65 protein-coding genes and 2 tRNA genes (2 of these 67 cut by a window edge) are annotated in these 57671 nt (G+C 39.6%); 30 read left to right on the top strand and 37 right to left on the bottom strand.

The window, feature by feature from the left end:
* From B5X76_RS12580 to B5X76_RS12660, 18 genes are all read right to left on the bottom strand, one after another.
* Nucleotides 1–449 carry the 5' end (the start) of a hypothetical protein gene (locus B5X76_RS12580; RefSeq protein ID WP_079643465.1) on the bottom strand. Its footprint begins 2575 nt before the window's first position, so only the first 449 of its 3024 coding nucleotides appear in the window; the start codon lies at nt 447–449; its stop codon lies off the left edge, out of view.
* Nucleotides 450–486: 37 nt separating this feature from the next.
* Nucleotides 487–879, bottom strand: a complete 393-nt coding sequence (locus tag B5X76_RS12585) for a GPW/gp25 family protein (RefSeq protein ID WP_079643466.1) — start codon at nt 877–879, stop codon at nt 487–489.
* Nucleotides 876–1175 carry a PAAR domain-containing protein gene (locus B5X76_RS12590; RefSeq protein WP_079643467.1) on the bottom strand — a complete coding sequence of 100 codons (300 nt, stop codon included), beginning with the start codon at nt 1173–1175 and terminating at the stop codon, nt 876–878. Before B5X76_RS12590 ends, B5X76_RS12585 begins: the two co-directional genes overlap by 4 nt.
* A gap of 7 nt (nt 1176–1182) precedes the next feature.
* On the bottom strand, nt 1183–2985 hold the full coding sequence (gene vgrG / locus B5X76_RS12595; protein ID WP_079643468.1) for a type VI secretion system tip protein VgrG: 1803 nt from the start codon (nt 2983–2985) through the stop codon (nt 1183–1185).
* Nucleotides 2986–2990: 5 nt separating this feature from the next.
* Nucleotides 2991–3620 (bottom strand): CIS tube protein, encoded by a 630-nt coding sequence (locus tag B5X76_RS12600; RefSeq protein WP_079643469.1) that lies wholly within the window; start codon nt 3618–3620, stop codon nt 2991–2993.
* The gene (locus tag B5X76_RS21995; protein ID WP_176141060.1) at nt 3620–3781 is read right to left on the bottom strand and encodes a DUF5908 family protein; all 162 of its coding nucleotides are present in this window, start codon (nt 3779–3781) and stop codon (nt 3620–3622) included. Before B5X76_RS21995 ends, B5X76_RS12600 begins: the two co-directional genes overlap by 1 nt.
* Entirely contained in the window at nt 3772–4224 is a 453-nt protein-coding gene (locus B5X76_RS12605) for a phage tail protein (RefSeq protein ID WP_079643470.1), read from the bottom strand. Before B5X76_RS12605 ends, B5X76_RS21995 begins: the two co-directional genes overlap by 10 nt.
* A gap of 25 nt (nt 4225–4249) precedes the next feature.
* On the bottom strand, nt 4250–4699 hold the full coding sequence (locus B5X76_RS12610; protein ID WP_021069682.1) for a phage tail protein: 450 nt from the start codon (nt 4697–4699) through the stop codon (nt 4250–4252).
* 28 nt (nt 4700–4727) lie between these two features.
* Nucleotides 4728–6224 (bottom strand): phage tail sheath family protein, encoded by a 1497-nt coding sequence (locus tag B5X76_RS12615; protein WP_079643471.1) that lies wholly within the window; start codon nt 6222–6224, stop codon nt 4728–4730.
* Between the two features lie 15 nt (nt 6225–6239).
* Entirely contained in the window at nt 6240–6962 is a 723-nt protein-coding gene (locus B5X76_RS12620; RefSeq protein ID WP_079643472.1) for a hypothetical protein, read from the bottom strand.
* Nucleotides 6956–7498: a Pvc16 family protein gene (locus B5X76_RS12625; protein ID WP_079643473.1), complete on the bottom strand. Its 543-nt coding sequence runs from the start codon at nt 7496–7498 to the stop codon at nt 6956–6958. The genes B5X76_RS12620 and B5X76_RS12625 overlap by 7 nt, the downstream gene beginning before the upstream one ends.
* A 551-nt stretch (nt 7499–8049) precedes the next feature.
* Nucleotides 8050–8895, bottom strand: coding sequence for a hypothetical protein (locus B5X76_RS12630; protein WP_079643474.1), 846 nt, complete (start codon nt 8893–8895; stop codon nt 8050–8052).
* A 38-nt stretch (nt 8896–8933) separates the two neighbouring features.
* Nucleotides 8934–12278, bottom strand: a complete 3345-nt coding sequence (locus tag B5X76_RS12635) for a TonB-dependent receptor (protein WP_176141061.1) — start codon at nt 12276–12278, stop codon at nt 8934–8936.
* 197 nt (nt 12279–12475) lie between these two features.
* Complete coding sequence (locus tag B5X76_RS12640; RefSeq protein WP_079643476.1) at nt 12476–13444, bottom strand: FecR family protein; 969 nt, start codon at nt 13442–13444, stop codon at nt 12476–12478.
* 128 nt (nt 13445–13572) lie between these two features.
* Nucleotides 13573–14151, bottom strand: coding sequence for an RNA polymerase sigma factor (locus B5X76_RS12645; protein WP_079643477.1), 579 nt, complete (start codon nt 14149–14151; stop codon nt 13573–13575).
* Between the two features lie 176 nt (nt 14152–14327).
* Nucleotides 14328–14843, bottom strand: a complete 516-nt coding sequence (locus B5X76_RS12650; RefSeq protein WP_245801035.1) for a thioredoxin family protein — start codon at nt 14841–14843, stop codon at nt 14328–14330.
* 116 nt (nt 14844–14959) lie between these two features.
* On the bottom strand, nt 14960–16609 hold the full coding sequence (locus B5X76_RS12655; protein WP_079643478.1) for an FAD-binding dehydrogenase: 1650 nt from the start codon (nt 16607–16609) through the stop codon (nt 14960–14962).
* A gap of 187 nt (nt 16610–16796) precedes the next feature.
* Nucleotides 16797–17810 (bottom strand): helix-turn-helix transcriptional regulator, encoded by a 1014-nt coding sequence (locus tag B5X76_RS12660; protein WP_079643479.1) that lies wholly within the window; start codon nt 17808–17810, stop codon nt 16797–16799.
* Nucleotides 17811–18235: 425 nt separating this feature from the next.
* Between B5X76_RS12660 and B5X76_RS22000 the strand changes: the two genes are divergently transcribed.
* The 9 genes from B5X76_RS22000 (at nt 18236) to B5X76_RS12700 (ending at nt 27281) form a co-directional block, all read left to right on the top strand.
* Nucleotides 18236–18297: transfer RNA gene (locus B5X76_RS22000), tRNA-OTHER, on the top strand.
* 362 nt (nt 18298–18659) lie between these two features.
* The gene (locus B5X76_RS12665) at nt 18660–19754 is read left to right on the top strand and encodes a slipin family protein (protein ID WP_079643480.1); all 1095 of its coding nucleotides are present in this window, start codon (nt 18660–18662) and stop codon (nt 19752–19754) included.
* Nucleotides 19755–19986: 232 nt separating this feature from the next.
* Entirely contained in the window at nt 19987–21408 is a 1422-nt protein-coding gene (locus tag B5X76_RS12670; RefSeq protein WP_079643481.1) for an RtcB family protein, read from the top strand.
* Nucleotides 21409–21700: 292 nt separating this feature from the next.
* Nucleotides 21701–21934, top strand: a complete 234-nt coding sequence (locus B5X76_RS12675; RefSeq protein ID WP_079643482.1) for a hypothetical protein — start codon at nt 21701–21703, stop codon at nt 21932–21934.
* Nucleotides 21935–22035: 101 nt separating this feature from the next.
* Nucleotides 22036–22434, top strand: coding sequence for a hypothetical protein (locus tag B5X76_RS12680; protein ID WP_079643483.1), 399 nt, complete (start codon nt 22036–22038; stop codon nt 22432–22434).
* Nucleotides 22435–22645: 211 nt separating this feature from the next.
* Nucleotides 22646–23917 carry a MutS-related protein gene (locus B5X76_RS12685; RefSeq protein ID WP_079643484.1) on the top strand — a complete coding sequence of 424 codons (1272 nt, stop codon included), beginning with the start codon at nt 22646–22648 and terminating at the stop codon, nt 23915–23917.
* A gap of 64 nt (nt 23918–23981) precedes the next feature.
* The gene (locus tag B5X76_RS12690; protein ID WP_079643485.1) at nt 23982–24767 is read left to right on the top strand and encodes a DUF4382 domain-containing protein; all 786 of its coding nucleotides are present in this window, start codon (nt 23982–23984) and stop codon (nt 24765–24767) included.
* Between the two features lie 304 nt (nt 24768–25071).
* A complete protein-coding gene (locus tag B5X76_RS12695; RefSeq protein ID WP_079643486.1) occupies nt 25072–25368 on the top strand; it encodes a DUF485 domain-containing protein in 297 nt (98 codons plus the stop codon).
* On the top strand, nt 25365–27281 hold the full coding sequence (locus tag B5X76_RS12700) for a solute symporter family protein (RefSeq protein WP_079643487.1): 1917 nt from the start codon (nt 25365–25367) through the stop codon (nt 27279–27281). Before B5X76_RS12695 ends, B5X76_RS12700 begins: the two co-directional genes overlap by 4 nt.
* 89 nt (nt 27282–27370) lie before the next feature.
* Here the strand turns inward: B5X76_RS12700 and B5X76_RS12705 are convergent, their stop codons facing one another.
* Nucleotides 27371–28132, bottom strand: coding sequence for a hypothetical protein (locus B5X76_RS12705; RefSeq protein WP_139375298.1), 762 nt, complete (start codon nt 28130–28132; stop codon nt 27371–27373).
* A 148-nt stretch (nt 28133–28280) separates the two neighbouring features.
* Entirely contained in the window at nt 28281–28727 is a 447-nt protein-coding gene (locus B5X76_RS12710; RefSeq protein ID WP_079643489.1) for a GNAT family N-acetyltransferase, read from the bottom strand.
* A 301-nt stretch (nt 28728–29028) separates the two neighbouring features.
* Between B5X76_RS12710 and B5X76_RS12715 the strand changes: the two genes are divergently transcribed.
* A complete protein-coding gene (locus B5X76_RS12715; protein WP_176141062.1) occupies nt 29029–29502 on the top strand; it encodes an OsmC family protein in 474 nt (157 codons plus the stop codon).
* A 9-nt stretch (nt 29503–29511) separates the two neighbouring features.
* Here B5X76_RS12715 and B5X76_RS12720 read toward each other — a convergent pair whose 3' ends face one another.
* The 6 genes from B5X76_RS12720 to B5X76_RS12745 all read right to left on the bottom strand — a co-directional run bounded on the left by B5X76_RS12720 (nt 29512) and on the right by B5X76_RS12745 (nt 33611).
* Complete coding sequence (locus B5X76_RS12720; RefSeq protein ID WP_079643490.1) at nt 29512–29733, bottom strand: hypothetical protein; 222 nt, start codon at nt 29731–29733, stop codon at nt 29512–29514.
* Nucleotides 29734–29774: 41 nt separating this feature from the next.
* Nucleotides 29775–30452, bottom strand: coding sequence for a head GIN domain-containing protein (locus tag B5X76_RS12725; protein ID WP_079643491.1), 678 nt, complete (start codon nt 30450–30452; stop codon nt 29775–29777).
* A 12-nt stretch (nt 30453–30464) separates the two neighbouring features.
* On the bottom strand, nt 30465–30965 hold the full coding sequence (locus B5X76_RS12730) for a hypothetical protein (RefSeq protein WP_079643492.1): 501 nt from the start codon (nt 30963–30965) through the stop codon (nt 30465–30467).
* 185 nt (nt 30966–31150) lie between these two features.
* Complete coding sequence (locus B5X76_RS12735) at nt 31151–32275, bottom strand: serine hydrolase domain-containing protein (RefSeq protein WP_079643493.1); 1125 nt, start codon at nt 32273–32275, stop codon at nt 31151–31153.
* Nucleotides 32276–32286: 11 nt separating this feature from the next.
* The gene (locus tag B5X76_RS12740) at nt 32287–33015 is read right to left on the bottom strand and encodes a DUF3307 domain-containing protein (RefSeq protein ID WP_079643494.1); all 729 of its coding nucleotides are present in this window, start codon (nt 33013–33015) and stop codon (nt 32287–32289) included.
* Nucleotides 33009–33611, bottom strand: a complete 603-nt coding sequence (locus tag B5X76_RS12745; RefSeq protein WP_079643495.1) for a hypothetical protein — start codon at nt 33609–33611, stop codon at nt 33009–33011. The genes B5X76_RS12740 and B5X76_RS12745 overlap by 7 nt, the downstream gene beginning before the upstream one ends.
* 151 nt (nt 33612–33762) lie before the next feature.
* On the opposite strand from B5X76_RS12745, the gene B5X76_RS12750 reads away from it, so the two are divergent.
* The 4 genes from B5X76_RS12750 (at nt 33763) to B5X76_RS12765 (ending at nt 38003) form a co-directional block, all read left to right on the top strand.
* Entirely contained in the window at nt 33763–34638 is an 876-nt protein-coding gene (locus B5X76_RS12750; RefSeq protein WP_079643496.1) for a PPK2 family polyphosphate kinase, read from the top strand.
* A 151-nt stretch (nt 34639–34789) separates the two neighbouring features.
* Nucleotides 34790–35995: a pyridoxal phosphate-dependent aminotransferase gene (locus tag B5X76_RS12755; protein WP_245801036.1), complete on the top strand. Its 1206-nt coding sequence runs from the start codon at nt 34790–34792 to the stop codon at nt 35993–35995.
* A 201-nt stretch (nt 35996–36196) separates the two neighbouring features.
* Nucleotides 36197–37246 carry a tRNA preQ1(34) S-adenosylmethionine ribosyltransferase-isomerase QueA gene (gene queA / locus B5X76_RS12760; protein ID WP_079643497.1) on the top strand — a complete coding sequence of 350 codons (1050 nt, stop codon included), beginning with the start codon at nt 36197–36199 and terminating at the stop codon, nt 37244–37246.
* A gap of 64 nt (nt 37247–37310) precedes the next feature.
* Complete coding sequence (locus B5X76_RS12765) at nt 37311–38003, top strand: IspD/TarI family cytidylyltransferase (protein WP_139375299.1); 693 nt, start codon at nt 37311–37313, stop codon at nt 38001–38003.
* 37 nt (nt 38004–38040) lie between these two features.
* Here B5X76_RS12765 and B5X76_RS21705 read toward each other — a convergent pair whose 3' ends face one another.
* The 9 genes from B5X76_RS21705 to B5X76_RS12805 all read right to left on the bottom strand — a co-directional run bounded on the left by B5X76_RS21705 (nt 38041) and on the right by B5X76_RS12805 (nt 44621).
* Entirely contained in the window at nt 38041–38193 is a 153-nt protein-coding gene (locus tag B5X76_RS21705; protein WP_139375300.1) for a lmo0937 family membrane protein, read from the bottom strand.
* 89 nt (nt 38194–38282) lie between these two features.
* On the bottom strand, nt 38283–39053 hold the full coding sequence (locus tag B5X76_RS12770; RefSeq protein WP_079643499.1) for an MBL fold metallo-hydrolase: 771 nt from the start codon (nt 39051–39053) through the stop codon (nt 38283–38285).
* Between the two features lie 3 nt (nt 39054–39056).
* Complete coding sequence (locus B5X76_RS12775) at nt 39057–39323, bottom strand: hypothetical protein (protein ID WP_079643500.1); 267 nt, start codon at nt 39321–39323, stop codon at nt 39057–39059.
* 51 nt (nt 39324–39374) lie between these two features.
* On the bottom strand, nt 39375–40382 hold the full coding sequence (locus B5X76_RS12780) for a glycosyltransferase family 2 protein (RefSeq protein ID WP_079643501.1): 1008 nt from the start codon (nt 40380–40382) through the stop codon (nt 39375–39377).
* A gap of 2 nt (nt 40383–40384) precedes the next feature.
* A complete protein-coding gene (locus B5X76_RS12785; RefSeq protein ID WP_079643502.1) occupies nt 40385–41335 on the bottom strand; it encodes a glycosyltransferase family 2 protein in 951 nt (316 codons plus the stop codon).
* A 19-nt stretch (nt 41336–41354) separates the two neighbouring features.
* Nucleotides 41355–41924, bottom strand: a complete 570-nt coding sequence (locus tag B5X76_RS12790) for a DUF4199 domain-containing protein (RefSeq protein WP_079643503.1) — start codon at nt 41922–41924, stop codon at nt 41355–41357.
* A gap of 9 nt (nt 41925–41933) precedes the next feature.
* On the bottom strand, nt 41934–42602 hold the full coding sequence (locus B5X76_RS12795) for a hypothetical protein (protein WP_079643504.1): 669 nt from the start codon (nt 42600–42602) through the stop codon (nt 41934–41936).
* A 7-nt stretch (nt 42603–42609) separates the two neighbouring features.
* Entirely contained in the window at nt 42610–43875 is a 1266-nt protein-coding gene (locus B5X76_RS12800) for a dihydroorotase (protein WP_079643505.1), read from the bottom strand.
* A 182-nt stretch (nt 43876–44057) separates the two neighbouring features.
* The gene (locus B5X76_RS12805; protein ID WP_079643506.1) at nt 44058–44621 is read right to left on the bottom strand and encodes a UbiX family flavin prenyltransferase; all 564 of its coding nucleotides are present in this window, start codon (nt 44619–44621) and stop codon (nt 44058–44060) included.
* Between the two features lie 415 nt (nt 44622–45036).
* Here B5X76_RS12805 and B5X76_RS12810 point away from each other — a divergent pair, with 415 nt between their 5' ends.
* Nucleotides 45037–45687, top strand: a complete 651-nt coding sequence (locus tag B5X76_RS12810) for an ankyrin repeat domain-containing protein (RefSeq protein ID WP_079643507.1) — start codon at nt 45037–45039, stop codon at nt 45685–45687.
* A gap of 2 nt (nt 45688–45689) precedes the next feature.
* Here B5X76_RS12810 and B5X76_RS12815 read toward each other — a convergent pair whose 3' ends face one another.
* The gene (locus B5X76_RS12815; RefSeq protein ID WP_079643508.1) at nt 45690–46973 is read right to left on the bottom strand and encodes a DUF2851 family protein; all 1284 of its coding nucleotides are present in this window, start codon (nt 46971–46973) and stop codon (nt 45690–45692) included.
* A 69-nt stretch (nt 46974–47042) separates the two neighbouring features.
* Complete coding sequence (gene ribD / locus B5X76_RS12820; protein ID WP_079643509.1) at nt 47043–48104, bottom strand: bifunctional diaminohydroxyphosphoribosylaminopyrimidine deaminase/5-amino-6-(5-phosphoribosylamino)uracil reductase RibD; 1062 nt, start codon at nt 48102–48104, stop codon at nt 47043–47045.
* Between the two features lie 69 nt (nt 48105–48173).
* Between ribD and prmC the strand changes: the two genes are divergently transcribed.
* The 15 genes from prmC to B5X76_RS12895 all read left to right on the top strand — a co-directional run.
* Entirely contained in the window at nt 48174–49040 is an 867-nt protein-coding gene (prmC, locus tag B5X76_RS12825; RefSeq protein WP_079643510.1) for a peptide chain release factor N(5)-glutamine methyltransferase, read from the top strand.
* Between the two features lie 158 nt (nt 49041–49198).
* Nucleotides 49199–49271: transfer RNA gene (locus tag B5X76_RS12830), tRNA-Lys, on the top strand.
* Nucleotides 49272–49306: 35 nt separating this feature from the next.
* Nucleotides 49307–49525: a hypothetical protein gene (locus B5X76_RS21710; protein WP_139375301.1), complete on the top strand. Its 219-nt coding sequence runs from the start codon at nt 49307–49309 to the stop codon at nt 49523–49525.
* Between the two features lie 513 nt (nt 49526–50038).
* Nucleotides 50039–50845: a helix-turn-helix domain-containing protein gene (locus tag B5X76_RS12840; protein WP_176141063.1), complete on the top strand. Its 807-nt coding sequence runs from the start codon at nt 50039–50041 to the stop codon at nt 50843–50845.
* 347 nt (nt 50846–51192) lie between these two features.
* The gene (locus tag B5X76_RS12845; RefSeq protein ID WP_139375302.1) at nt 51193–51834 is read left to right on the top strand and encodes a hypothetical protein; all 642 of its coding nucleotides are present in this window, start codon (nt 51193–51195) and stop codon (nt 51832–51834) included.
* A 25-nt stretch (nt 51835–51859) separates the two neighbouring features.
* On the top strand, nt 51860–52762 hold the full coding sequence (locus B5X76_RS12850) for an NAD(P)-dependent oxidoreductase (RefSeq protein WP_079643513.1): 903 nt from the start codon (nt 51860–51862) through the stop codon (nt 52760–52762).
* Between the two features lie 42 nt (nt 52763–52804).
* On the top strand, nt 52805–53257 hold the full coding sequence (locus B5X76_RS12855; protein ID WP_079643514.1) for a DoxX family protein: 453 nt from the start codon (nt 52805–52807) through the stop codon (nt 53255–53257).
* A gap of 12 nt (nt 53258–53269) precedes the next feature.
* Complete coding sequence (locus B5X76_RS12860) at nt 53270–53905, top strand: LysE family translocator (protein ID WP_079643515.1); 636 nt, start codon at nt 53270–53272, stop codon at nt 53903–53905.
* Nucleotides 53906–53926: 21 nt separating this feature from the next.
* Nucleotides 53927–54364 (top strand): carboxymuconolactone decarboxylase family protein, encoded by a 438-nt coding sequence (locus B5X76_RS12865; protein ID WP_079643516.1) that lies wholly within the window; start codon nt 53927–53929, stop codon nt 54362–54364.
* 31 nt (nt 54365–54395) lie between these two features.
* Nucleotides 54396–54992 carry a hypothetical protein gene (locus tag B5X76_RS12870; protein WP_139375303.1) on the top strand — a complete coding sequence of 199 codons (597 nt, stop codon included), beginning with the start codon at nt 54396–54398 and terminating at the stop codon, nt 54990–54992.
* A gap of 11 nt (nt 54993–55003) precedes the next feature.
* Nucleotides 55004–55435: an antibiotic biosynthesis monooxygenase family protein gene (locus B5X76_RS12875; protein WP_139375304.1), complete on the top strand. Its 432-nt coding sequence runs from the start codon at nt 55004–55006 to the stop codon at nt 55433–55435.
* Nucleotides 55436–55606: 171 nt separating this feature from the next.
* Nucleotides 55607–56275: a flavin reductase family protein gene (locus tag B5X76_RS12880; protein ID WP_079643572.1), complete on the top strand. Its 669-nt coding sequence runs from the start codon at nt 55607–55609 to the stop codon at nt 56273–56275.
* Nucleotides 56276–56300: 25 nt separating this feature from the next.
* A complete protein-coding gene (locus tag B5X76_RS12885) occupies nt 56301–56666 on the top strand; it encodes a nuclear transport factor 2 family protein (RefSeq protein WP_079643519.1) in 366 nt (121 codons plus the stop codon).
* Between the two features lie 45 nt (nt 56667–56711).
* Nucleotides 56712–57560, top strand: coding sequence for a sigma-70 family RNA polymerase sigma factor (locus B5X76_RS12890; RefSeq protein ID WP_079643520.1), 849 nt, complete (start codon nt 56712–56714; stop codon nt 57558–57560).
* Nucleotides 57561–57595: 35 nt separating this feature from the next.
* Nucleotides 57596–57671, top strand: the 5' end (the start) of a protein-coding gene (locus tag B5X76_RS12895; RefSeq protein WP_079643521.1) for an FMN-dependent NADH-azoreductase. 509 nt of this gene lie beyond the right edge of the window; 76 of the gene's 585 nt are visible here — the first part of the coding sequence; its start codon is at nt 57596–57598; its stop codon lies off the right edge, out of view.

Here is a 57671-nt window from a genome sequence, read left to right on the forward strand (position 1 = left end):
TTATAGGTGGTGCCCTGAGGAAGCAATATGGATCTATTAGTTATATTCTCGACAGAGATCCAAACATTGTCGGGAATCACACGGTGCGGCACAACGCCCAAAATACTCTCAAAATAGTAATCTGGTAGCTTTGCCCAACGTTGGTTAAATAGATTAGCTGTTTCGGCCAAATTCTGTATAAAACTGATTACTAAAGACCAACTAGGCTCCATATCTCCATCCCATTCTTTATTTTTATATGCTTTGAGAATAGAGGTCTCTCCTTGTTCAAATAGGTCCTGAAAAAAATCATCTTTAAGATGTGACAGCGAATCAGGATGACGCATCTTAATAAATGAGGTAATCTTTAAAAAATCTATTAACAGCTTCTCTGGATTATCTTCGACAACCTTGGGAGAAATAATATTTTTAATTCTTTGAAATCGTTGAAACTGACTTAACCCGCTCATTAATTCATTTAAATTATTAATCCATCATAAACGACGTCTATGGTTTTAGATAAAACGGAAACACTAGATTGTCTGCGATATTTGTAGACCGGATTATATATTCCAATTTGATCCATAGTATTCCTTCTGCATCATCGTTGGTAACTACATCGATATTTGAAACCGTGATCCTGGGTTCTCCTTTACCAATAGCTTCTTTTAATTCGTCGGCTATTAGTGTTTTCTCTGTCGAATCTATCGTAGAAAACACCCACTTATTTAGTGTGGAACCGTAATTGGCCCGAAAAATGCGTTCTCCTTTATTGGTCAATAATAAGACCTGAAGGCTCTCTTTGACATCTAATGTATACTCGGACATCTGAACACCATCCTTCGTAAACGATGGTGGGAATGACCAACCTCTACCTAAAAAATCTATCTTTTTTGTCATCCTCCTATTAAAACATTTACACAACCTAGTACTATGCTGCCTCCGTGTGCACAGGGGTCGCCTAATCTGGCTGCAGGTTTTCCACCTATAAAAACTGTTTTTGAACCACTGATAATACTGTCTGGTGGTCCGGTACATACACATGTGTCTCCCATTACTGCGGCTGGTAGATTACCTATTAAAACAGTCGGTATCCCTGGTCCTATAATGGGACCTCCAACATGCGGAATAGGTGGTATTCCTGGGGTAACCATTGGACATAGATGAAGGTCTGTGATTCTTGCTGCTGCTGACATTATTTAATTAATTAATCATTACCATAGCTCCTTTTATAATAGTCTGCCCACCGGCGGATAATTCCGATTTGGCACTTCCTTTTGCCGTAAAACCGACATCGGCTTTGGCTTCAATATTCATTGCTTTTAGATTTACCCCATTTTTTGACTTAATATTTATATCTGTACCAGCGCTTATTGTCACTTCTGTTTTAGCTTCTAGAGATATTGATTTTGCGGATTTTATAGAAATACCATCTGGATTCATAATGATCGTATTTTCATTTTGGTCCTTAATGCTAATGCTTTTTCCTTCATCGTTAATCTCAACTGTATTTCCTGCTGGGGTACTCAAAAGGATTGATTTTTTTTCATCATCAAAAATTAACGATAGCTTTTCTTTGGTAACTAAACTCTTTATGTAGTTTTCTTTTGTGATGACTTCATTTGGTGACTGTTTACTGCTATACAGACTTCCTAAAATAACGGGATGGCTATGGTCACTATCCAAAAAACCTATGATTACTTCGTCGCCAACGTCTGGAATAAAAAAGCTTCCGTAACCATTGCTCGACCAAAATGTAGCTCGTCGTGCCCAAATTTTGTTTACTTCCGTAGCTTTAAATAACGGTATCTCGACTTGAATATTAAACTCCTTAGTAGGATCTTCATCGATTTGAGAGACCTTACCTATTTGAATCGCGGAGATACTTTTATCTAATTCGTCGTCTTCATCAAATCTATAATCAAAACCTATTATAGCTTTTGTGTTCCAATCTCCATTCTTTACCTCATGTTCCACCGCCCCACAGTAGGCGTTTCCATCCATATGCCTATTGACTCCACTAATTTCGACTATGCAACCGTGTTTGATTGCTGCTGTCCCTTTACAGCTAACCTCTCCACTGATGCGCTGTAACATACTAAATGTCATTTGGGATTGGGCCCATTTCTGAAGAGTTTCTCGGTTATAGAAGTCGCTTGTCTGTAAGACCAACTCGTTGTTACCAAGTGCCTGAGCTAAGTCTTTTGAAGAGATATCTCCTTGATTATTGGTTTTGACCGAATCGTTCGCGACCGTGACAGTCTCTAACTTTTGTTCTTTTTGATTCCATCCAAGAGCTTTGACTGAGGTAAACTGCTTTTTTACTTTCAACTGTCCCTTAATATCTATAATGTTATCCTTTAAGCTTAAATTGAAAACGGGACTCGAGGAGATTGATGGTTCGTTGATAGTAACCGTAGATCCTTCGGTCTGTACCACTAAGCCATTTCTCTTGGCTCGTTCTAATATAAAATCCCAATCGGTATTGTTATACTGTGTAATGGCCTGGTATTCGTATTTTGTTTGGCTTACAGAGGCTTTTACTTCTTTGTAAGTGGATAATATGTTGGACAAGAGGGATTGATCTTTTACCTTTGTGTATATAGATGTCTTCTTGGCTATGGTAGAAAGATACATATGATCTCGACACCCTAGCTTTATACGAGAGCTACCTCGAATCTCTAAGTCTATATCCTGTTCAACAATAATTCCTTCAAATAGACTGGCTTCAGATTCTCCATTTAAATATCCTACTTCTATACGTATCTTGTTACCAGGTGTAAAGGCATTTTCCTCACTTTCTGTTTCTTCTGTAGTACTGTTGCTCCAAACCTTAAAGACGATCTCCGCTTTTCCAATTTTATTAACTTCTTTCCTTATCCAAATAGAATCGAGTAGTGATTTTGTTGTTAATAGACTGTCATTTATGTATATGGATGTAGTAACCACACCTTGAGCTGATGAGCCTTCATATATAGAAAAAAAGCTTGATTTGGATAGTGTCATTTGTATTAACGTACTAATTCATGAAATATAAGAACAGTCCCTGGATCCACATTCCTAATACTCGATAAGCCATTTGCTAATGCTACATCTACACAGTAAGAAGGGTCTCCATAAGTCTTATCACAGTAATCAGCTAGGCTATCTCCTGCTGAAAAAGTGACTACACTAGCCTTATTATTGGCAGAGGCCTGTACAGTAGATTTTTCGAAAGATCCTACAAAAGAGAGTGTAATTTTTACTCGTAAGGGACTCCCATCGGAATTGAACATGGTATAGTCATAATCAATTGATTCGGCCCTACCGTGAAAAATGGTGGGTCCCCAAATGATTTTTACTAGGCCTGGTTCTTTCTTATCTTGCTGCAATAAATAAACTGCCGACTCTAATTTTTCGATGCGCTGCACAATTGTTAATCCATCGGTCTGTGGAATAACTCCAGTATCATCCATATAGATTTCAAAAGACATCTGAGATGGTTCATGATGCTTATACTTGGAAAAGTATTGATCACTGCCGAATGATGTTATATTCTCATAAGACACCTTTTTACTAATCCGGACCGAAGATGGATTAATCTGTGTGGAGAATAGACTTCCTCCACTTGACGAACCATCAATTTTTATTTTATCACTCATCAACGTTCATTTTTGCGTAAATACTCACGATGAAGAAATTCTTTAAGTTCGCTAACGATGTCTTTCTTTAAATTGCTTATTTCTTCCTTTGAAACACCAGTCTTCTTATGATCCTGCTCTATGGTGGATTTCACATGTATTTCCTTGATTATTATCGGCATGGTATACGTTCTATTGTAGTATAGGATAATTCCAATATTTCTATCAAAACACTGTTCTTTTCTGAATCCAATGATTCAACTTCCCATTTGACAGGGTAAACATTGTTACAATTCCAAGAATAAACAGGGGTTCCATCCTTTTGCAATAAATTTATAGTAATGGATACTGTAGTTATCGGATAACGGATGGAACCATTAAAAAACGAAGAAATCCAGACCACATCATCTTTATTAACTGCCTTGAGTCCACGCTTTAAAACGAGATTACTATGTTTTACATTTTTCGGGACTACATGTACATAATCATTATTGCCTCCTTCAATAATGGTCTCTGTTTCTAATTCGGAAGATAGCCCAGAAACTTCTTTGAAGGCAAAATCACCCCCCTGAATTTTTACTTGAAAGTAAAAAGCGACTGGTATATCCCAATTAAAAATCTTCATTTCTCCTGTTTTCTAACTGATTTGTCTAACTATTTTCAATCTTTAAGCCTTCATGCGCGACTTCTATTGTCTCAACAGCGACTTCATTTCCATCAGATTTCATATCAGTCCCTGTTATTTTTGTAGGCCAAGCGTTATTTAAGGTCCATACCATTGTGGGTGCGCCTGACTCGTCAAGCAGACTGATTGTTACTGTCTTGCGTTCGATAGTATTCATCTTTATCTGATTAAACCAATCCCAGAATGCATTATCTTTTACAAAAACACCTTTCTTCAAAGTGACATTTCCGACTTTCTTAATTCCGGGCATTTTAATTGTTGAAAACTCTGGACTATTGCCATGTCGATATTCAATAATTTGTGCCTCTATATCCAATCCTGAAACCTCTTGAAAGGCTACCTCTGTATCTCCAAGTTTTACTTGAAAATAAAACTTCGGTAAAGGCCATACGTTGTCTTGTGCTTCTCCTGCCATAACTTTATAGTTCTTTATAAATTAATAATTAGCTTTTTTGCATTTGCTGTTGGAAAGTAATCTCAATAAATTCAGCTGGTCTCACTAATGCAACCAAAACTGTAACTCGCATAATACCGTCCAAAATATCTTCGGCCGTCATTGTCTCGCCTAAACCGATGTGAACACTGAACGCATCATCTGGAATAGCTCCTGCTAATCCGCCTCGCTTCCAAATACCATTCAAAAAATTATTAATCATACTTCGAACACTCACCCAGGTATTAGCTGTATTTGCCTCAAAAACATATGCTTTAGTAGCATTCTTTATGGATTCTTCTAACATCATCATTGTACGGCGAACATTTATATACCTCCAATCCGATGAATTACCATCTAGTGTTCTCGCCCCCCAAACTTTTACTCCTTCTCCTACAAAATAACGAATGGCATTCACGGCCTTGCCGCTGATTGGCATATTTAAATCCTCTTGTGTAGCGTGGGAAATATTAATAACAGGACCTATCACATTTGATAGCCCTATGTTGGCCGGTGCTTTCCACACGTTTTTTGTATTATCTACCAGTGTATAAATACCAGCCATAGCGGCCCCAGGAGGCAACAAATTAAGTTGCAACTTTATCTCTGATAGCATATCAGCATAGAATTTACTTTGATTGCTCAATACCTTGTTGATTGTATTGATCTCGTTAAATTCGAGTTGTCCATATTTATCTGTATCTATCTTTTCTATATATTGCGAAAGATGCGGGGAACCGGCATTTAATAATTCCTTCAGCTTGGCCCAGCTTTCCTTTTCTATATTATTAAAATCTATCTCTTCGTCAGAAACTATAGAAGTAGACAACCAGGGGTAATATGTAGCTCCAAAGTCTAAAAACTCAGTCCCCATTGCTTCTCTGAATTCATTGACAACATCTCCGGCTTCATCTTTTCTATCTTTGTACCCATTATAAATATCTAGAATAGCAAATCGGTTGCGCATATTCATTCCACAATGCTTTAAAACAGCTGTTTGGATATCAAAACAATCTTGCTTATTCTCCAAGTTAACGGCTTCGGGCACGAGAACCATCGTAGGCTCTTGTTCCTCCAACAAAGTGTCAATCCCACTTATAAATTTTTCTTTGGATAACTCGTCGTCGTAGCTACCGACTGAAACTATATAACACTGGCCACCACCGTTGGCAAAAAAGAATCTCAGATTATAATAAAGATTATGGCGATCTTTTCTTTCCAGAACACCGTATAATTTCTCTTTATCTGTCCCTTCTACAGAAATGTTGAAGTTCTCTTCATCCCCTTCTCTCAACTCAAACCTAGGTGATGGAGCAAATCCGAAATACTGATTGAACTCAGCGAGGGAACTCACTTTGAAAGGTTTATTTAATAAAGATTTACTCCCGTTTTTAGCTATCTGCGTATAGCCGATAAAAGCAGGTACTGCTGTCGAAGTCTCAACAACAGAGTTTGGGAAGGCATTTTTCTCTAAAATGTACACCCCAGGGGTTTTCATAGCACACATATATGTTTATTTAAGTTATAAGTTATAATATTTGGTAATTGTAGTCTTAGGTTTGTTAGGTGAATAACTGGTTGGGGGCGGTATATCTAATCTAGAGATTATTGTCTTTAGCCCATATTTATTACGCTCTATCAAATTTATTTTATAACTGGCATCTTTCTTAAGTAAAACGGTGTCTGCAGTAGTAAAAGATATTGTATTTTCTCTTAACTGTAGCTCTGAATTCGGATCTTTATCGAATAATAATGATCCATCTTCTTCAATTAGCTCTAGATCATTGTATTTTCTCTTACTAATGAATATGTATTGAAAACATTTTCTGATGCCAGTAAAATGATACGCTATTTTTGTTTGATCGGTTGAATTTATAATGGTATCTATACGAATTATTCGTTGATCTTCGTTTAGTGGTGAAGTGACAAAATAAAACGAATTAGAATTTACTTTCAGAAAAATAACCAGACTTTCCCCCTCATTTCTAATTTGCTTATATTTCTTTACTGCATACGCATTGTCTTCGAGCAAAAAGTGTATTTTTTTAAATTCCTCTTTAAACCTGTTGTGTAAAAGGGAATTGCCAACTAAAATATAATCATCGCCGCGCTTCAAAAAATATAAATTATACTTATCAACCAAATCTCTGGACTTGATTGATAGTGTAATAGGAATATCTCCTGAATAATAATCATGCGTTAAAGAAATAGAAAAATACTCCATTTGATCACTCATTTCTAACATAGATCCAAAATCCTTTCTTTTATTTCTTTATGTATTTGCATAACTCCATTACCATCAACATTAAATGAACGTATTCTGAGGACAATTGAAGGATTTAGATCACTAGAGCATATACTCCAGATGTTGGATAATTCACTTATACTTACATTGACAGGTTCGATAATAAGGTACTCTGTACTGTTAGGAAGATTTAATTGATGATTTCGTTGTAATATACCTAATACTAAATCCATTATTTTCAACGAACTTTCGTATCCACTTGATGGAAACACTACAGAAACTAATACTAACAAATTAATACTCCATGAAGGATTGCCCTGAATGACCTTATTGGAAACTGATAGCCCAGCCCTACTCTTAAAGTTTATACCTGCGCTTGTATCTCTTTCGATATTCAATAGCGTAATAAGTACTCGGCCTTCTTTCTTTTCTTTGGTAATCGAAGATATCTCTACTATATCCTTTACTAATCCGAATGAGGATTTTACCCCTTCGTTAAGGATTAATTTAAGTTTGGTAAGAATGTTATAAATCATAACTATTGTTTCATAGGCGGTTACACAAATATATATTAATTTTCAATAAAAAGATAACACCCATATAATTTATCAACCTTATAGTACACGAACTCTCAATTGAAAACAAGATATTAACTACTAGTTGCCCCATAATATATTAAATCACTACTTATTTTTACGATTTAAAGCAATGTTGTGAATAATCAACACGAATGTAACTGTAGTATTCATAACTCTTGTGGTAGACATAGATAGATGAATTAATAGATGCGAATATAAATTTTATATAAAAGAACAACTAAAATCAAGGGGGGACAATTGGGGGACAATTAGGGACATTTAACGAAAAAGAACACAAAAATCCCTTCAAGAGGCCGATTTTCAATTATCAAAATTTGCGACAGTTCAAAAAATGAGCACACAAACGGTAAACGTGGCCCAATGATTGAAAGAACGAAAAGGGGCTGTACTCTGGAATTTGATACAGCCCCTGTATAACGGATGACTACACGGTATGGATCTTTGCTATCTTACAAAAATCAACAGTTGTAATCGCTACTTATAATAAATTAATTTGCAAAAAGTATGTTAGTCGCTATTTCATAGAAGGTGCCGCCTTTTTTGATGAATGGAGGTGCTTCGCCCCAGGTTTCTCTAGAGACCATGTACAACGTAAATATATTTTTGACCGGTAGAGGATCGGTACTTCCAGGACTAAATGCCATATTGGAATAGTTTGTTCCTCCATGATTGAGCAATACCTCCCCGGTATTGCTATCTACGAATTCGAAGAGATAGTTGCTGGGTAGGTCAGGCAATGGACTGGGTAAACCATCGGGCAGAATATGGTACGTTGCCTGATCGATACTGTTCTTTACGTCTTTGATGACACCGACCTCTTTGATCACTTCGTTCCAGTCGACATCATAGTAACTGATCGAGACTCGGATATCCAGCTTTTCAAAAGGGATAAGGTCCTGGGCATAATTAGCGACTTTGACTTTGATATGTCCGGGAGGAGCTGGACTTTCTGCTGCTTGTCCATCGGGATCTATAAAAGCAACCGGGGCTTCCATGGTCGGTTGGAATAAGGTATACGCATTTTTGGAATCTGACTGGACATCAATATCTTTTTCGGCAACGGTTTTTCCATTTCGGGTATCGTAGAACTCAAATTTTGCCTTACCAGGTACCACTTTGATTTTTTTTCGAGTGATATCCCATTCGATCGGCTTACCATTGTACTTGGCTGCGATAAAAACACCTGCCCCATTATTACGTAATGCCGTTTTATCGGCATCAAAATAGACTTCGACAAATTCGGAGAATAAATTTACATATTCTCCCTTTTGGCAGGAATATGTACTGATCAATAATAGAACTATTGCTATGCTGTTTCTTATGTTTACTTTCATATGCTTATTTTTTAATATCTGAAGGCATTAAACGCTTATTAAAAATTATAAGTGACACTAAGACTGAAACGTCGTCCCTCTCTTCGGCGATAGGTGATGTTGTCGCCCTCTTCTTTACTGTACCGTATGGATTTACCTTTTTTCAATACATCAAGTTTATTCTCATCTTGTTCGTAGTCATTTATATTGGAATAATAACGGGTCCAGTCATCCAACAGGTTGGCTATATTGAGCTTCACTTCCATTTTTTTCTTTAAAAAGCGGGCATACAATTGAGCGTCCAGTTGTTTGGGGGCCAGTTCATACTCAACCCTTGCCAAGCTCACATTTGCGAGGTTGGTCCGGGGGCCGCGGTGATTATAGCTGGCCGTGACACCATAACGGTCTCCCCAATAGCCGAGTCCGAGGTTCAATAACCAGGGGGACTGACCGATCAGCGGTCTGTCTTGATTAGGATAGCGTTGCTGAACGCGTTCGGCCACCTGTGTTTCGGGATTATTGATCCAGTCCCAATGACTGAGTACATTGACCTTCGACTGGAGGAGCGTCCCATTGGCCGATATAAAAAGGTCTTTCACCCAGTCCTTATCGGAGATAAAACTGAAGTTTTTACGTATTTCTAATTCCAACCCCAGATTCTTTGCACTCTCCATATTGGCGTAGGTATACTCGTTGAGCCCCTTGCCCGAATGGATCAGTTCGATGGGTTTATCCAGATTTTTATGATATCCTGTCAAGGAAATAATCTCTCCGGGAGAAGGATACCACTCGAGTCGTAGGTCTATATTGTCGATCAGGGTCGACTGTACATGCTCTCCATATACGTACCCGTCTATTTCGAAGTCGTACATACCAAACATACCTACTTCTCTGAAATCGGGGCGTATCACAGTTCTGGAATAGCTCCCACGGATATTAAACTCTGGAGTGAGGCTATATGTCGCATTGACCGATGGGAGGAAACGCCAGCTGCTCTCCTTTACACCAAACCGGTGCCGTTGTATATCATCGGGATCTGGTTCATCCTGATAGGATCTACGGTACAATTCTTCTTGCTTTGAAGTCAGATCAAAATACTCTGCCCGCACACCGTATACCAGACGAAGTCTGTTCCAAAGTTTTTGATCGGCCATCAGGTATAGCGCATGCGAACTCATCTCGCCATCATAGTACCGTCCACCCAAAGCATCTGCATAATAGTAAGCTTGATTATTCCCATTGCCTATGTTTTCATTGGCAAATAACTGGTCGTAAGGAAGTTCGATAGCAGGTGCTTTTTGGTTGGTGGTGCCTTCGACCCAAGACCTGGTCCAGGGTACCATTTTATTCAGATCTAATGATCTTTTCTTTGTCCACGCCTGGTAACCAAGCTTCATCCAGGTAGATATATCTTTCCCTTCTCCAAATCTACGGGAAAAGGCTGCGCTCCAATTGTAATCTGTTTCGTCGATGTTTGTCCACATACGCCAATCTTTGAATGTGTTTCCTGTGGAAGCCGAAGAATGGGTCATTAAACCGGGAGTCTGAAAATAGGGCTCATCGCCAATGATCGTGGTCAACCTATAGGATAGCTTTCGTTCATCCAAAATCTGTTGCTTGATTTTATTGACAGTAAACATCCCTTCGGCTTTAATCTTCAACGGAAGCTGATATTCACCCGTCAACTGATGCTGTTGTAGAGACATGGCTTCAGGCAATTGATAGACTAGCTTGGTGGGGATCGGTTGGGAATCCTCTCGAGCTGTTTGGATAGATTCGTTGTAATTGTCGCTGTAGGTACGGGCATACATATTCTTTAGGGTAACCTTAAAGCGCTGTCCCTGTAACCCCATATTGGCCACTAAACCACCATTACTGTTGAACCGATAAGATGTTCCTGCACCATTATCACCAAGCCCTGTACTATCTATGTAATGGTTCATCGGGGATCGTCTCACATTGTTAAAAGAAACGATATTCTGTTCATTCCTAAAATTCGCGGAAGCGACAAAACCAAAGCGGTTTCCATTCTTCAGCTCATAACGGCGACCGAGCGAAAAACGGATATTTTGATTGGGTGCAGCTTTATATTTATAGAGGCGCATGGCATTACTATTCAATCTTTTGGACTGGGCAATGGCATCCAGATCGTTGTATTTGACAGCATCACCAAACTCAACCTGATTGAGTGGTATAGCGTTGAGTTCGGGATCATCCAGGATATAACCCGGAGGCGCATCCAACTGCGAGGCCCGATTATTCCATTGCCAGGTTTTGATACCATCGGGCAGTTTTGCCGATTTATCAAAAAAACCAAGGTACTCGTTGGTATGGCGCTCGCCCAGCCGATAGAAATCTTTGCCTGTGGTGCGCGAGTTGCCCCCTGTACCAAGCTGTATACTGGTAAAATTCTGTTCGGGGATGTCTATCGTATTTACAGACACCTGCCCGCCGGAAAATTCGGCCGAGACGTCTGGTGTCGCCGTTTTATTGACCACTACAGAGCTCACCATTTCGGTGGGGATAATATCAAAGGAAAAGTCCCGTCTATTCTGTGAGGTGCTCGGTATCACAATGCCATCGAGCATAGCCTGATTGTAGCGATCGGACATTCCTCGTACGATGACACTTCGGTTGTTAACGGTAGTCAGACCGGTTACCCTCTTGAGCACTTGGCCCATATCATTGTCGGGTGTTCGGGAAATCTGCTCGGCGGAGATTCCATCGGTGACGGAAGCTGCATTTTTCTGAGCCGCGTAAAGCCCAGCTACGCTTTCCTTTTTGTAGCTACCTGTAACCACGACTTGTTCTAAAGCGCTGGTAGACGGGGACAGAACGATATTGAGACTGGTGAGTTGTCCTGAATTTACTTGGACCTGAGTGACGCGCTTGGTCTGAAAAGAGATGTAGCTGACCTCCATAGTGTAACTACCGGAAACGATATCGAAATAATAGCTACCATCTACACTACTTCTTGCCGATTGGTTGGTCTGCAGAACCTTTACGGATGCACCGGGAAGCGGTTCGCCCCGGTCGTCCAAGATCTTTCCAGAGATACGGCCTGTTTGCTGCTTGGCCCTTTCTTGTGCATTGCTGACAGCAATGGATTTGTTGACCTGTTCGAATTTCAGTTTTTTTGTTTCGGTAAGCCAATGCAGGACCACATCGAGCTTATTGTGGTCGACATTGGGTGGGTCTACTTTGATGCGGCCTGTCTCCAGTGTATAGACAAAAGTAAAATCGGTTTGTCTTGCCAGTTCGGCAAGCAATTCGTGTACTGTAGTGACACGATGATGGAGATTAACGGTTACTTTTGCGAGATTTTGCGACCTCACTTCACTAGCAAATAGGACTCCTGCGCTAAGCAGGGTGATAATAGAGACCACGAAGGTTACTCTTGACATAAAACGTAGTAGTTTAAGTGTACGAATTTTTGTAAAATTGCACATAGCTTTTTTTAATGGTTTTAAAATGAGGATGTAAGATCATGAAAGCTTTTTCTGCGGGAGTGTTCCACCACTTCCGCTTTTTTGCTTTTTAAATGTGGTTTGGCGTTATTACTACATAGGCAATCGTATTTTGGGGGTGACAATGACTTGAATTATTTGATGATTATTTTTCCTTTACTGATTTCGTAAGAAAATCCTTCGCCTGATTTGCTCAATAGCAAAAGGATATTGTCTATGGTTTCGCTCTGTACATTAAGATGATAGCGCTCCTGTAAAATATCATTGTTCTCGATTATGATAGGAATACCATAGGTACGCTCCAGTTCTCCGCAGATATCGATCAAAGGAACAAATTCAAAATGCAGGATATTCTGTTGCCAATCGGTGATTTTTTTGATTTCTGTGGGAACAGTCTTTCCAAGATGCTGGTTCTTGTTATAGTCAAACTGCTCTCCCGGTTGAAGGAGGGCTAGTTGTTTGGCGGTAGTTCTGCTTGTTGAAACAGCGACTCTTCCGGTGGCCACCCGAACAACAGCCTGCTGCTCGTCTGTGTAGGCCTTTACGTCAAAACTTGTACCCAATACCTTTACTGTCAAATCTTTTGTATGCACCAAAAATGGCTTCTTAGGGTCTGAAACGACATCAAAAAAGGCTTGCCCATCCAATTCTATTTCACGGTTTTCAACCCCGAATTCCTTAGGGTATCGTACGGTCGAAGACGCATTAAGTGTGACGGAAGAACCGTCGGGCAGGATCAATTTTCTTTTCTCTCCGTTACTGGTAATGGTCTCCTGTATATCAGCCACATGGGCAAGGGAAGTGAAGCTGGCCTTTGGCTTATCCTGAGATGGCCAAAAGTGGAGCAGTAGCAAGATGACTGCGGCTGCAGAGCCTATCTGCCATATAATACGTCTTAAGACTTTCTGTTGTTGTAATTTTGCGACCTGACGGAGTGTTTGTGCGGTCACTTCTTCTGAAGCGCGCTCAAGCTCTTGCTCGTCAGGGAATCCATAATCTTCCAACTGATCATACCAGGACTGTATACGCTTGACTTCATCAGGGGTGCAATATCCATTTTTGTATTTATCTGCCAATAACCGGCGGTTGTTTTGTTTGCCCATACACTATTATTATCGAAAAATCGGACAGGCAGTACCATTAAAAAAATGTTGTTTTTACATTAAGAACATATTACCTAAGAGAGGGACTAAGGATTGTTAGGCGCGTGGTAGGAAAGCAACCGTTAAGATCAATGCAACAAAAAAGCGATCAGCAGGAAATAGGAAAGCTTCTTCTCGCCGAGGTGCTTGCGAAAAATATGCAGTGCTGTAGAAAGGTAATTTTTGACGGTCTGTTCGGAAAGTCCGAGCTTAACGGAAATCTCTCTTATGGATAGCCCTTCCTTCCGGCTGAGCTTAAACACCTCCTGTACTTTATAAGGCATTTTGGTCAGTAATCTGTCGAGATCATGTTCAAGGTCATTGGCAAGGGCCTGATCTTCTGCCGACCATTGGTATTGCTCCTGACGGGTAAGGGCAAGTTTGAGGGTATTTGATTTCTTTTGGAACAGGTAACGGTCTACGATAGCGTAATGGGCTGCCTTGGATAGATAAGGCGCAAAGGTATCCTTGATATAAATGTTGTTCCGATGTTTCCAGAGTGATATGTAAATATCTTGTAATACATCTTTGGTTTCTTCCTCGTCACCGATGCGGCGGTAAATCTGTTTGTATAGCTGCACTCTATAACGATGTAATATCACAGCAAAGGCCTGTTGGCTATCTCTTTGTATGAGTGCTAACAATTCGGTATCTGAAAATTGCTCCATCGAAACAAAGATAACTGCATTCCTCTAACACAGTGTGTTAAGTTTTTGTTACCCGATTAGGATTCCCCTTATACTTCGGAAAGATTGTAGAAACTGCTATTGTAAACTGTCACTAAATGAGAAAGGTTGTGGAACAAATACCACAACCTTTATTCTTATTCCAAATTTGAGGTTTTTTATTTTTTCTCTGCGTAGCTTGCAGGATCCAATGCCTTAGGTGACCAGTTCTCCAAGAAGCCTAAAACCCTCTTGGTATCATATCCATGCCCTTGCTCCAGAAGTGCCGTATTTTGTGTATGCTGGCGATTTCCTTTTGCATCGAGGATAACAAATACAGGAAATCCGAAACGTTGAGGATAACCTAAAGAAGACAACAGCTTTTCGTTTTTTTGTTCTTTGCTATAGTTGACATGGACAACTACATAGTTTTTATCGAAGGCTGTTTTGATGGTATCGTTTTCGTGAGCATATTTATTAAACAATAGGCACCAGCTGCACCAATTACCACCGATTTGTAGAAACACATGTTTGTTTTCGGCTTTGGCTTGTTTGAGCGCAGCTGCGATTTCGGCTTCAGCATCCGCATTGGGGTTGTAAACCGTGGTTTGCTGGGCCTGTGTGAAGAACACACAAAAGAGTAAAAATGATAACGTAATAAGACGCATAGCTGATTTTTTTGGTAGTTTAAGCATTCTTTTATCCAATATTAGTAAAAAACAATAATTACATCCAAGGTTTTTTAATAAATATCTGGGAAAAGGAAAAATACGCAATACGATTATTCATGCCAGTAGCGGATTAAGCAGTATCACAAGCTGGCAATATATCTACCTGCTTTCATACCGCTGAAAATGCAACCACCTAAAAAAGTCCCTTCCAAAGCACGGTACCCATGCATACCACCACCACCAAAGCCTGTAGCTTCGCCTACGGCAAATAGGCCTTTCATAACCTCGCCATCAATTCCCAATACCTGCGTATTCAAATTGGTCTCTATACCCCCGAGCGACTTGCGCGTCAGAATATGCAAACGTACTGCAATCAATGGACCGTTCTTCGGATCTAGTATTTTGTGCGGTTTCGCGGTTCTGGCCAATTTGTCGCCTAGGTATTTTCGGGTATGTTGTATATAATTCACCTGCGTATCCTTGCTGAATTTATTATCTAGCTGTCGGTCACGCTCTTCTATTATGGATTTGATTGCTTCATAATCCAATAAGTCCGAATTTACTTTTTCATTCATCAATCGTACAAGATCTTCCAAATTTTGGGCTACAATGAAGTCTTCACCATGTGTTTTGAAAGCCTCGACGGGTCCTGTTGCTTTTTTACCAAACAGCCGGCCTAACAAGAGGCTATAATCCTTGTTGGTGATATCGGGATTTTGTTCGGACCCGGAAAGGGCAAATTCTTTTTTGATGATTTTTTGGGAGAGTATAAACCAAGAGTACTCAAAGCCTGTGCTCTGTATATGTTTTAGTGTGCCTAAGGTGTCAAATCCAGGATAAAAAGGGGTAGGAAGTCGGTTGCCTCTGGCATCGAGCCAAATTGAAGAAGGCCCTGGAAGAATGCGTATGCCATGATTGGACCAGATAGGGTTCCAATTCTTCACCCCCTCCGTATAATGCCACATACGATCCTTGTTGATGATATGTGCACCACTTTCCTCTGCTATGCCTATCATTTTGCCATCGACATAATCGGGCACACCACACACCATGTTTTGTGGTGGCTGACCCAAGCGATGTGGCCAGTTCTCTTTTACAAGACCCAGATTGGCACCTATACCGCCGGAAGCAATGACAATATGCTTTGCTTCAAAACGGAATGTGCCGATGATATCCCTATTGGTTTTTTGACCGCGGGCTTTATTATCGGGTGCAAGGATATCTCCCTCTACACCACAAATACATGCATTGTCGAAAAGCAATTTCGTGACACGATGTCTGAATTTGAAGTTAAGTAACCCTTTTTCTTTAGCTTGATAGGCTTTTTCGACGAAGGGTTTGACCACACCGGTGCCGGTACCCCAAGTAATATGAAATCGGGGAACAGAATTGCCATGGGTAGAGGCCGAGCCATCTCCTCTTTCGGCCCAGCCTACAATTGGAAAGAATTTCATGCCTAAGTCGGATACATACTTGTATTTGCCATCAGTCGCAAAGCGAACATATTCTTCTGCCCATTGGCGCGGCCAAAAATCTTCGGCCCGGTCAAATGCGGCCGTTCCTTTCCAATCTTGTTTTGCAAGCTCGTAGGAGTCTTTGATTCGCATGGCACGTTGTTGCGGAGAGTTGACAAAGAATAAACCACCGAACGACCAGTAAGCTTGTCCGCCGAGGTTCGCTTCGGTCTCTTGGTCCAATATCAGCACCTGTTTTCCTGCAGCGGTCAGTTCGTGTGCGGTGACCAGACCAGATAGTCCTCCGCCAATTATAATTGTTGAATACTGTTCCATTATCGCCCTGTTTACTTAAAATTTAAATGATCTAAGACGGAAAAAACGTAATCGATATTAGGGTTATTGAAGATACGGAATTTTAAGTTATGCTCAAATAGTATCTGCGGATGATAATTGGGAGCACTCCCCTATAATGTAGATCTGAGGATAAGATTTCTGAGCAAAGTCGAGGACTAAAGGACCATTAACTTTGATATTGTTCTAAGTTTTTTTCAATACGCCTCTTGATACGTTCTTTTAAGACACGAGGCCCTAATACTTTCATGCTCTCACCGAAACCGAGTATCTCTCGCTCTAATTCAAAATTGAGCACCACATCTATACGAATGACGACACTACCATCTTCATGCCGATGCTGAATGCGCTGTGATGGATGAAGTGGTTTGGTGAGCACATATGGTGCATTGCGAGCATCGATCTCTAGTATCACTGCGAAGCCTCTGTCCTTTATGGATTTGGTCACACCGATCGCATCGGCGTAGTAGCGTTCGAAATCAATACCTTCGTATTGGACATAACCGGATTTGTCCATTTTTTCGATATCCTCAATACGATCCAGGGCTAAGGTAACCAAGGTATCCCCTTTCTTGGGTTTACAGATCACAAACCATCTGTTGCGGTACTCTTTGAGTAAATACGGATAATAGACGGCTTCTTGAACGGCTTTGGACTTGAATGATTTGTAGGTAATGAACAACGGAATTTTCTCCCGGATAGCCTGATGGATAGGCGTGATATAATCCAAGCCTTTTAACAGTTTGTTGCTTTCCATCTGTATGTAGGAGATTGAGCTGTCTTGTTTGGAAAGATTATTTTCTAAACGGGCAATCATATCACTCATTTCTTCAAAATAGGAGAAACCATTCAAATGTTTTAATATATCAACAGCATCTTTCATTTTGGCCATATCGCTTTCGGATAGTGGCGAATTACTGATCGAATAGTTTGGGTCTTCGTACGTATAATACTTACGCTTTAGAACGATTATTGGAGCATTATAACCGAGTTTATTGCTGCGCATCAATTGGATATCGCCTTGTATAGTACGCTTACTGACGCCACTGTGTATGCCTTCAAATTCGTAAATACCATCCGACACTTTTTCAATCAGGTCTTCTAACGTCCATTTTCGATGTGCCTGTCGCAGACAATTATCAATGATTTTGTATCGGATAAGGGCTAGTTTATTGATGGCCATATTGTTGTGTACTATATAATCTTATAATAAAGATAGGCAACGCAATCTACATTACGCAATACAACTACGCAGTAGAAACAAAAAATGGTCTACCATCACAATAAAAACAAATTATAAACCTTAAAATCAACACATTAAACATATTTATAAAAATATTGCTAACTACGCAAATAGGCAGCGTATAATGACTTGCACCTTTGTAATGTCGGGTATGACAATCGTTCTTTGATGAAAACAAAGCATAAGCTCTTTAAAGATATGTACCGAAAGGTACGAAGATACCTTTTTACTGGAAATGGCATCCTGGTCTCCTGTTTCTGTATAGCAGGATAGTATTGGTTCGATCGAATACAATATACTGATAAAGTGGAAAGAAAAAGGTACAACACGTTGTGGGTCATGGGTTCGAATCCCATTTCTGACTTGTCGGAATAACTCAGAGGGTAGAGTAACAACAATTATGTGGGTTCGAATCCCACTTCTGCCGAAAGACAGAAAAGCATAAATGGTTAATGCACAGAACTTTTAATTCTGATCAAGTTTGGGCTTTCTTTCAAAAAGTCATCTTTAGTAAGCTTTTCGTCTTTTGGTCGGTGGTTTGATCTTGGATATATCATCCCATTCTTTTGCCCTGGCAGATGAGGGGTTGGAGCGTCCAACCTCAAGCGACAATTGCCGCCTTACTTCGTAAATCAAAACAAATAATTTGTCGGCATCACTAGATTTTTTATTGCGTTAGCATTAGGAAAATAGGTGTATGAAACAGGTTGTTCCTTTTGATTTCCGTTTGGAAACAATGATCGAAACACGGAAAGCTTTTTTAACAATGTAATTTAAAAAAATATAGATATGAAAAGAATATTAGTAAACATAAATCAAGTAGGATTGGTCGTAAAAAACAACACCGTAGTGCGCATACTGGCTACGGGTAAATACTGGCTGGGTTTTGGCGAAAAGGCCGAAATTTATGATTTGGCAAGTACTTTTCATACGCCTTATGATATAGATGTGTTATTACAGGTTGAAGGTTTCAAGGACTTGGTCGAGGTCGTTGAGGTAGCCGACAATGAGTTGTGTTTGGTCTTTGTGAACAATCGTTATGAAAAAGTATTGTCCGCTGGTCGTCATCTATTCTGGAAAGGATTGAAAGAATACCGTTTTCAGATCGAAAACACTTCGTCTATCGAAATCGCGGGTACAGTGGACCGACAACTGTTGGAAAAACAAATATTGGCTTACTATGTTAGGCAATATAAGTTGGAACCATCAGAAAAAGGTTTGTTATTCGTCGATGGGGTGTTCGCGAAGGTACTGGATGCCGGGACATATATGTGGTGGAAAAATGCGACCACAATCGCTGTGACAAAGGCGGATATGCGTACAGCGACATTGGAAGTGATCGGTCAAGAAATCTTGACGAAAGACAAAGCGCAAATCCGCATCAATTTTTCGGCACAATACCAGGTGACTGACATCGTCAAAGCTTTGTTGGAAAACAAGGATTACGAAAAGCAACTGTACACCTTGATGCAATTGGTATTACGTACTTACATCGGCCAAATGACCTTGGACGAATTGATGGAAAATAAAGCGGAAATCGCCAAGTATATCATCGGGGTGTCTGCAGAAGATGTAAAGGCATTGGGACTGTTGGTCTTAAATGCCGGTGTTAAAGACATTATACTGCCTGGAGATGTTCGTGATATTATGAACCAAGTGTTGATCGCTGAAAAACGTGCTCAGGCCAACATTATCACCCGTCGCGAAGAGACGGCGTCGACACGTAGCTTGCTAAATACAGCGAAGCTAATGGAAGAGAATGCGATGCTGTTTAAATTGAAGGAAATGGAATATGTAGAGAAGATCGCGGAGAAAATCAATACAATTTCAGTTTCGGGAAATGGACAGATTGTGGATCAATTGAGACAATTGTTTCTAAAATAAAAGGTGTAACTTAAGTGCAAGGAGCAACGGAAAGAGGTTGTTGCTCCTTGCTTGGATTAGGGATTTGTATTTTAAGGCCGTCGTCCTCCTTTTGGGAGAACTCCGAAAAGTTCATTAAAGGTGAATATAGTCATAAAACGCAAGAGTAAAATAAACAGGCTCCTATACCCCTACAGTCGGAGTGAAGGAGAAAAAGCACTTCAAAGTGACGGAATATATTAAGATCTAAAAAATGGAAAATAAAAGGATAAACGGCAATGATTTAATTGCGTTAGGATATAAAGAAAATCATGCAATGGGTGTGGCATTGAAGATTAATAAAAAGCGATTGGATTTCAATCGGGAGCAAATGCTTACACTTTTCAAGAATGTATTGGAAAACCCTGAATTATTTTTGGAAGATGTCAATTTCAAACCTTTGGCAGAAATTCTGTTGCGAATGGATGCTATTACCGAGGAACTAATTCCTTTGAAAGAAGAGACAACTGATTACGCTATCTATGGGGAAGAAAATATCGAAGACGGTGCAAAGTGGCAAATGAATGTCGCTATGAAATTGCCTGTGACGGTAGCGGGAGCGCTGATGCCTGATGCGCATCAAGGTTATGGATTGCCTATTGGGGGTGTTTTAGCAACGAATAATGCGATCATTCCTTATGGTGTGGGGGTAGATATCGGTTGTCGAATGGCCTTGTCGGTGTATGATCTGCCGGCGACTTATTTGAACGAAAACCATGATTTGTTGAAATCGGTTCTAATGGCTAATACCCGCTTTGGCGCAGGTAATGGTTATTTGAGACACGAACGTGTAGACCATGCCATTTTGGAGAATGCTTTGTTTGAAACCAACGAAGTGATTCGTTCGTTGAAAGATAAAGCTTGGACACAATTGGGATCTTCGGGTGGAGGTAATCACTTTGTGGAATTTGGCGTGATGGAATTTGCAGAAACAGATGTGATGCTCGGTGTAGAAAAAGGGCGTTACCTAGCACTATTGACACACTCGGGCTCGAGAGGTCTGGGGGCTACGATAGCAGGTCACTACACCAAATTGGCTAAGGATATCTGTAAATTGCCTTATGAAGCACAAAATCTAGCGTATTTGGATTTTAATACTGCTGAAGGTCATGAATATTGGTTGGCGATGAATTTGGCGGGTGATTATGCTTCAGCTTGCCATGAAGTTATTCATCATAAGATCCAAACTGCATTGGGTGCAGAACTACTGGCCAAAGTAGAAAATCACCATAACTTTGCATGGAAAGAACAGTTTAATGGAGAAGAAGTCATAGTACATCGTAAAGGTGCAACGCCGGCTGGCAAAGGTGTAATGGGGATTATCCCTGGCTCGATGGCCACACCGGGATTCTTGGTACGAGGAAAGGGCGAAGAAGTGGCCATCAATTCGGCTTCGCATGGTGCGGGTCGTCTGATGAGCCGTACACAAGCTATCAAGACGATAAAATCCAAAGATCTGAACGCTATGCTTGCAGACAATGGTATTACCTTGTTGGGGGCTGGAATGGATGAGGCTCCGATGGCTTACAAGGATATTCATACAGTAATGGCTGCTCAAGGTGAATTGGTGGATATTGTAGCGACATTTTCTCCGAAAATTGTCCGCATGGCGGATGATGGTTCAAGAGAGGATTGATACTCGATCTTAAAGCTCTCAAAATGATGCTGCAACCTGGTATCCAAAAGTCCCCGTATATATAGTTTGGGCGTTTAAATCCGAATATACCCGTTTTAAGACGGATATATTCGGATAGTTTTCTTGCTAGCCTTTCAACCAATTTTTTTGACATTGACTACATAAACAACTTAACAAGACGGCAATTGAAATAAAGCAACACCTACCATCGTCTCTATCTGTAGCATTATGTCCAATCTTCTCGTTATCACTTTTGTAAACTGAAGTTATAAAAACAGAAACCAATTAGATTATGAAGAAATTCTTCGCTTATCTCGCCTTACTTGTATTTATTCAGGACAATCTATTACCCATCGCTATAACCCCGAATGCCCAATATTTACGTTTAAAAAAGGAACATGAGGTGTTAATGGAAAAAGCTATTAAACTTGACAACAGTACGATGTATTTTGATTATCTCCCTAACCCAGCAATAGCTATAGAATGTGTAGATGGTAACCCTAACGTATATCGACAAATCCTTTGAAGTAGCATGTGAGAATAATAAAGCTATTATCAAGGGGATGAAGTAAAGAAACAAAAGTAGGCTAATTACAAATATAACAACATCTTAAAATTATAATCTATATGAAAAAAATCACGCACCTATCGACAATATGCTTAATTGCTTTGTTTTTATTTAGCTGCAAGAAGGATAATCTGCAGATCAAAGAAGGATCATATAAAGGAACATTTACTGTAATCTATAGCTCAGGAACACATAGTGGCTCCACAACAGTGGAATTGAAAAATGGAAGATTCTCTTGTGCCGGAAACTCAAATAAGATTCCTGCTGGAGCATCAGGTAGTTATACTATTGATAAAAACGTTATAACTTTCAGCGACGAAAATCCACATACGGCCGAATTTGATTGGGGACTTATACTAAACGGAAGGTACGATTACACATTTGATGGAACTAATTTAAATCTGGAGCGAGTCTCTGATGGAATAGGCAAATATACTTACAGGCTTAAAATACTATAATTTAGGCCTTATCAAAAGATCTGAACACTGTGATACAGACTCAGTCCTCCAACCTCGGAAGCTTGTAAGGGACGAAATAGTATCTCGAGTCGGAAGTCTTTTTTGGTGTCTTAAAATTCCACTTATTTAAAGCAAGGTTTGCCCGATCTAGTATTTAACATATTTTAAAGTTTATCAGGGAAATAAAATAGATAACTTTGGTAAGAGAGTTATGAACAATACGCAAGATCTATTTTTATCAAAAGATATACTTCCTTTATTTGACTATACACTGAACAATGATAGTCAGCTCGCACTTTCCAAACTCTTACGCAAACCATTATCTTCGATAACTGAGATAAGAGATAGACAGGCTATACTAGAGCAACTGATATCCTGTAAATCGTTATGCGATACATACAGCTATCACAAAATAGAGTATTCGGATACATACAGGTTTTTATGTCAATTCCCTATTGATGATTTAAAAAGACAGGAATATATGGCGTACGTGTTCCAGAAAAGGAAGAGGAATACGCTGTTGGGGGAATACACGCAGTTGATTTATTTTCTAGCCAAACTGGAGCGGCTAATAAAGGAAAACTTGATCTTAGAGAAGTTCCCAATGGCATATCAAGATGACCTTCGATTTATCGTAAACTATATCGCTTCTTTCAACCCCAGCCATTATAGGTCCAAAATAAATCAGGATAAATTTGGATTTAAAGCGATACAAAAATTGAATACCAACGTTTGTCAGAAAAGAAAAAATGGTGATACGCTGATTTTTTTTGAAAAGCTAAACCTTCTCGAGGCCTACCTATCAATCGCTAGGGCGGTTAATAGACATGGCTTTAAGTTTGCTGAAATAGGTGACAATAGTGATTTCAATCTGATAGGATTCTACCACCCTTTACTAAAAAATCCGGTAAAAAATAACATCCAAGTAGATCATAACGTCATTCTGATTACCGGGGCTAATATGTCCGGTAAATCAACATTACTTAAGTCCATAGGGCTCTGCGTGTACCTAAGCCACCTAGGATTGCCTATCCCTGCCGCAAATGGAAAAATACCCTATTATGATAAAATATCGATCCAAATCAACCATAGCGACGATCTGAAAAATGGATATAGCCATTTTATGAACGAAATCGTAAAGCTGAAAGATGTGGTACTGGATGCTGATAACGGAAAACGATGCTTTGCTGTGTTTGACGAACTGTTTAAGGGAACAAACTATGAAGACGCATTGGCTATAAGTGTCAAAACGATTAAAGGATTACGAAAGTTTGATAGTTCATCTTTCTTTATATCTACGCATATCACCGAATTGAAACATCGATTGTCAAATTCTGACACACAAACGGCGGCCTTCTATATTGATAGTGAGGTTCGGGATGAAATACCGGTTTTCTCTTATGTGTTAAAAGCTGGCTGGTCGAATCTGCAAATAGGTCAACTACTGTTTAAAAAAGAAGGTCTTGATGACCTGTTGGATTGAGATATTTACTTCTGTAACATTAGTGTGGCATTAGTTTTGCCTATACAGGTAAAAACATAGTGTTATGAAAACTTCTTTTAACATTTACACATTAGGATTTGGCTTGATAGCTTTAGGTTTCTTGTCTGCTTGCAGCTCTGAAAATGGCCCTTCAACCGGCAAAACCCCTCTAACGGTAAAAATCACAGACGCTCCGGCAAATTACGATGCAATACACCTTAACATCGATGAGATTGAGATCAGAACCAGTGGCGGAAACGAAGAGATCGATATTGATGGTCTTCCATTCGATATCCTACAATACCGATTAGGCAAAGATACTTTATTAGCAAACCACGATGTACCTTCCGGCTTTATTCAAGAAATTAGACTAAAATTAGAAGATAGCGGCAACACCATCGTAGTCGATGGAAAAATATACCCCCTAACTACTCCAAGCGGACAATCATCAGGAGTAAAAATAAAAGTTCAGGATGAACTTATTCCAAATGTCGCTTATACACTATTACTTGACTTTGACGCATCAAAATCTATTGTCGAAACAGGTAATGGAAAATATCTCCTAAAACCTGTGATTAGAGCTATCCCAGTCGCTGTATCAGGTACAGCCAAAGGAATAATATTACCTATAGCTGCTTATCCCAAAATCTATGCGATAACGGGAACAGACACAATAGGAACTATTCCAAATGAAACTGGAAACTTTTTCTTCCCTGGTATTCCACAGGGAAGCTATAAAATATTGATAGAACCCACTGTACCTACCTATAATCCGTATACCATAGAAAATGTGGTAATAGATAAAGGAATGACTAAAGATCTTGGAACAATAACCTTGTTAGCGAAATAAGAGATTAGATAAGAAAAAGGACCGCTTGATAAATACCAAGCGGTCCTTTTTCTTACCATATTAGGTATAATAATTAGGGGTCTCTCTATACAAGTCATATTTCTTAAGTTACTTCATGTTCGATCAACTTCTTTTCGGCCAACCTTATATCTGAATCTTCGTTAATAAGTGAATGGGAGTTAAAGACTTTATATTTTGATGAGGTTAAGTCAAATCTCTCTTTTTTTTTGTAGAATTGTAATGGGATCGATTTCGATGCTGAAAAAACTTAAACCAAATTATAAATTTTGTAAACCTTCAACTTATGCATGTCAACAACACAGCTGAAGAAAAAGAGATTGTAACCCAGCAGAAGTCAAAATTGGGAGTACGTCTGTTTTTCATTTATTTATTCTGCTACGCGGGTTTTGTTATTTTAGGAGTATTCAAGTATGAATTATTAGCAACGACGGTATTTGCAGGTCTAAACTTAGCAATAGCGTACGGTATAGGGTTGATCATTTTTGCGGTTGTCCTAGGCGTAATTTACAACTATTACTGCACCAAATATGAAAATGACGCTGAAGAACAAGAAAATCCAACGGAGGGGGACAACACATGATCTATGATATTTCATTTACCGCTTTAGCATTTTTTTTTATTTTCGTCGGATTGGTGCTGGGGCTTTCTTTTTATTTCGGTCGAAAAAAAAGTTCTTCTTCCTCTTATTACGCTGCTGGGGGGCAGATACACTGGGCAGTTAATGGCATTGCATTCGCTGGAGATTATCTATCTGCAGCTTCATTTCTAGGAATATGCGGGATGATTGCTGTCGCAGGTTTCGATGGCTTTTTGTACGCAATTGGTTTTCTAGCAGGATGGATTGTAGCTTTGTTTCTCATAGCCGAACCTTTCAAACGATTAGGAAAATACACCTTTACAGATGCCTTAAATGCAAAATTCAATTCGAGAGCGATTACATTAACGGCATCGATAAGCACTTTAATCATTTCCATTTTCTACCTTATACCGCAAATGGTCGGCGCTGGAGACCTTGTCATGCCGCTATTAGGTCTACCACATTGGGCTGGGGTTATATTGGTAGGTGCTATCGTTATAGCAATAGTTGCGAGTGCAGGTATGGCTTCGACAACCTATGTGCAATTTCTTAAGGGAGGATTGCTTATCATTCTATCTTTGGTCCTCACTTTCTATATCTTAAAAAACGGTCTATCTAGTCCTCCAGATTCTGACTCGAATAAATATCATTCCTTTATGGAGCTAGTACCTCAGGTAAAAGATGATAACGTAATCTCTGTGCAAAACTGGAATGTGGTCGCACAACAGCAAGTTGGCGATAAAACATTTGTCAAGTTATCGCAACACGGGGTAGAAAGATGGTTTGACTGGACAAAAAAAGACGACAATAACTTATTAAAAGAGACCCTAAGCATTACTCAAAAAAGTAACGGGGCATTGCTCTATAACGGAGAGACCAAAGAGAAGAGAAAATTTTATCAGGTAGGTCATCTAAGCAAAATTATTGTCAACGGCGAGGAGCTATCCAAAACCGGGCCTCTTGGCCCCTTTCAATTCTTATCTACGATCCGAGAAAGTGAGGTGGTTCGATTCCTCCAAGTAAAATTGATTGATGGGAATGATCACGTCTCAATCTACTACCCAGAAGTAACCTCGGGATCCAAGTTTATGTTACCCGGACTAAAATATAAAATCGGCAGTGATGCTAACCTTTGGAGTAAGATGGATTTTGTTTCACTCATGCTGGCTCTATTCTTAGGCACAGCTGCCCTACCTCATATCTTAATTCGATACTATACGGTGAAGACTCCAAAAGATGCGAGAAAATCTACGATATTGGCAATTGCTGCTATCGGAGGCTTCTATATCTTAACCCTATTTATTGGACTGGGAGCCGGGGTAAACGGCGTAATGGATGTTGAATCCAGCAACATGGCTGCTCCGCTATTGGCAAGAGCTTTTGGAGCTGCACTATTCTCCATTATATCAGCGGTGGCATTTGCAACCGTGCTGGGTACCGTAGCTGGACTTATAGTCGCCTCTTCTGGAGCGATTGCTCATGATTTTATTGATGTATATCTTAAGAAAAACTTGGACGATGATAAAAAAGTCAAGGTCGGTAAGATCGCAGCCGTAGTGGTAGGTATTTTGGCCATACTATTGGGGATGGCTTTTCAAGGTATTAACGTTTCATTTTTAGTGGGCTGGGCTTTCGCGATTGCCGCCTCTGCCAATCTCCCTGCTATCTTGTTTTTGCTATTCTGGAAAAAAACATCCTCGACAGGGATATCTGCCTCAATAGTTGTCGGGATTGTTGCTTCTCTTGCTATCATCTTAACCTCACCAACCATGTGGGACAAATATGGATTGGGTGCTACCAATGCCATACATCAATTGGAAAACCCGGCGTTAGTATCATTTCCACTGGCGGTATTAACGGTCTATATCTTTAGTAAAGCGTTTCCTAAAAAAAAGGACAGCCTATTGCCTCAGTAATTATTATATTTCTACTGTTATTGACATAGCCATTTTCGATGGCTATGTCAATAACAGAACTTAGATCATCTTTGAGTAACAGTGCTTGACTATTTACCCAAAACAAATCCGAATCCAACTCCAAGAAATATACCCCGACCTACTTTACTACTTCTGAAATCAGCTCTTGATATCTCAGTTCCATCCGTTGTTTCGATTAGTTGAGCAGTTGCTGCCTGTAGAGGTTGATGAAAACTCCCATTAACAGCAAAATATGTCTTCCTACTAACATAATAATTCATGGATAATCCAAGATGTGCTGTAAACAGTGAAGATTTTCTATCATAGGTCAGTTCATATTTTTGGCCTTCTTGATTAGTCTTTGATCTACTGGTACTTTTATCTCCAAGATAGCTATCATGGCCAATCCCCAAACTAGGGTGTATGCTCCAATTGGCGGACTCTATCCTATATAAAACTCCCAAATTTACCGATGGTTTGACATACGAAATCGGGCCAAATAAAGCGTTACCGAAATCATCAAAGAAAGTTTCTAAACCAGTCGGCTTATAGCCGGTTGGTTTGATTTCTTTATAATAATTAAGATTTATTCCGGCATACCAACCTACTTTGTTAGAGAATAAGTGAGTAGCACGGATCCCTAAAAAGGGAGATACCGCAGGTCGCCCTCCGAAAATGTCTTGATTCTCCAAACCAGAACCCGGAGAGGTATCAAAATTGGGTCCGATAGTAAAATCCAATTTAAACTGGGGCTTAAATATTGGCCCAGAATCGACACTTTGTGCATAGGCGTGTGAAATCATTAAAGTCGAAACAAAGAATAGATGTTTTGAAAAGTGCATTAGCTTCATATAATAGGGTATAATTTAAATAACACGACGTAGCGTATGATCGTTATTAGATAAAACGAATCATCAATTAAATAGCTACAGTCTAGTGATAAATAATTGGGGAACACGCCTAATACAATATTCGGGCTAAAAAAAGTCTTAAATCAATTTACCTCCACCAATGGTAATAATTGTGCGCCCCATCGTATTCAAATCCGCACCGTGGGTAGAGTATATTTCCGATGTCATTTGTTTTCTCTGTTTCTAACATCAGACCACAGGCTCCCGTCTCTTCACTCCACTGCTTACTGCGATTGATCAATGCGACGGAGAGCCCCAGCCCTCTATAATCAGCATGTACAAATAAATCACTTAATAACCATTGCTTTTGTAATTTGGTGTAATGAAAGAGTTTGTACAACTGTACGAATCCAACGGCTTTGCCATCTACCAGCACTAGAAAAATCTCTGACTCTCCGTTTAAAAATCGTTCTTTCAAAAATGCCTTGCCCCTCTCTACATCTGATTCCTGACGATAGAAAATACGGTAAAGGTTAAATAACTCGGCTGTTTCATTTAAATCTTCTAAGCTCGCTTTCTTGATGATATAACTCATATATTTTGATAGTTTGGTATAATGGCGCAAATGTATTCTATACTAAAAATATTTCTGTAGTCCAGATTTCAAATATAATCTGGTCCAGCATTATGCCTACCCTACACAAAAGAATAAAAGTCACAATGACTGAAACAATGAAAGCCTCGAGGTAAAATAATCTAAAACAATATGTAAATTTTCGGATATTAGCATATGCCTTTATTACTTGCTATAGGCAATAGTCATGGTATTTATAGAGCTCACTCTATATTAAGAGTCAAGAAGCTGAACAACAACAAAATAACACGAAAGAAGAATTATGATTTTTAAACACCTTTTTAAAGCTACTCTAAACTGGCTCGACAAGAGTGAAGAAATAAAACAACCATCCACTTTTACATACCGAAAGAGCCATCGGATCTCTATTGAGGGAAAAGCAGATATACAGGTATCAGCAGCCAAGGCATTTAAAGGAGATCCTAGTCTATATAATCCGGAAGACTTATTGTTGAGCAGTCTACTATCCTGCCACATGATGTCATACCTATACGTGTGTTCGCAAAATAATATTGAAGTCATTTCCTACCAAGATACCGCCGAGGCTATATTGGAAACGACGCTGGATGGCAGCGGTCGATTCGTAGAAGCAATTTTGAATCCACGGGTAGTAATTTCAGATCCGACGAAAATAGAGCTGGCACTATCGCTTCACAGCAAAGCGAATCAACTTTGCTTTATAGCAAACTCCTGCAACTTCCCCATTACTCACCGCCCTACCTGTCTATCCGCATAGATCGATGGATTAGCTATCCATAGCTTGTATCTGATCGTCATTGAAACCGTCGAGCTTATCCAATCTCTCGTCGGACCACTGTAATAGATCTGTTAAAAGAAATACCTGTGGTTCTTCGGTGTTCAGGTGATCAATATTATCCCACAGTTGCCCCTCTACTCCCTGTGGCATTCCATCCTTTAATATTTGATATCCTTCATCGATCCAATTCTGTATTTGTTCTCGCTTCATACACTTTTTTTCTAAAACAAATAACAATCGACGTAGTTTTCTTATTCTACAAAATTAATCTTACCACCGGCCAATCGTCTTTGCTTTCGTTCAGGTGGATTTCCATAAATATCGATAACTCCTCCTGCTCGCGTTTGGGCGTCAACGCTTTTACCAACATTAACCTGACATTTACCTCCGGCATTGGTCCGTACATAGGCATTATCAGAAAGCAGATCTTTTGCCTCATAATGTCCTCCAAATGTACAATTTACCGTTTGATCACGTGCCTGTCCTTCTAAATGAATAACTGCCCCTGCGGTAGTCCACACTTCAATCTCATCCGTATGTACACGCAGGTCTATACGTGCACCTTCATTTGCAGACACATAAATTGAATCCGACTCCACTTCATAATCATCTGTACGTACCTGTGCCCCCTTTCGTGCGATTATACTGGAAAGATTCGTCGTATAAAGACTGACATCCACTTTTTGTCCCTGCATGATATAATTAATATTCATTTTCAAGCGCAATACATCACCAGTCTGCGTTAGTTCCATCTGATTGGCCAGCTCTCCTTCAATCACAATCTTATCTTCGGGGCCTGCTAGAAGCCTAACCCTTATCTTATCCGTAACATCGAGCTCTCTAAAAGGAGACAGGGTTCTGGATAACTGGGCATTCACCTGTAAAACACTGACCGTAATTAAAAAAAATGCTAAAAATATCTGCTTCATAAAACTTTGTTTCTATCTTCCTAACTGTACTAATTCTTGATCTGTATACATCTTTGCTCCCTTCAAATAGTTGTATAGAACATCTTTGGTTTTCTCATCATTAAGCTTATAAAGATTGCTCACTAAGAAATCCTTGTCCTGTTCTATATTGTCCCGATATCCCAAATAGGTCGGGATATAATATTGGATACATAATCGGATAAACCGAAGCTCTATATTATTGGGGTCTATCTTTATTTGTTTCTCAAGCATCTTTTTGCCTCCATTAAAATAACTCATCTTCTTTATTGGGTTGCCCGTATGCTTGGCCATAAACATATGAAAAGCTGCTTCATATCCTTTTTCGACCGAAGTTTTAGCGTGCTTTTCCAGCACGTCCAAATGCTTTTCACACAAATCCTGATCTTTGACTCCCTTATTAAAATCTTTACGGACATCATTGAGGTTTAGATGCTGTCCCTTGACTACGGCGACCAAGCCGACAATGACAATACAAAGCAAAATCCCTTTCATATGTGTATAATTATTTCATGAGCTCGCGAGCTCGGTTTAATTTTCAGTTGTCATATGGAATATCCAAACTATATCCATCAATCTTTGTGCAGTCTGTACTACATGGATATTTCATAAATCAATACTTACAATGGTTACTGGTCATTAAATTACAAAAAACAAGCCAAGTATAAGAATGAAATCTATTATTTAACTAAATGATCATACAGACAATTCGCTATTTCTTTTAAGATTTTAGGTTCATCGTCCTGAGACTTAGGTCGACATCCATTTGTAATGACAACTATTCCAAAACGTTCTTGGGGCTCAAAAAACATAGCACTATATAACCCGTAAGCAGACCCGGTATGACCGACCATCACGCTATTGGTTACAAAGTTCCTATTGACATGCAGTGCCAAACCGTAGGCTGCTTCTTTGTTTACAGGAGTCTGCATGATTTTCGCAGACTGTTTTTCAAGAATCTTTATCGTGTCGAGTTGTCCATAATTCATGTGCATGATCATATATTTCGCGAGGTCTTTAGCAGAAATCTTCATGCCTCCTGTCGGGGAGAATACAGGAGTCTTATGTCCAAGTTCATATTTTTTGATTTCTTCACTTCTAGCGGCATAGGCTGCCGGTTGAGGTTCAAAACGAGCAGTGGTACTGTCATATTCGTAGATTTTAGCGAAGGACTCCTGATTTAGAGAGTCAATACAATAGCCCGCCTTTAGCCCTAAGGGGGTGAGGATTTTCGCTTTTATATAACTATCAAAACGCACTCCCACGGCACGCTCTAAGGCTGCTCCTGCCATATTAAAATTTAGATTACAATAGGCGTAACCGGTGCCCGGCTCGTAGGTATTATAACCCTTTGCCCATTCAGGATTTTTATTTGGATTGATGGCATCCAGGTTAAAATAACCATTTTTATCATTGATACTAGAGGTATGCGACAAGACCATTCTTAAAGTAATAACTTTGTCTGGAAATTGAGGATTACGCACCGGAAAACCAACTAATTTGCCAAAGTCATCATCCAGAGACAACCTCTTGTCTTCAACCAGTTTCATTAGTGCCGTAGCTGTAAATGACTTTGATATAGAAGCTATTCTGAATAGATCATCTGTCGCGCTTAATTTTACTTTTTGCTCTAAATCTTTATATCCTACGGCATCACTATGCACAATCTGTCCGTCTTTTACGACCACATAGGCTACACCTACTGCCTGATACTCCCGAGCAATGCTATCCACCTTATTTTTAATACTTTGTGAGAACACAGAAGCATGTATTGTGATAAAAAGTGTTATAAGTAGCTGTTTCATATGTAAATAATTTAAACCAACCTTAATCCTATCCTTAATAGATAGCCAACGACTATAGCAATGAGAAAGCTGGCTAATGTACCTACCAGGATATACTCTGTAAACTTCGTATTCTTCGCATTAGTCAGATCTCCAAACCGAAAAATTGATTTTGCGGCCAATAAAAAGCCTATCCCGGAAAGGAAGCCTACCTGAATGAATAAAACAATAATTAAACGCTCCATAATACCAATCAGCATGCCGGCGTCCATTAGTGTCTCCTTCTCTTTGGTGTGAAATTCATTCTCTTGATTCCATTTACTAAAAAAAACACGTAGAAAGATGGGAGTTACTACCGATACGACGAGAAAGGCAATCAGATATAAAATCGCCCCATCGGAAGATATTTTTTGGAATAACCCTGAAGGAATTCCTAAATGATAGAATGTAATTCCGATTAATACAGCTATATGTAAGAATTGGTCTAGAACAAAAAGAAACACAGGTTTATAAGGCCATAGCTTCTCCCACCATATCTTTAAACTGTCAATGGCCAAGTGTGCACAGCCAATAGAAAGTATAAGTACCCAATACGTAGACCAAGAGGAAAACAATACAACCGAGAGCATCAATAGATGCACCAATACATGGAGTAAAAGATATAATATATTGTCTTTTCGTTTACTAACCCAACTTTTTGGCTGTAATAGAAAGTCACCTAATAGGTGTGCTAAAAGTAGTTTTAAAAATAATGTCAGCATCTTTTTAACAATTCTTGTGTACAGTAGGATATTGCTTTATTTATTTTGTTCCAGCTTGCTTTTGTCAACTCAGTACTTACCTGACTTTGATGTTTACGTTGTAACATCTTTGCTAACTCCTGTTGATTAGCCTCAGGGTGTCGTAATGATTGCGCAACAGTCTCCGCCATATTCACCGTCCACTTGTTCGCTATCTCCACACATAGTCCTAATAAAATATTACTTGACTCATCCCAATCTTCCCAGAGTGATTTTACAGCAATTAAATCCTTATTAAGACTTTCAAAGGCTTCACCCGATCGAACAAAAGCCTCTCCGGATGAATTCTTTATATGATTATCCAAGTAATCCACATCTCCAATTCCCAACCCCATACGGACATCAAGATGCCCAAGAGATCGAATCCTGGATTTGATATAGAACATCGCTTCAATAGCTTGAGCAAGCTCAACCATAAGCTGAAAGCTGTCCCCTCTAAAGATATCGAACTTATCCGAGCAATCTGTTAAAGCAGATTCTAAAACGGGCATCCACTCTTTTATATCTTTGGAACGTGAATCTACAATATCTCCTGTAATAATGGCATATAACTGCATTTTTCTTCTTCTAAATTATCACTGATTTAAATGATAATCAAATTTATCACTAATTTTGATGATAATCAAGTTTATCACTTATTCTAGTTCTAGCTTAAAAAAATTACTAGATTGTTATAAAACAAAATATAAATAAACGAGTTTTGGATATATGAGCAAATTTCAAAAGCAACTCAAGGCAGATTCTAAATTCAAATTAAATGACTTTCCTACATATCTGGACAATATCAATCCAGAGGAGGCAAAAAGGGAGATGAAACTCGTACGCCGGGAAATTGCCAAAATACAGGAAGTATTATATGCCCACAACAAGTATTCTGTACTGATCTGCCTACAGGGTATGGACACCGCCGGTAAAGACTCCTTGATACGTGAGGTGTTTAAGGATTTTAATGTACGCGGTGTAGTAGTAGAGAGCTTCAAAACGCCATGCTATGAAGAGCTACAACATGACTACCTGTGGCGTCACTATATTGCTTTACCTGAAAGAGGAAAATTTTCTGTATTTAACAGAACTCATTATGAGAATGTACTGGTCACCCGGGTACATCCAGAGTATATATTACAAGAAAATATTCCTGGAATAAAAGAAGTAAAAGACATTCCTAAAGATTTTTGGGCCAAAAGATTTAAACAGATTATTGATTTTGAAAGCCATATCCATGAGAATGGTACCATCATTTTAAAGTTCTACCTTCATCTAAGTAAATACGAACAAAAAAATAGATTGTTGCGACGTCTAGACAAAGGAGACCACAACTGGAAATTTTCTCCAGGAGACCTTAAAGAACGTAAACGATGGGAGGAGTATATGTCCTACTATGAAGAAGCTATCCGAAAAACTTCCAAACCTCATGCACCATGGTACGTCATACCCGCCGACAACAAGGATATATCGCGATACCTTGTGGCGCAGACTATACTCGAAGAACTCAAAAAATACAAGGATATAAAATATCCCGATCTGCCTCCAGATATTGAAAAACATATCACATTATATCGTAAGGAGCTCGAAAAAGAAAAGTAGCGCATTTATGGAGATATGTCCATCTGATAAACATCAATTCTAATAAAAACTATAGATCATTGTCAAGTTGACAAACCTAATCCTATTTTCATCAGGATTTATCAAAAAATTAGGTTTGAAAATGAAGTATATATAATATATTTGTATCACCATGAGCACAACATCATATTTATCAGATAGAATCAATAGCCTTTCTGAATCGGCTACCCTAAAGATGACCAAATTAGGTCGCGAACTAGCCGCTAAAGGCATCAATGTAATCAGTTTAAGCGTTGGTGAACCAGATTTCAACACTCCCGACCTTGTTAAGGATGCTGCCAAGAAGGCCTTGGATGAGAACTATACACGCTACACCCCGGTACCGGGATATCCTGAGTTGCGAAAAGCAATCGTCGAGAAGTTAAAAAATGAAAACGGACTCGATTATGATATTTCTCAGATTGTAGTATCTACAGGTGCTAAGCAATCCTTGTCAAATGTCATATTAACCCTAATCAATCCGGGAGATGAAGTGATCATCCCTACTCCATACTGGGTATCTTATTCGGAGATGGTGGTACTAGCAGAAGGTAAATCGGTTTTTATCAATACCGATATTGAAAGTAATTTCAAAATAACTCCTGCCCAACTAGAAGCTGCTATAACGCCAAAAACAAAAGTATTCATGTTTTCGTCTCCTTGTAATCCTACAGGATCCGTATATAGCAAAGCTGAACTAGAAGCTCTGGCCAAAGTATTCGAAAAATATCCGAATATTTTCATCATTTCGGACGAAATCTACGAACACATCAATTTTGTAGACAAACATGAATCTATCGCTCAGTTTTCTGCAATAAAAGACCGTGTGATCATTGTTAATGGTTTCTCAAAGGCGTTTGCCATGACAGGCTGGCGTTTAGGGTACATCGCAGCAAACAAGGAAATAGCAGCTGCAAACGATAAGATGCAAGGACAGACAACATCCGGAACCTGTTCCATCGCACAGCGTGCAGGAATTGCAGCCTACGAAGGAGGCCTAGAAAGTGTCAATAAGATGAAAGAAGCTTTCGCGCGCCGTCGTCAATTAGTTTATGATCTATTGAATGATATCCCAGGTGTAAAAACCAATCTTCCAGAGGGTGCATTTTACTTTTTCCCTGAAATAAGCTCATTTTTCGGCAAGAAAGATCAAGACGGAAATATCATTAATAACTCGGGCGACCTCGCACTATACCTACTTAACCAAGGGCATGTAGCTACAGTAGACGGAAATTCCTTTGGAAATGATAATTATATCCGGTTGTCGTACGCTGCCTCTGACGAAAACCTGAAAGAAGCACTTCGAAGAATAAAAGAAGCATTAGCCAAATTGGTTTAAAAAATATAAAAGCTCCCTTCTCGAAGGGAGCTTTTATATTTACATCCATCGTTAAAAAAGAAGTAAAAAAAGAAAGCTTCTTCAACCTCGAAATCAAGTGCAGATAAAAGATTTTAGCACTATTTCGAATAAAAATGCATACCTTTGTGTGCTTTTTTAGCCCTATTTAGGACAGTTAAAAAACATAAACACTGATTGCACATGAAATTATCACAATTTAAATTCAACTTACCTGAATCTCTTTTGGCATCTGAGCCTTCTGAACAACGTGACGAATCACGTTTAATGGTCTTACATAAAGATACTGGTAAGATTGAACATAAAATCTTTAAAGACGTCTTAGATTATTTTGATGATAAAGACGTGATGATATTGAACGACACAAAAGTTTTCCCTGCCCGCATGTATGGCAATAAAGAAAAGACAGGAGCGACTATCGAAGTCTTCCTTTTGCGTGAACTCAATAAAGAATTAAGATTATGGGACGTATTAGTTGATCCTGCTCGAAAAATCAGAGTAGGGAATAAATTATACTTTGGCGATGATGACCTATTGGTCGCAGAAGTTGTTGACAATACAACATCAAGAGGTCGTACCATTCGTTTCCTTTTTGAAGGTACAGATGAGGAGTTCCGTCGTAATATCGAGATTTTAGGAGAAACACCTCTCCCAAAATACATCAAGCGTAAAGCTACTCCGGAAGATAAATTCCGTTATCAAACGATATATGCTAAAAATGAAGGCGCTGTCGCTGCTCCTACAGCAGGACTTCACTTCTCAAGAGAGTTAATGAAACGCCTGGAGCTTAAAGGTGTCGACTTTGCAGAGATTACATTGCACGTGGGCTTGGGTACATTCCGCACTGTAGAAGTGGAAGACCTTACTAAACACAAGATGGACTCCGAACAATTTATCATTACAGAAGAGGCTGCAAAAACAGTAAATCGTGCTATTGATAATAAGCGCCGCATATGTTCAGTAGGTACGACATCAATGCGCGCCATCGAATCATCGGTTTCTGCAGATAAACATCTAAAAGCAGGTACAGATTGGACGAGCAAGTTCATCTATCCTCCATACGAGTTTAGTATCGCAAACTCTATGATTACAAACTTCCACACGCCTGAATCGACATTACTGGTAATGATCGCTGCATTTGGAGGGTACGAAAACGTGATGAACGCGTACGAAATAGCTGTTAAAGAAAAATACCGTTTCTATAGTTACGGTGATGCCATGCTTATTATTTAAGTATTATAATAATATTTCAATATTTTTGAAGCGTGGATCCAAAATATCCACGCTTTTTTACATCATGCCAAATAAGATTGTTATCATAGCTGCAGGCGGGTCAGGGGCTCGTCTTAAATCAGACCTACCAAAGCAATATCATTTGCTAAAGGGAAAACCTGTGCTCATGCATACCATACAAGCGTTTGTAGGTATAGCGGATCGTATTATTGTGGTTCTAAGTGTCCAAATGACCCAAACCTGGCAAAACCTCTGCTCCGCGCATCTTTTTGATATACCACATGAATTGGTAATAGGTGGCGACACTCGCTTTCAGAGTGTTCGAAATGCAATACAGCATATTAAGAATACGACACCAAATCCTTTGGACGGTTCTACAGTAATCGCTATACATGACGCAGCCAGACCACTTGTAGAAAGAAAACTCATATCCGCATCGTTTGAAATGGCGCTAGCGGGCAATAGCAATGTCCTTGCCGTACCCAGCACCGACTCTATTCGTATCGGAGATAAGCTTAACTCCACATCGATGGATCGCAGCCGAGTATGGCAAGTGCAGACACCACAGTCTTTTCCAGCACCGTTATTAATTGAAGCATTCGAACAAGATGAAATACCCACATTTACAGATGACGCCTCCGTCGTTGAACAGAGAGGTCATACGATACATCTTCTTGAAAGCAGCCCTAGAAATATCAAGCTCACCTATGCAGAAGATTTCGAGATCGCATTATCACATCTAAAAAACGAACTATAAGCTTCTTCAAATATGCATGGTTTAGGACGTAAATGGCCTAGGCATTCCCCCTGATAACACGTAATAATACCACTATTATGGCAATCACCAATAACACGTGGATAATATTTCCTGTGGCATAACCGCCTAAAAAACTAATAGCCCAGATAATAACCAAAATAACTGCAATCAAATAAAGTAAATTTCCCATAGCTTTAAAGTTTAATTAATTATATACGTAACACTACTTTTTACAGATATGAACAGCGCATATCCTAAAAAGTTTTGATATACAATAAATTATTTTACGTCAACAGAGAGTTGATCGTATGCGACAAATACACCTTCAGGGAGAAGAGATTCGATATATTCATGCTTACCAAACCTATGGCTTATATGGGTAAGATATGCCCTTTGGGGCTTTACATCCGCTATAAAGGATAATGCCTCATCTAAGGTAAAATGCGAAATATGAGGTGCTTCTTGCAAGGCGTTAACCACTAGTACGTCCAATCCCTCAAGCAACTTTCTAGTTTCCTTTGAGACGGTCTTTGCGTCCGTTATATAAGCAAATGCCCCTATTCTATACCCCATCACCGGCATTTTATAATGCAATACCTCAAAAGGTATTACCTCATGATCAAATAGACTAAATGGCATTTCGGCTTTGATTTCTTCGAGATCCAACTGAGGGACGCCAGGATACTTTACTGCCGAGAAGGCATAGTAAAACTCCCTCTGCAGTGCCTCTAGAGTCGCCGCATCAGCGTATATTGAAATAGATTGCTGTTGATGATAATTGAAAGCACGCACATCATCCAGGCCAGCGATATGATCTTTGTGCGAATGGGTCATTAATATAGCGTCTAGATGATCGACCCGTTCACGCAACATCTGGTATCTGAAATCCGGCCCGGTGTCAATAGTAACGTTATAGCCATTGTCCATCTCTAAAAGAACAGAAGTACGCAAACGCTTGTCCCGCGAATCTGTTGATTGACAGACCGGACAGCTGCATGCGATTACGGGTACCCCCTGTGATGTTCCTGTTCCTAAAAAACGAACTTTCAATTTCTAATCGTTTGGTTTTAATAATGATTTATAAAATCCCCACTGCTTTTCATCCAATTGCTCCCGCTCAAATTCAAACTCCTTGATAAGCTGTACCAAAGAGTTTATCTTAATCTCCAGATTGGAGAACTTATTCACTACGATAACTTTAGAATTCTGGATCACACATGCTCCTGTCTTAAAATTACCTTTTTCATACCTCACCTTATAGCCTATATCAGCCAATAGATTCTCTATCTTATCTAGATTATATTGTGTAATCGATACCACTATTCAATTCTAAATTTCTAATATAACAAAATTCTATTCAAACATCAGGGACTAATGTGATGTATCTTTCTTTAACAGTACACGGTCTATGTAGTTGCGCATAAAACCAAAACCGTATGCAAACAACTGTGTAAAAGCAGTGACTACAGCAAGAACCCCCACTCGGAGGCTGTTCGTAGCAAATATAGCATGCAATAAAAGCAATGTCGTAAAGGAGAATAAAAACACATCTCCAAGCCACACCAAATAGTGCAATAGAATCACATCGCTAAATAACAACAGGTCCATGATATTCAAAACCAATAAACCTAATACACACACGGTAAATATTGCAGGCAACGCATGTACCGGCTTCAGCTCTCCAGGATAGAGTAATGAAATATCAATCCGTCCTTTTCCAAAGTTATAAATCTGTTTAAAAAATTGGTTTAAACTGGTACGCCTCTTATGGTATACAAATGCATCTGGGATTAATCCCACCTGAAAGCCCTGGTTAATCATCCGGATACTGAATTCAATATCTTCAGACCTTCTTGATAGCTTATATCCTCCCGTCTGCTCCCACACCATTCTAGAAATCCCCATATTGAAGCTACGTGGATGAAATTGTCCAATATGATTCTTATTACCCCGTATTCCCCCTGTCGTAAAAGGACTCGTCATGGAGTAGCTAATAGCTTTCTGTATCGGCGTAAAAGACTCGTGTGCTGCGTCAGGTCCCCCAAAAGCATCCCATCCATTGCTTTCGATAGCTCCCTTTACTATTTCTAAATAATTCTCCGGCACCAAAACATCGGAGTCAAAGACTATAAAATAATCGCCTTTCGCACGTGCAAAGCCGTAGTTGCGAGCAAAGCCCTGCCCCTCATTACGTTTCGAGAAATAATGAACATCCAGACTACCCTTAAATCCCTCTACGATAACCTCTGCCGGTGCAGAAGATCCATCTTCAACAATGATAACCTCGAAATCTTTAAAAGACTGCTTTTGCAACGACTGCAAAAGCTCCTTTATTTCTTCAGGTCTATTATACAAAGGGATAACGATGGAAAACAACATAGCTATACGACCTGTTCAATATGATATTTATTTCGCTCCGAACTATTTCTCGATAGAAGTTCTGCGATAAACCCTGTGAGAAACAATTGCGACCCAATCATAATAGCCAACAAGGATAGGTAGAACAGGGGTTGATCAGTGACATTGCGATACACTGTACCATTTGCAATACTCATCAACTTATCCGCAATCAAATATACCGTGATAAAAAAACCAATCAAAAAGCTGATTACACCAATAGGTCCAAAGAAATGCATTGGTCGCTTACCAAACTTGCCCACGAAGAAAATTGACATCAGATCCAAAAATCCCTTTACAAATCTTCCCGCACCAAACTTGGTCGTACCATATTTCCTAGGATAATGCTGTACTACCTGCTCCTGAATATTCGAAAAACCAGCCCACTTAGCGATGACAGGTATATATCTATGCATCTCACCATAGACTTCTATACTCTTAACAACGTCCTTCTTGTATGCCTTAAGACCACAATTGAAATCATGGAGATTGTTGATACCCGACATACCTCTTGTCACGGCATTAAACAATTTGGTTGGTATCGTTTTTGTAATAGGGTCATAGCGTTTTTGCTTCCAGCCTGATACAAGATCAGCCCCTTGATTCATGATACGATCATACAATTCAGGGATCTCGTCTGGGCTATCCTGTAGATCGGCATCCATCGTAATCACAACATCACCTTGAGCGGCTGCAAATCCAACATTTAACGCGGCAGACTTACCATAATTCCGTCTAAATTTAATCCCCGAAACCTGTTCATGCTGTCTTTTTAAATCCAATACAACAGACCAAGAGGCATCTTTACTACCATCATCTACCAAAATAATCTCGTAACTGAAATTATTCGCTACCATCACCCGACGAATCCATTCGGTTAACTCGGGCAATGATTCTGCTTCATTGTACAATGGGACTACAACTGAAATATCCATATACTATATATAATATCAATTACTTTTTGACAATCTTTGAACGAAACAAGAAGGCTAATACCATCGCGAAAACGAAATTGACCAATAAACTAATAAAGATCGGAGGTACTGTATTTCGAAATGACAATTCGGAAAATGCAAATGCACGATCCTGCTCAATAATCTCCATCTGTTGATCGATTTCGTCCTCTGTCGCGCCCCGGCTTTCCATATCAACAATCTTTAAGTTCATAAGATTTTGGTAGCTCTCTTCCAAAACAGTCTTATCCAATATTAATTTTTGATAAACCGTAAGACCTATAGCACTTACGACAATACTGGCCGCAAGAAAGATATAAATAGTCTTCAATGCTCTACTGAAGGTCCAATCTATCCCATTTCTCCTTTTCAAGAGGTAGACCAATACGACTGGTATCAAAACAGATCCAATTAGTTTTAAAGCAGTGCTCACGATGTAAAGCGTACCATAACTGTCAACCGTACGACTGTGATAAATACCTATGATAGAAAATAGGATCGTCAATACTCCCGCAATAGTTCCATAAATCAAAGCATCCTTCTTCTCTGCTTTTGTCAATTCATTTGTCATACCTTGTCGCTACTTACTAAAATGGATAATAACCTGGTATATAGCAGTCTCATAAGCTTTGTTTGAAGTGTTCTCTTCAAACGTACGTAACTGGGTATCGGATGGATTCTGCTCGAAAAAGAAAGACATCAATGGATAGAACAACTCAAACAATTCATCTTGTCCAGTTAGTGTTTTTGATACTTTTGCAATTTCTGAATAATCACTTTCTACCAAAATCTGATTTGCGATCACCTTCTCATAAATGCTATATTCATCCTGAAACTCATCCTCCTCAACCAATAAGAACTCTTTCAAATAATCTTCAAGCGAAGGTTTGATTTCGTCATCAGCACATTCTCTTAAATACAAAAATACATTGAGCAATTCAGTTCCACGGTCCAATGTTTCCTCTTCAATACGCTCCCATTCTTCAGAATCCAAGTAGTCTTCTTCCAGTTTCTGTACATCCTCAGCAAAGAAGTTTATCATAAGTAAGTCAAAACTGATCTCACGCAACTCCTCAAAGCCTTGATAATCATCAAAAACGTCATCCATACGCTGTACCTTATCCATGAAGGGCAGCTCCAAATCAAAAACACCTGACAATGTGGTTAAGAACTCCTGGCTATCTATATTCTCAATACCTGCATACGTAGTTGCCGCAGCAGTTATCGCATTTTTTACTTTAACATCCATATCACTATTAATTAATAATCAATTTATTATTATTTATAACAAGATTTACTTTTCCTTTCAATACCTGCCCCAATAATGGGTTGTTAGTTCCTTTAGATTTATTAGATTCTGCATCGAAATTCCAAGTTGCTTCCATGTCAAAAACAACCAGATTTGCCAGCTCCCCTATCTCAAACTTCGGAATATCCAAACCCAATACTTTTCTTGGACCTATAGCCATTTTTTCAACGATATCGGTTGCCGTGATTCCAGATCTAACAGCTAAAGGTAACGCCGTCTGAAATCCAGTGATTCCATTCTTGGCTATATGAAACTCAACATTTTTGTATTCGATCTCTTGTGGCGTATGCTGTGAGACTATCGCATCAATCACGCCATCTTTAACCCCTTTTAATAAAGCCTTTACGTCCTTTGCCGTACGCAACGGCGGGCTCACTTTATAATTAGAATCAAAACTTACAATATTTTCATCGGTAAAGACCAGTTGATGGGCCGCTACGTCGCAAGTCACCTTAATGCCCTTACTTTTTGCCTTTTTGATCAAGTCTACAGATTCCGCCGTCGAAATTGTTGTAAAGTGAATCGGAGCATCATTATACTCGGCAAGAAAAAGGTCTCTAGATACCATTAATGATTCAGCCAAATTAGGAATGCCCTTCATCCCTAAATAGGTACTCATTACCCCCTCATTCATCTGACTGTCCCCGACCATAGACTCATCCTGTGCAAAAGATATAATTAACCCATCAAATCCTTTGGCATACAACAGCGCTCTTCCCATCAATCCCGCCTGCTGCAGACTGCGATTACCATCGGAAAAAGCAACCGCACCATTCAACTTCATATCATACAGTTCGGCCATTTCATGACCTTCCCTCTTTTTAGAGATCGCCCCTACAGGATATACATCTACCAAATTACCCTTAGCTACGTTTACCAACAGCGACACTTCCGCTCTACTCTGTATAGAAGGATTTGTATTGGGATGAACTGCAATCGCGGTAAAGCCTCCAGCTGCCGCTGCGGCAGTTCCCGTCTTCATATCTTCTTTGGTTTCGTACCCAGGTTCTCCAATATTGGCATTCAAATCAAAAAAACCAGGACTTACGATACATCCTTGGGCAGAAATCACGTTCACATCGGAATCTGTAGCTTTTAGCTTCTTACCTAGATCAGCAATTTTACCATCTTTAATCAGGATATCGATTTCCTGACCATTCAATGGATGATTGGGTAGTATTAACCTAGCTGAAGAAATTAAGACTGTATTCATGGATATTTTGCTAATATTTAATTTGTTGTAGAAATTCGAGAGAGAGTGAAACGACAAAAATTAAGCAAAAGAGCATGGAGATAAATCTTGCCCTACATAAAATCATAAAGTAGCATGATACTATAAGTCGCTTCATTAAAGGACAAATGTACAAAATCCCCTATAAACATAACAGTGTTTTTTTACTCCCCCCATCGGTAAGAGTCGATTTTCAAATCGGCAAGGGAGAATATCCGATCTACCACGGTAGCGGCCAGATCTTCCATCGTCTGAGGCAGACTATAAAATGACGGACTTGCAGGACAGATAATACCTCCAGCCAGTGTGACGCTAGACATGTTGTTAATATGTATCAGATTTAGCGGAGTCTCTCTAGTAACCAGAATAAGCTTCCTTCGTTCTTTGAGAATAACGTCAGCAGCCCTCGTTGTCAGATCGGATGATGTGCCATTGGCTATACGAGCTAGTGTACCCATCGAACACGGGCATACAATCATTGTATCATAATTGGCCGATCCCGAAGCAAAAGGAGCCATAAAATCATTTTTCGAATAAAAAGTAAAATCCTTATATTCATTATATCGCTCATTCTTCAATTCAAAACGCCATACATCTTTTGCATTATCCGACATCACTACACCTACCTGAGCCACCTGATCTCCCAACAGCTGCAATTTATCCAATAGTACTTTTGCATATAAAGATCCCGAAGCACCGGTTACAGCTACAACTATTTTACGTTCCATATGCAAATCTAGTTAAAATCTCCAGCAACTCCTTCGGCAGAACGTCACCAAAGTGGCATAAAAAACATAAAATCAATGCAGGAAAATGAATTATAAAAAAAAGGGTCGAATAAGAAATATTCGACCCTACATCTACCTATGAAAAACATGCCCTTGGGGAGGGCATTACAAATGTACTAAGAGAAAGTAGATTTGCAGCGATCCGCACTTCTTATTGTAGCTAGTTTTCATTTATTTGTAGTTGTTCTACTACAAAGGTTTTCACAGTAGCCTTTTGAGAGCGATTAACTTATGTTAATTTACTAGAAACTGCTACTTTTCGAATTAATTAACATTTGGAATATTACTAACATTTTGAAAGAATCCACTTTTTTTTTATTTATTTCGAAACTAGTAACAACGAACTTATCCCAATATGAACTCGACAATAATAGAAGAGTATATCGAAACCGGAAACCATCAAGATCTTGAATTATTATTAAGTCAAGATCCTTCACTCGTAAATCAAAAAACCAGTCATGATATTTCTCCCCTTCTTTTATCATGTTACTACCAGAAGCCTCAGATAACACAGGTTATTTTAAAATTCATCTCCACGATCACCATACATGAAGCCTGTGCCACTGGTCTAGCGCAGCACATACAAATGATGATCGAGCACAAAAAAGATGTCGTAAATGAATTATCCGATCATGGATTTACACCATTAGGTATAGCTGCTCACTTTGGAAAAGAAGATATTGTACGTTTGCTTCTTCTACATCACGCCAACCCCAATATCAGCTCACAGAATGGCTACAATACCTATCCATTGCATGCGGCTCTGGGGATAAACCACAGCGGTATCGCAAAACTACTTATCGAAGGTGGAGCCGAGGTTAATGTACTACAATATGGAGGCATAGCTCCTATACATCAAGCTGCGGGACATGGCAATATAGACCTCATCATTGCATTATTAGAGCAAGGAGCTGATATAACAACACGTACCAACTCCGGACAATCGGCTTCTGATCTTGCTGCCGACAAGGGATTTAATGAAATAGCTGCAATTTTGAAGTCCTAGTTTTAATTTTTCAAAATCTCAACACCAACAGCGCAATCCAAACACTTCTTCCGATCGCAGTAGTTTCTTTTCAAGGTCAATAGGGCCTGCGAATCACTAGCGTTATGACATTTTACGCCGTACTGTTCATAGTATTTTACGATATGATTATTTTCAGCCGGAATTTCCGCTAGCCAACGCATCGCACGCGTCTTCAAGTCCTCCCTACCCATGAATTGTCCATAGGAAAACAATATGGGAATAAAACAATTTATGGCCAAATAATAGAGATACGCACCTGTCCAACCTGTACCATGTTGCTTTGTCGCTGTGGCAAAATGAAAATGAAACTGCCAATACGCGTCAGGTCTAACCTTTTTGATTGTAGCAAACAGTTCATCTAAGCTATCGACATTGCAAAGCATATCAAACCAATAGACAGTAGTTGATATCAAGCCGGACAACTGCGCTAATCTAAACGTTGGAAAATTATACGGACGCATACGCATAAACTTCCAACTCGCGGCCGACATTCCCTCCAGATTGTGGAGTTTTTTAAGATATTGATACTCCCCTTTCAATTGAACAAAATAATCGTCTTTACAATCGGCATCTAAGAACCCCGCAGTACCAAACAATAATGCTGTTATCTTTTCGGAGTATCCATTATACCGATAAAGCAATTGAGGTGGTACGCGCGACATCAGCTCTTCAAAAGCCGGAGCATTCACATTTGTTCCAAAGGCCCGTCCTAGATTAATTAAAAATACAGCTTCCCAATCCTGCTTAGTCCGTATTAACCAATCTTCACATCGAGCGTACCTATCCTGTAGGCGCTCTATAGCTAGACGTTCCAACCATCCAGGAGCCATACCTTTCCAAATTTCTTTTATACGCCCCTCGCAGGCAATGCCTTTCTGTTGCTTCATTAAGGAGGCATAACGATCTAACATTTCCGGATCGATATAATCTTTCAAAATAAGCGTAGGGATTTCGGTTCTATCCTGTCTCTGACTTACTTTTCGGCCTTCCGTCCAGACCACATGCAATACTGTAGCATTATATAAGGGATCGCTATCATGCCCATGCCGGGACCAATCATCTTCTCGAAGATGTATTTCTATATGACCTGACCAAAGAGTCTTACCAACCTGAATACTAGCCTGTTCAAAATCAGGCCCCGCATTATGATTAGGAAGACCTGTATGTATAATCTTAAGAATTTCTCCTTCCCTCGTCTTTAGGTTTCTTTGGTCATACAGTCTATAACGCCAGATAAAATGCAACAATTCTTCGAGATAAACCATCTTTAAAAATAAAAAACAATACCCTGAAAAACAAATAATTACAAGAAACAGAAAGAAAATCCAGAAAACTTAGGATGATGCTTTATAATATAGTTTCAATTTATCGGAGGCCACCGATATCTCCTCCGCAACAGACAGCTCCATCGTTGGAGCCTTAATTCCAGCTCCCCACACACTATCCCCCACAAAAACACGAGCCTCGTCCCAAAGTCCAGCTTCAATAAACAAATTCAATGTTTTGCCCCCCCCTTCAATAATAAGAGACTGCACATCCATAAGGTAGAGCTGGTACAAAATATTGTGAGGCAGGTACAGGTCATAATTTTCTAATGCTATATATTTCAGATGTCCATCCCATTCGGTTTTTACTTCATTAAAGATGATCAAATCTGTACTATCATCTAGGAGCAAATGAGTGGTTTTAGGCACGGATAGGTTTCGATCTATCAACACCCGCTTTGGAGACTTACCAGACCAAAGCCTGTTATTTAGCATAGGGTTATCTATCAATGCAGTAGCCGCGCCCACCATAATAGCATCTTCCTCAGAGCGCCATTTGTGCGTCAATTGCTTACTTGCCTTATTACTAATCCATGCCTGTTTCTCTCCCGTAGGAGCAAAATAACCATCTTTTGTTTCAGCCCACTTCAAGATAACATATGGACGATGCTGGGCAATACGTGTAAAAAAACGTCGATTCACAAAGCGACATTCCTCCTCCAATACGCCGACCTCTACATCAATACCAGCATCCTTCAACTTCGTTATCCCTAAACCATTAACTTTCGCAAAAGGATCCTGACAACCCACCACAACTCTACGTACAGCATATCTTATCAGCATATCTGCACACGGCGGTGTTTTACCATAATGGGCACAGGGCTCCAGTGAAACATACACCGTGCTTTGTTTCAATAACCTATAAGCCTGTTCTTCGCCATAATTGATCTTTACTGCCTCAACAGCATTCACCTCTGCGTGTGGCCCTCCGTAAGGCGACGTATAGCCTTCTCCCACTATCTTTCCTTCATATACAATCACCGCTCCCACCATGGGGTTAGGACTTGTAGTACCTGCCCCCAATTGTGCCAATGCAATACAGCGGCTCATGAACCTTTGATCTTCAGTCATACCACAAACTTAACATTTTATCTAAAAAGAGCGGACAAGCTAAACTTAAAAAATCAGTAAATTTGCCGTATGAACAATACATGGCAAGAGATAGCCGAACTATTCCAGATCGAGCTGAACGAACTCTACCCTTCCGCTGAAATCAAAGAACTGTTTTCCCTAACTGTAGAGCACCTCAGTGGTAGGAGAAGCAATCAACTCCATTTTCTTAAAAATGAACAACCTCCCCCCCAAGCATCAGCTGAAATTGATAATATTTTAGCTCAACTCAAAACGGGAAAGCCCATTCAGCATATATTAGGTTATGCCCATTTCTATGGCCATATATTTGAGGTTTCCGAACACACCTTAATCCCCAGGCCCGAGACCGAAGAACTTGTACACCTTATCCGACAAGATCATAAAAACACAAAAAACAAATCCTGTATAGATATCGGTACCGGGACAGGTTGTATACCTATCTCCCTGGCCAAATGCATGCCGCAGCATCAGTATTGGGCGATAGACATATCCAAAGAGGCACTAGAAGTAGCCAAACGCAATGCTCAAAAAAATGACGTGGACATTCAGTTTATACAGATGGATATTTTAGAATGGGATTTAGTATTCGCATCAGATCTTAAGTTTGACATTATAGTCAGCAATCCCCCTTACATAACTACGATTGAAAAAGCAGATATGCACCAGAATGTACTCGCTTTCGAACCGCATAGCGCTTTATTCGTCGAAGACAGTGCACCATTACTATTTTATGATTACATCGGCGATTTTGCCAAAGAACATCTCGCTTCCACAGGCTACCTCTATTTTGAAATTAATCAATACCTCGCCGATGAGACGGCAGAACTACTTTCAAAAAAAGGGTTTAACAACGTTCAATTATTCAACGATATCAACGGTGCCAAGCGCATGATCAGAGCTAATGCCCCTTCATAAACCGTAAAAGCACATTTAAATACACTTTTTTTTTACTGATAAACAACAGGTTAAAACCAAAGAGACAAAATAAGGCATCAAAGATTTGGCATGTATTGTAGTTTTTTCTACCTTTGCATCACTTCAAACAACGAAGGATAATTCAAATAAAGAATTAGGATTCCGTAGCTCAGCTGGTAGAGCAATACACTTTTAATGTATGGGTCCTGGGTTCGAATCCCAGCGGGATCACAAAAAAAGCAACTTCAAAAGAGTTGCTTTTTTTTGTGCCCTTTAGGGTCGAACAGAAGCGCTGGGATGGGTTCGAACATAGCGTAGCTCGTTGCAGCCCTATGTGCGGGCATTGTGCGACGCAACATATCCGTCGTCGTCGCTGGACGGTTCTGGATACCAGAGCGATCATTACAAGAGATTGGAACTTGGTGCGTGAGCGTGCTCGAATGACTACGGAATTCGGGTTTTTTTTAAAGAAGATATTTGGATAACCATCCCGTAAGTGCCCAATTGGTAGGATTGTTCTTCCAAATGGACGGCAAGCAACTTCAAGATTAATACAAGAATTATCTCAGTGACCTCCATGATTGGGACCAAAAGCCACATGCAGAGAGCTGGGCATTGTTTCCTGAAAATATCTCCGAATACCTGAGCATCGATGAGACCAGCTTCAGCAACGGTGAACTTTATACCATTGTTAGCAGTAAATCGGCGAGAGGGCGTAAAGGGACTTATCTACTCCTTACTGTGAGTGGACCTTTATATACAACGAACTATAAATAACTATACATTATCAAGTAATAATAATTGCGTATTTTAGTATTTCCTGATATACTAAGCTTGAGATGAAGAAAACCTTAAATTTCATAATTGTCATTTTTCAATTTGGACGGCGAAGCATTCCAGGACTATACTAATTTTTAGACATCTTCCTTATGATACGAAAACATTCAGGGAACTTTGATTTGCTCAGATATTTAAGGTCTCGAAAAAATGACGGCAATATGGCGCCTTATTATCTGGCATCAAAAACGTGCCTGGAAGGCTTGCAAATCACCCATCCCTTTAAAAACTACTTTTATACTATCGGTCTCTACTATGGTGAAGGCGCTCGCATCAGGATAGGCAATACCGATTATGATTTAACACGTGGAAGCCTGTTAACGATTGGTCCCGGAATGACCTGCCAATGGCTCAATACAAGTTTCCCCTCAAATGACACGCTGTTTTTTTATGATGATATTTTTTTAAATAATTTCGGCAGGTCATTTTTCTATTCCCTCGAATTTTTTTGCCCCGATGAAAAGAGTGTAATGCAACTCACCGACAGACAATTTGAGGAATTGCAACAGCTTTTCAGCACGCTTCGGGCAATCGCTGATAAACCCGAAGCAGTATCGGGAATATTATATTCAATCCTGATTATTGCACAGAAATATTTCTGGAACCTACACCGGGGCAATAAAAAGGAACTCAACGGTAAGGAACTTACCGTTGTAAAGTTTAGAGAATTAGTTTCAAAGAATTTCTCTGAATATAAAGATGTAGCTTTTTATGCGGAAAAGTTGCATATATCACCAAAATACCTGAGCGAAATATTAGTTGAATACTCCGGGCTTTCAGCAAAAAAATGGATTGAGTTTCATATTATGCAGGAGGCAAAGTACCTGTTGAGCTTTTGGAATATGTCTGTTAAAGAGGTATCGTTTCAGCTTGGTTACACAGATACTTCTCATTTTTCACGGGCATTCAAAAGTTACGACGGCCAGCTCCCCACCGAGTTCAAAAATACAGTTGAAAATCCTACGTAATCGTTGATTCTAAATCAAAAACAGAAAAAACTACATTTTTTACCGTCATTCTTACAGTATTGAGGGCCAGGCTTCTCCATATCTTCGTAGGGTACTACAAAAACGTACAATGAAGTTTAGATACGATGGTTTTATCGGGATGGTAAATGCTATCGCTAACGCCTGTTTCGCAGCATAGCAGTCTTCCTTTCGTTACAAAAAGACAGGACAAATCACCTGCGAAAGAAAAATATCCTAAACTTCTTGTCACGTTTTCAGCACCTCATGTGTCAATAGATTAAACGCTGGTTGGCTGTAGTCATTTTTCAGGCGCAGCTTAGCACAAACAATGAAATCTAAAGGGAACGATGATAGAAACAACGAAAATAAAACACTTGTTGGCCTGCCTGTTTTTCTGCATGTGGTGCTTGCATATCTGGGCGCAGATACCTGTAGAAATCAATGTAGGCCATTCGGGTTACTATTATCAGCATATGTTTTCCGGCAAAATCATTGCGGAAAAGCCGTTTGGATTTTTTAATACGTCTTCTATTTTGCTTCCTTACGACAAAAAGCGGGGGATTGAAGTGATGAGCCAATCGTATCTTACTTACGAAATAAATAAACGCTGGGCAACCGGTTTGGGCTCTATTTATGCACCAGGAAATCGGTTTGTACCTTCGGCTTTTGTTTGGTATTTCAACAAAAAAAATGATATATCGTATCTCATTTTTACGAGAATGGATGTTTGGTCTAAACCCAGTTTTGAGTTGTTTGGTTTTGTGGAATATCAAGGCAGCAAAATTCAGGATTTCAATCTTTATGCGCGTTTGCAGCTTCAATATATTACTTCAATGCATTGGAACGGGCATTTAAAGAGCGTGCAATATGCAAGATTAGGAGTGGACAATAAAGGTGTACAATATGGTTTGGGTGTAAACTTTGACCAATACGGGCCAAATACTAAACAGTACAGCAACTTTGGACTTTTTGTGCGAAGAGTATTCTAACAGAACTTTTAAAATACAATTAAAGATGAATATCAATAACATAAAAACAGAAACACCTCGCAACAAAAGGGGGAGCGTAACGGTACTTGGATTGGGTAATATGGGAGCCTCTATAGCCCATACATTTATCAATCAAGGTTATGATACTGTTGTATGGAATCGCAATACTGAAAAATGTAAACCATTGATTCAAGCAGGTGCTGCAACTGCGGAAACCCTTGGTGGAGCAGTTTCTGCCAGCAAGACGATTGTGATTTGCTTGTTAAACAATACTGCGGTAGATGAATTGCTTAGACAGCTAACTGGTTCGGTTGCCGGAAAAGTATTCATCAATTTAACGAGCGGCACGCCTGCTCAGGCTCGTGATTTTGCGGAGTGGGCAGATACACATAACGCTTCCTATATAGACGGAAAAATCTTGGCTGATCCTGTAGACATAGGAACCAGCAAATCTCAGTTATTATTCAGTGGTAAGCCAACTGTTTTTGATGCACAGTATTCGCTGTTGGAAAAACTAGGTGCGATTACTTACTACGGAGAAGACGCAGGAGCCGCGGCTGTTGATTTTTTAGCTCAGGTAACTATTGGCTATGAATTTTTAATCGGCTTTTTGCATACCCTTCAATTGGTGCATAAAGAAGGTGTGGATTTGGCCGCTTTTGCACATCGGGTTGCTGGGACGCTACAGGGCTATGGCCCACTGCTGTCGCTAATGGTCAGTGAAATTCAGTTGGGTACTTTCAAGCCCGACTTGGGTCCACTTCAGGTTCAGGCCGCTATGTTTGATGACTTAATTGGCCACCGTGAATCGCAAAATATTGAAACGGTTCGGATGCGGGAAATCAAAAGCCTGATGGACCGCCGGATAGATGATGGGCATGGTGATCAGGGGTTTTCAAGTCTATTCGAACTATTGGGAAAACAATAGCAATTACCTGCATTACACGCAATAATTCATAAAAAAGAAATCATGAAACAGAAATTTTTTAGTACACACAATGATTATACAGGTCTGATCATTCGCCTGACAATAGGCATCGTTATGTTTCCACACGGAACACGGGCTATGTTGGGCTGGTTTGGTGGCTATGGGTTTACCCAAACTTTGGAGGGTTTGCAACAGATGGGACAGCCGTGGCTGGTGGGGCTATTGGTTATTTTAATAGAGTTCTTTGCACCCATTTTTATAATAATGGGGTTTGCCTCCCGTTTTTGGGCGATCCCAATGGGAGGTCTTTTTACAGGGATTATTTTATTGGGAGGACATCTTGAGCATGGATTTTTCATGAACTGGTTTGGCGATAAGGAAGGTGAAGGATTCGAATATCATTTACTGATGCTCGGCTTATGTCTGGCACTATTCATTCAGGGAAGTGGAAAATATTCAATGGACGATTTGATATCAAAAAAACTCAGAGCTTAAATTTAAATAACGATGATTCCTATTCATGAATTTTTGTGGTTTGCTTTAGCAGCCCTCCTGATGGTTATCAGTCCGGGACCAAATATGATTTATCTTATTTCCCGAAGTATCACGCAAGGCAAAACAGCCGGGCTTGTTTCTCTGTTAGGTGTTATAAATGGTTTTCTATTTCATATCGCCCTGGCAGGATTTGGGTTGACGGCTATATTATTGGCTGTTCCCTTTGCATACGGGATACTGAAAATTTCGGGCGCTATTTACTTGTTGTACCTAGCATATCAGGCCATTAAACCCAATGACAAGACATTTTTCGAAGTGAATGGACATGTTCCCAAATATAGGCCTCGAAAACTGTTCCTGATGGGCTTTTTTACCAATGCGTTGAATCCCAAAATGGCTGTATTTTACCTGTCGTTTTTCCCTCAATTTATCAAGCCCGAATATGGTTCCATATTTGGTCAGAGCATGGCATTGGGTATTACACAGATTATCATTAGCTTCACTATTAATTTTGTTATTGTAATGACCGCCGCAAAAATGGCTTCTTTCCTTACAAAAAATCCACTTTGGGTAAAAGTACAAAAGTGGTTCATGGCCAGTATATTGACTATTTTGGCAATAAAGATGGTGCTTTTAAAAGCTAAATAATCATACACAAGACCAATAAATATGGAAAACAGAATAGACATACAGCAGCTGGAGCCGGATGCATTTAAAGCAATGTTCGCTCTGGAAAATTACCTGCAACATTCGGGGCTTTCTAAAAGGCATTTCTATCTGATTAAAATTCGTGCTTCGCAAATCAACGGTTACGCTTTTTGTATCAACATGCACACTACGGATGCATTAAAGCAGGGTGAAACCGCACAGCGAATTTTCCTGCTCAACGCCTGGAAAGAAACCGGATTATTTACCGAGGAAGAGAAAACAATTTTAGCCATAACCGAGGAAGTAACCCTAATCAGCCAAAACGGGTTAAGCGATGAAACGTACAGACAGGCCGAACAACTTTTTGATGGAAACCAAATTGCACAGATCATCATGGCAGTTGTTACCATAAATGCATGGAATAGGATTGTGATCAGCACCAAGAAAACGATAGAATAAACAGAAAACGAACTAAAAATGATACTCAATTATGCAAACAATTTCCAAATCGCTAAAAAGATTATTATCCGCCCTTATACTCTCCAATATCATTTTTATGGCGAGTATCGTCTACTTATACTTAGACAACAAGCAAAACATTAATGCGGAAAGAATAAATATTAATGATGCCTCGGGAAAAAATCGAATCGTTATTGCAAACACAGACAATATTCCCGAGCCCATTGTTGCTGGAAAAACCTATAAACGAGCTTATGCACCGGCAGGTCTTATATTTTATGACAAGAACGGCGACGAAAGAGGAGGTCTTGCCATAACCGATAACAAGGAGACCAACCTGAACGCGCTCGCATTTGACTATCAGAATGCCGATGCCATCGGTATACTGGCGCAGGACAATAAACACGACAATTATTTCAGGGCTGGGCTGGTGATCAATGACAAAGACCTGTCGGGGAAACCCGGACATAATATCAACCGTATCAACCTGATAACGGAAAACGGGAATGCGGCTTTGGTAATGAAGGACCACAATGAAATACCGCGGATTATTCTAAAGGTTGATAGTGTAGGCAACCCGTCTATCGAAATGTTCGACAAAGACGGTAAACTGAACTGGAAACGATAAATACAAGTCTTATGAAACAGACATTAAAAACCATCATCATACCCATTCTTATGGCGGTGAATACTTTTGGTCAACATCAAAATCGATTAAAAATGGAACAGAATAACAGAGAAGAACGTACTGCTACGGAACAGGTTGCCGTCATCGATAAAATCAGCATTCCCCAAAAAGCTATCGCGGCGTATTCCGAAAACTCGCTTTTCATCAGGAATACACTACGGCAACAGCCCGGCTTTGTAAAATATGAAATCTTTCAACAGACAGGCGATAGTGGAGACCTTCGGGTTATTACGGTTGCCACCTGGGCAGACAGACAGCGGATGGACGATGCCAGAGTGGTTATACGGGAGGCAATGCAAAAAGCAGGGATTAAAATGCCCGCGTTTTTAGAGCAACATGGCATTACGATGGAAAGGGGTATTTATCAGACGGTCGAGGAGTAAGCAAGCGTACCCAATAATTACCTTGAAGAAAGCATAAAACAGTGATGTCTTAAAGTCTTTGAAAAAAAACTTGACCGGATTCAGCAAGAAACGGATTTTAATAGATGTATGATATCGTTAATTTTAAAAGAATCAGCAAAGTTGAGTAGAAATCATAAAAGGTACTCTAATATGCATATTAAAAGTTATCCCTCCATTTTATACTTCGGCACAGCGGTAGTACTTATCAGTACTAAAAATCCCGATGGCACAGATAATCTTGCGCCTATGTCTTCGATTTTCTGGCTAGGTTGGAGGTGCATCATTGGGCTTGGGGCTTCCTCCCAAACTGCCCAAAACCTTTTGGTAACCAAAGAGGCCGTCCTAAACATGCCATCGGTAAACGAAGCAAAGGCCGTGAACCTATTGGCCAGAACCACGGCGGCTAATCCTGTTCCTCAGTCTAAAATATTAAAGGGCTATCGTTTCGAAAAAAATAAATTTGAAATAGCCGGATTGACAGGAACCCCCGCCGAAACCATCAATGCCTCCCGGATTAACGAGTGCCCTGTACAAATGGAAGCTGTTGTCATGGACATTCACAAATTAGCTGAAGACGAACCTCTACAGCAGGGGAAGATTATCACATTTGAACTAAAGATAAACACGGTATTTTTGGATAAATCAATTACTATGGATAATCATCCAAATCGGGTTGATCCCGATAAGTGGAAACCTCTTATTATGAGTTTTCAGGAGTTTTATACACTTGGCGATAAATTACATGAATCGACGCTCGCAGAAATTCCTGAAAATTTATACAGTACATATGATAGGAAATCAGCACAAGAGAAAGTTTAGCGAAAACCAAAATAATGACTAAGAAATGATTACAAAGGACGAAATTTTAAATTTCGAGAACACACTTTACGGAGCCATCAAAAATAGTGATACGGAAGTACTCGACAACCTATTGCATGCTGATTTGCTTTTTATAATTCCCAGCGGTCAGACGATAACCAAAGAAATGGATTTGCAAACGTATCGTGAGGGAAACTTAAAAGTAAACGAGATTACTCCCAAAGTAGAAGAATTGAATATCATAGCGGATTTGGCTGTCATTACTTTGCAGATGGAGTTAAAAGGAAATTATAATAACGAGCCTTTTGAAGCTAAATATAAATATATCCGTTTTTGGAAAAAGTTCCCCGAAGGCATAAAAGTAATTGGCGGAAGCGGAATTGCCATTTAATCAAACATCTCGACAGCGAGAAACTTTAACAAAATTTTAAAACCAATGCAGAAGAACTATAATAAACTCCTGACCTATGCCTACAATATTGTCGGTTCTTACGAAGATGCCAAAGATCTGGTGCAGGATGTACTGGAAAAATACATTTCATTGGATAAATCAGATATCCGCCACGAATCCAACTTTTTGATCAAGAGCACTATCAATCATGCCATAAATTTTAAAACTCGCCAAAGTAAAAAAGAAGTTTTCGGCGAATGGCTTCCCGAACCTGTTTCATTTGATAATGCCGATGCAAAACTTATTAGAGACGAAACGGCAAGCTATACCATGCTCGTGCTGTTCGAGTACCTGAACCCAAAAGAAAGAGCAGCTTTCATATTAAAAGAGGGCTTCGGTTATTCACATGCTGAGATAGCCGAACTGCTTGAAATAAGCACCGAAAATTCACGTCAGCTATTGAGCAGGGCCAACAAACAATTGAAATACAGTAAATACTCAAGTTATACCCCCCATTCGGGTCACTCATTTGAGACCGTAGGCAGGTATCAGAAAGCACTGGCTCAGGCTGACATCGTGGAATTGCAGAACTTATTGGTAAACGACATAAAACTCAGTGCCGACGGAGGTACGAAGGTGCAGGTAGTGAGCAGTTCGAAAATAGGAAAAACAGCTACAGCGACTTTATTGGTTTATGTACAGCAGCATTTTCTGATGGGAAAAACATTTACCTTTCAATTTTTCAATCATCAACCTGCTATCTGCTTTTGGGAGCATGAAAAGCTCCAAAACTGCCATATCCTTCAATTAAGTACAGATGGATTGATCCAGGAAATATATTCCATTGTTGACCCGGATAAACTAAAAAACATTACCAAACTGTCACATATTTAGCATTCAAATTGTCTTCCATAGAAAGAGTAAAAAAGATGAAGACATTATTGAGAATTGACAGTAGCTTACGTTTAAAAAATTCCTATTCCCGCAATTCGGGAGACAATTTTG

It is taken from the genome of Sphingobacterium nematocida (genome assembly GCF_900168125.1).
Classification (GTDB): Bacteria; Bacteroidota; Bacteroidia; order Sphingobacteriales; family Sphingobacteriaceae; genus Sphingobacterium; species Sphingobacterium nematocida.

Coding starts and splice junctions, on each gene's coding strand:
- B5X76_RS12740 (WP_079643494.1), bottom strand. CDS start 33,015: ATGCTGACATTATTTTTAAAACTACTTTTAGCACACCTATTAGGTGAC.
- B5X76_RS12885 (WP_079643519.1), top strand. CDS start 56,301: ATGATTACAAAGGACGAAATTTTAAATTTCGAGAACACACTTTACGGA.
- B5X76_RS12865 (WP_079643516.1), top strand. CDS start 53,927: ATGGAAAACAGAATAGACATACAGCAGCTGGAGCCGGATGCATTTAAA.
- B5X76_RS12630 (WP_079643474.1), bottom strand. CDS start 8,895: ATGAAAGTAAACATAAGAAACAGCATAGCAATAGTTCTATTATTGATC.
- B5X76_RS12875 (WP_139375304.1), top strand. CDS start 55,004: ATGAAACAGACATTAAAAACCATCATCATACCCATTCTTATGGCGGTG.
- queA (WP_079643497.1), top strand. CDS start 36,197: ATGAAATTATCACAATTTAAATTCAACTTACCTGAATCTCTTTTGGCA.
- B5X76_RS12870 (WP_139375303.1), top strand. CDS start 54,396: ATGCAAACAATTTCCAAATCGCTAAAAAGATTATTATCCGCCCTTATA.
- B5X76_RS12800 (WP_079643505.1), bottom strand. CDS start 43,875: ATGAATACAGTCTTAATTTCTTCAGCTAGGTTAATACTACCCAATCAT.
- B5X76_RS21995 (WP_176141060.1), bottom strand. CDS start 3,781: ATGCCGATAATAATCAAGGAAATACATGTGAAATCCACCATAGAGCAG.
- B5X76_RS12745 (WP_079643495.1), bottom strand. CDS start 33,611: ATGCAGTTATATGCCATTATTACAGGAGATATTGTAGATTCACGTTCC.
- B5X76_RS12735 (WP_079643493.1), bottom strand. CDS start 32,275: ATGAAACAGCTACTTATAACACTTTTTATCACAATACATGCTTCTGTG.
- B5X76_RS12840 (WP_176141063.1), top strand. CDS start 50,039: ATGGCGCCTTATTATCTGGCATCAAAAACGTGCCTGGAAGGCTTGCAA.
- B5X76_RS12860 (WP_079643515.1), top strand. CDS start 53,270: ATGATTCCTATTCATGAATTTTTGTGGTTTGCTTTAGCAGCCCTCCTG.
- vgrG (WP_079643468.1), bottom strand. CDS start 2,985: ATGACACTATCCAAATCAAGCTTTTTTTCTATATATGAAGGCTCATCA.
- B5X76_RS12585 (WP_079643466.1), bottom strand. CDS start 879: ATGACAAAAAAGATAGATTTTTTAGGTAGAGGTTGGTCATTCCCACCA.
- B5X76_RS12605 (WP_079643470.1), bottom strand. CDS start 4,224: ATGAAGATTTTTAATTGGGATATACCAGTCGCTTTTTACTTTCAAGTA.
- B5X76_RS12655 (WP_079643478.1), bottom strand. CDS start 16,609: ATGGAACAGTATTCAACAATTATAATTGGCGGAGGACTATCTGGTCTG.
- B5X76_RS12610 (WP_021069682.1), bottom strand. CDS start 4,699: ATGGCAGGAGAAGCACAAGACAACGTATGGCCTTTACCGAAGTTTTAT.
- B5X76_RS12660 (WP_079643479.1), bottom strand. CDS start 17,810: ATGGCCATCAATAAACTAGCCCTTATCCGATACAAAATCATTGATAAT.
- B5X76_RS12665 (WP_079643480.1), top strand. CDS start 18,660: ATGAAAAGAATATTAGTAAACATAAATCAAGTAGGATTGGTCGTAAAA.
- B5X76_RS12620 (WP_079643472.1), bottom strand. CDS start 6,962: ATGTTAGAAATGAGTGATCAAATGGAGTATTTTTCTATTTCTTTAACG.
- B5X76_RS12780 (WP_079643501.1), bottom strand. CDS start 40,382: ATGTTGTTTTCCATCGTTATCCCTTTGTATAATAGACCTGAAGAAATA.
- B5X76_RS12645 (WP_079643477.1), bottom strand. CDS start 14,151: ATGGAGCAATTTTCAGATACCGAATTGTTAGCACTCATACAAAGAGAT.
- B5X76_RS12730 (WP_079643492.1), bottom strand. CDS start 30,965: ATGAAAGGGATTTTGCTTTGTATTGTCATTGTCGGCTTGGTCGCCGTA.
- B5X76_RS12845 (WP_139375302.1), top strand. CDS start 51,193: ATGATAGAAACAACGAAAATAAAACACTTGTTGGCCTGCCTGTTTTTC.
- B5X76_RS12725 (WP_079643491.1), bottom strand. CDS start 30,452: ATGAAGCAGATATTTTTAGCATTTTTTTTAATTACGGTCAGTGTTTTA.
- B5X76_RS12880 (WP_079643572.1), top strand. CDS start 55,607: ATGCATATTAAAAGTTATCCCTCCATTTTATACTTCGGCACAGCGGTA.
- B5X76_RS12795 (WP_079643504.1), bottom strand. CDS start 42,602: ATGGATGTTAAAGTAAAAAATGCGATAACTGCTGCGGCAACTACGTAT.
- B5X76_RS12755 (WP_245801036.1), top strand. CDS start 34,790: ATGAGCACAACATCATATTTATCAGATAGAATCAATAGCCTTTCTGAA.
- B5X76_RS12700 (WP_079643487.1), top strand. CDS start 25,365: ATGATCTATGATATTTCATTTACCGCTTTAGCATTTTTTTTTATTTTC.
- B5X76_RS12640 (WP_079643476.1), bottom strand. CDS start 13,444: ATGGGCAAACAAAACAACCGCCGGTTATTGGCAGATAAATACAAAAAT.
- B5X76_RS12650 (WP_245801035.1), bottom strand. CDS start 14,843: ATGCTTAAACTACCAAAAAAATCAGCTATGCGTCTTATTACGTTATCA.
- B5X76_RS12670 (WP_079643481.1), top strand. CDS start 19,987: ATGGAAAATAAAAGGATAAACGGCAATGATTTAATTGCGTTAGGATAT.
- B5X76_RS12675 (WP_079643482.1), top strand. CDS start 21,701: ATGAAGAAATTCTTCGCTTATCTCGCCTTACTTGTATTTATTCAGGAC.
- B5X76_RS12785 (WP_079643502.1), bottom strand. CDS start 41,335: ATGGATATTTCAGTTGTAGTCCCATTGTACAATGAAGCAGAATCATTG.
- prmC (WP_079643510.1), top strand. CDS start 48,174: ATGAACAATACATGGCAAGAGATAGCCGAACTATTCCAGATCGAGCTG.
- B5X76_RS12855 (WP_079643514.1), top strand. CDS start 52,805: ATGAAACAGAAATTTTTTAGTACACACAATGATTATACAGGTCTGATC.
- B5X76_RS12705 (WP_139375298.1), bottom strand. CDS start 28,132: ATGAAGCTAATGCACTTTTCAAAACATCTATTCTTTGTTTCGACTTTA.
- ribD (WP_079643509.1), bottom strand. CDS start 48,104: ATGACTGAAGATCAAAGGTTCATGAGCCGCTGTATTGCATTGGCACAA.
- B5X76_RS12625 (WP_079643473.1), bottom strand. CDS start 7,498: ATGATTTATAACATTCTTACCAAACTTAAATTAATCCTTAACGAAGGG.
- B5X76_RS12710 (WP_079643489.1), bottom strand. CDS start 28,727: ATGAGTTATATCATCAAGAAAGCGAGCTTAGAAGATTTAAATGAAACA.
- B5X76_RS12850 (WP_079643513.1), top strand. CDS start 51,860: ATGAATATCAATAACATAAAAACAGAAACACCTCGCAACAAAAGGGGG.
- B5X76_RS12600 (WP_079643469.1), bottom strand. CDS start 3,620: ATGAGTGATAAAATAAAAATTGATGGTTCGTCAAGTGGAGGAAGTCTA.
- B5X76_RS12695 (WP_079643486.1), top strand. CDS start 25,072: ATGCATGTCAACAACACAGCTGAAGAAAAAGAGATTGTAACCCAGCAG.
- B5X76_RS12810 (WP_079643507.1), top strand. CDS start 45,037: ATGAACTCGACAATAATAGAAGAGTATATCGAAACCGGAAACCATCAA.
- B5X76_RS12815 (WP_079643508.1), bottom strand. CDS start 46,973: ATGGTTTATCTCGAAGAATTGTTGCATTTTATCTGGCGTTATAGACTG.
- B5X76_RS12680 (WP_079643483.1), top strand. CDS start 22,036: ATGAAAAAAATCACGCACCTATCGACAATATGCTTAATTGCTTTGTTT.
- B5X76_RS12690 (WP_079643485.1), top strand. CDS start 23,982: ATGAAAACTTCTTTTAACATTTACACATTAGGATTTGGCTTGATAGCT.
- B5X76_RS12685 (WP_079643484.1), top strand. CDS start 22,646: ATGAACAATACGCAAGATCTATTTTTATCAAAAGATATACTTCCTTTA.
- B5X76_RS12615 (WP_079643471.1), bottom strand. CDS start 6,224: ATGTGTGCTATGAAAACCCCTGGGGTGTACATTTTAGAGAAAAATGCC.
- B5X76_RS12805 (WP_079643506.1), bottom strand. CDS start 44,621: ATGGAACGTAAAATAGTTGTAGCTGTAACCGGTGCTTCGGGATCTTTA.
- B5X76_RS12750 (WP_079643496.1), top strand. CDS start 33,763: ATGAGCAAATTTCAAAAGCAACTCAAGGCAGATTCTAAATTCAAATTA.
- B5X76_RS12635 (WP_176141061.1), bottom strand. CDS start 12,278: ATGTCAAGAGTAACCTTCGTGGTCTCTATTATCACCCTGCTTAGCGCA.
- B5X76_RS12890 (WP_079643520.1), top strand. CDS start 56,712: ATGCAGAAGAACTATAATAAACTCCTGACCTATGCCTACAATATTGTC.
- B5X76_RS12765 (WP_139375299.1), top strand. CDS start 37,311: ATGCCAAATAAGATTGTTATCATAGCTGCAGGCGGGTCAGGGGCTCGT.
- B5X76_RS12720 (WP_079643490.1), bottom strand. CDS start 29,733: ATGAAGCGAGAACAAATACAGAATTGGATCGATGAAGGATATCAAATA.
- B5X76_RS12715 (WP_176141062.1), top strand. CDS start 29,029: ATGATTTTTAAACACCTTTTTAAAGCTACTCTAAACTGGCTCGACAAG.
- B5X76_RS12590 (WP_079643467.1), bottom strand. CDS start 1,175: ATGTCAGCAGCAGCAAGAATCACAGACCTTCATCTATGTCCAATGGTT.
- B5X76_RS21705 (WP_139375300.1), bottom strand. CDS start 38,193: ATGGGAAATTTACTTTATTTGATTGCAGTTATTTTGGTTATTATCTGG.
- B5X76_RS12790 (WP_079643503.1), bottom strand. CDS start 41,924: ATGACAAATGAATTGACAAAAGCAGAGAAGAAGGATGCTTTGATTTAT.